Genomic DNA, 57,671 nt, shown 5'->3' on the forward strand with positions numbered 1-57,671 from the left:
GCATTTCTTTAAGGGTTTTAATACCCACAATGCCCAAATCTGCCTCAAAATCAGCCGTCGGATTGGCCACTTTCCCTTCCAGTTCCTGTATTTTAGAAAATTGTTGGTTTAAAGTAGTGAGGAGTCGCGACTCATTTTGGGTAAGCTTGGTGCCACCAAAGTTTAACAAGAGTTCATCTATTTCTTTATTTTCCTTCACCATGTCAGTAAAATTCCCGTTACGGATAAAACGCAATTCTTTTTTATGGAAGAGGTTATTGATACGGTATATGATGTCCTGCACCACTACTCTGTCCTTGTATACCGAGTTCACCGTATTTTGGACGGTAGAAAAATGCTTTTGGTCTAGCCTGTTGGAGCCTAGGACCAAAAGAAAGGCCATGGCCAAAATAAGGCCAGTCTGTATACGTTGGGTAACTCTTGGTTTTATTAACATGGTTTCTAAATTTTATTGTTGTCTTAAATGCACTCTATTTTGGTGTAATCAGCAAAATCCCACCCGCTCACCCCTGTTTTTGAGCAAATCTTTATGAGGGCTGCGGATGGGTAGCATCCACCAACCAAAATCAGCTATAATGGCATCAGTTCTCCTGATTCCAGTGCTTTTAGAAAATCAGCGTTTACAACACTGTGGGTTTCAAAAAAGCGCCCTCCATCGGTAGGTGTTATTTTTATCCTTGTGGTGCCATCTTTTCTTTCCTTTACATCCGTAACTACCACTTTTTTACCTTCAACACGTTTATAATTGGCGTTACCACCTTTCTTGATGATAAAATTGGGCTTTGGAAATTTAATGTGTTGGTACATGTTTGTTTCAGGTTTTCCTATTTCAAAGACATCTCCTACTTCTACATCTTGCGGCACTACGTTTACATTATCCTGTGCATTGAGCACGCTAATTGAAAATAAAAAGGCAATTGCATATTTCATCATGACTACATATTTAAGGTTAACAGATTATGTTTTCTTTTTAACACTAATTTTTTTAGCTCTTCTTTGGGAATGAATGGTATTACTTTTGATTTGGCTTGCTGTACGTTGGTAATGGTTAAATGTATTCTGCTGCCAGGAAGGCCAATAGTAACTTTATCACCTTCTGCCAAACCTATGACGGAAGCACCCAGACTGCTGATAACCGATACTTTGTTCTCCTTAATATTCTCTTCACAAGGTGCAACCAGTTGAAAGGTATCTTCCCAGCCCAATGTGCATTTTACGGTAATGTGGGCATACATTTGTACAATGTGTGACGGCATGTCATTGGCCTCCAACACCATTGCCTCCAACATATGCTCATTAAGCAGGTCTAGGCTGTTCTTATGGGAATAATCCTCATAGACCAAAAAGTCTTTCTGATACTTTTTTATCATCAAGAAATCCCCAGCACTAAAAACAAGATTACCGTGTTTCATTTCTTTTTTTTCTAGAATTAGAATTTTGTTTCCTTTTGTCCGATATTTTTTGACTATGATTGTCCCTATCCTTCCTGCGGCTTTTTCCAAGATTTATGAATGTTGGTATAAAGACTACCATGGTAAATATTTTGTTTCATCCTTTAAATGGCAAAAGTGGTGCCTAGATAAAACTAAAGTGTGCCAAAAAACATAACATACTGATAATCAGAATATATATTCTTATGAATTTTATATAAGGATTTTTTGGGGTGGAGAGAAAATCCCCATTTGGGGAGAAAATTACCAGGTCTAGTGAAGTTTGTCCCGTAAGGTCTTACGATCGATCTGGAGTATTTTGGCAGCCTTTGTCTTATTGCCCTGAGTATGTAGCAATACACGTTTTACATATTCTTTTTCCATGACTTTTAGAGGGACAAAGCCTGTTTGGGGAAACTCAATTTCGTATTTTAGATAATCAGGAAGGTCTTTCACTCCAATAAGCCCATCAGCCATAATTACAGCGCGCTGTATGCTATTTTCTAGTTCCCGTATATTTCCTGGCCAATGATGACGTTCCAAAACTGATAGTGCTTCGGGAGAAATCTTTAGTAACCGGTCTTTGTATTCAACACCATATTTTAGCAAAAATTTATCTACCAATAAGGGAATATCGGATTTGCGTTCGCGTAATGGCGGGACTGTGATTTCTACCACGGTCAACCTGTAATAGAGGTCTTCCCGGAAGTCTTTATTTTTTATATTCTCCATTAGGTCCGCATTGGTAGCCGCAATGATTCGGATGTCCACTTTTTCTGGTTTTTGGGAACCAACTTTTGTGATTTCCTTCTCTTGTAAAGCACGCAGTAGCTTGGTCTGTACCGCTAGGGAAGCCGTGCCTATTTCATCCAAAAACAGTGTTCCACCCTGTGCAGCTTGAAAGAAGCCATTACGATTTTCATTGGCACCTGTAAAGGCACCTTTGATATATCCAAAAAGCTCCGCCTCCTGCAGGTTTTCTGGTATTGCCCCGCAGTTGACCGCTATAAAAGGAGCACGGGAAAATTTGCCTGTATAGTGGATGGCGCGTGCAACTAGTTCCTTTCCAGTGCCGCTTTCCCCTTTAATAAGCACAGTGGCTTTATTATCCTTGACCCGATCAATGATATTGGTAACTTTCTGAAAACTCCCTGATGCCCCTACCATATCCCCGTATTTAGTTTGGGTCGGTGCTTTTTGGACCTTCCTTGTTTGGGATTTTCCATGCTGGTTGGTGACGGCTTTTGCCACGGCCAGCCTTAATTCTTCCTTGGTAAAGGGTTTGGTTAAATAGTCCACCGCACCAGACTTGAAGGTTTCTAGTGCACCAGTTACGGAGGGATAGCCCGTGACCACTAACTTAGGGATGTCCGGGTAATGCTCGTTGGTGAATTTGAGCAACTGTAATCCGTCTACTTCTGGCATTTGAATGTCCGTTATTAAAAGGTCTATAAAGGTGTCCTTTAAGATAAAAAGCGCCTCTTTGACGGAAACTGCCTTAAAAGTATGGTAGTCCAATGACCGCAGGTGTCGTTGTAGAAGTTCTAGGATGTGGATGTCATCGTCAACGATTAAAATATTTTCCTTGCGTAGGGTCATGTTCACAATTTAGGCAAATTGATGGTAAAAATGGTTCCTTTTGGGTCATTTGGTGTATGGGCTATGGTGCCCTTATGGCTACTGATGATACCGTGGACCACGCTTAGTCCCAAGCCTGAACCATCACCGATGGGCTTGGTCGTGAAAAAGGGTTCAAACACTTTTTCTGCCAATTTGGGGTCGATGCCCACCCCTTGGTCAGAGATTGTAATGTGTATGTGCTGTCCCTTTTGAGAAATGTCAATTTTTATGGTTCCTCCTTCGGGGGAATAATAAGCAGCATTCATGATAAGGTTAAAGAGTACTTGGGTCAATTGTACGGTGTCTGCCCGTAAGAAGATTGGTTTTTCCGTGAATGTTTTTTTTAGTTGAATATTTTTTGCCCCTAGCTGAGGTTTTAAGAGTTTTAGCACATTTTCCACGGTTGGGATAAGCTCCACGACCTTCATCTCTTGTGGCATTTCACAAGCAAAGAACATCAGTTTTTTTACGATTTCCCTGCTAAAAATGGTATTGTCCATGATTTTTTGGAGGTCACGGACATTGTCCTCATTTTTCACTTTTTCCTTTAAAAGTTCTGCAAACCCCAATATATTGGCTAATGGGGTGTTGAGTTCATGCGCAATGCCTGCCGTTATTTCACCCAAAATGTGCAGACGGTCCGCACGTTCCATTTGTCTGCGTGTGGCCGCTTCACTGTCCCGTATCTGTTTACGCTCCAATAGGTTACCCACTGCAAGACTTATGTTGTTTAGGAGGGTCTGTTCCTCGGCAAGAAAATCGGTCAATTTATACTTGCCTGCTGGATAGCCAATCGTAATTTGTCCATCAACTTTATTAAAAACCTTTATGTCAGAAGTTAGGGTTACCCTGTCTATATCATAATTATCGGTCCGTACCTCGTAACCACTGGCCGTTAAACTGGCCTCTGCATCTTCATTAAACTGCCACCCCCTTTTTAAGCAATATAAAATAGCTTCTAAAGAGGTATGGAGTTGGTCATAATCTGAGTTAACGATAATGGAAGTAACCTCATACAGACAAGTGAGCTCTTTTACGCGTTCCTTTAATTTTGCCTCTGTTGATACCATAGTTCCAAATTATGTGCATATTTAGTAATGTGCTAAAGTCCTTAAATCATCTATTGGGACTGAAATTTAGTAATAAAAACTGGTACCTTTAAGTTCATAGTATTGATGGAATCCAACATTTTCCTTCGTCTGGTTAGAGGCTAAAAAGCCTTGGATTAGCCTGCCCATAAAGGCCGTCAGCCTTTTATTGCATGCTAGTGGTATGGGGTACAACTTTCCTTTTTTAAGAACCAGATGCGTTTAACCATCTGCAGAGGAGCATTTAAAGTTGGTCATAAATCAACTTTATTCTTTACCTGTTACCATAGGTTTTTGGGTAAATAGTGAGCACCAAGCCTTTGTTTAATGGGGCTTTATACTCTAAAAGAAAAAAGCCCTCAAGACATTTGGGGGCTTTTATCGTTCAAAATGTTTGGGTTTGCTATACGCTTTCCCAAAATTTATTGAGACGCATGTACATACCTAAATTTGCAGCAACCTACAATCAAAATACCCATTCGCCACCTTCTTTGGCCTTAGCCTTAGGTAACAGTTGTATGACGCCGCTCTATTTGTGCAAAAGTTCCCTTTTGAACAAAGCTCCTTTTGTTTAAGCCGCCTGGTCTGCGATTGGCTTTGATTCTAGGACCGTTCTTTTGCCGCGCTGCAAGCCTACCTTAATACGATAGACAATATTGAACAGCACTGGGACTATGATCAGCGTTAAAAAAGTGGCCACAATGAGGCCAAAAATAACCGTCCAAGCAAGGGGCCCCCAGAAAATCACATTATCACCGCCCATATAAATATTGGGGTCAAAGTTGGAAAATAGCGAGAAAAAGTCAATGTTCAGTCCAATGGCCAACGGAATTAAACCTAATACTGTGGTGATTGCCGTTAGGATTACCGGACGTAAACGGGCTTTTCCACCCTTAATGATGATATCTGTTGCCTCTTCCATGGAAAGCAGCGCTTTATCGTCAAGCCCAAGGGCCACTTTTCTACGGTCTATGAGTATTTGGGTATAATCTAGCAGTACTACCCCATTATTTACCACAATACCTGCCAAGGAAATGATTCCCATCATGGTCATTAAAATAACAAAGGGCCAACCAGTAATCATTAGGCCTCCAAAAACACCGATGAAACTTAGAAAAATGGCAATCATGATGATCAATGGTTTGGAGATGCCCCCAAATTGAAAAATTAGGATAAGCATTATAAGTCCCAAACCAGAGAAAAAAGCCCCGACCAAAAATTGCATTTGCTTGTTCTGCTCTTCTATCTCACCTGTATAATCCACGTTGACCCCAGGCGGAATACCATCATAGTTTTCCATTGCCTGTTTCACCTTTTCTACAACGGCTGCTGGGTTTCCACCCGCTTTTAATCCGGAATAGACGGTCACAACACGATTTCCATTTTTATGTTTGATGGCACTAAAGCCCGATGAATTCTTTTGGGTGGCCACGGAGGATACGGGAATTTCCTTGATTTTACCAGTTGCTTGATCCCTGAAGATAATGTTCTGATTGAATAGGGCATTCTTGTCGTACCGTAAATTGCTGTTAAAACGTACGTTAATGTCGTAGTCTTCCCCGTCTTTTTTATAGACCCCAGCTTTTTCACCAAATAGGGAGCGTCTTAACTGCTGCCCTACCTGACCCACGGCAACCCCAAGTTCCCCGGCTTTTTCGCGGTCTACCAATACTTGCATGGAAGGTTTGCTTTTATTGACATCTAGCTTTAATTCTTCTATGTAAGCAATGTTTTTGGTGTTTAAGTAATTTCTGATGTTCTCCCCTACGGTGATAAGCTCGTCATAATCCTTACCTTCCAGCTCAATGTTTACCGGGTACCCAGCCGGAGGGCCATCCGCATTTTTCTCCACGGAAATGGACACCCCTGGGTATACCCCAGTAAGTTCTTCTTGAATGGCACCCCGCAGCTCCTCTGTATCCAGTCCGTTTCTATATTTGTATTCCCTCATGGATACCGTTACTTTGCCACGATGTGGCATTTCTGCCGCGGAACCTCCATCCGTCTGTGGGTTTCCGGCCCCTTCCCCAACTTGTGAAACCGCAGATTCCACGAGATAGTTGTGATCGCCATTGGTATAGGTATCTCTATTGACCACGCCATAGACACGTTCCTCAATACGTTTGGTGAGATGGTTGGTTTTTTCAATCGATGTTCCTTCTGGATATTCTATATACACATAAATTTCATTGGGGGTGTTATCCGGAAAAAATTCCACCTTGGTCCTTCCAGAGCCCAATGACATTCCAAAAAGCATAAAGGTCCCCACCAATAGCAGTGCGGTAAGTCCAAAATACCAATAGACGTTCTTGCCTCGTAGCGCATGGGTGATTTGTTTTTCATAAAAATTCTCAAACCGTACCATGGTATTTTCTTGAAACCGTCTTGCCCATTTTTTAAGCACGTACTTGTAGACCCAAAACATAATGGCCGTTACGATCATTAAGGTACCCAAACCACGATAGGCTCCGCCCACAAGGAGAACAAACAGGCCAATGCCGCCCATAATACTGGTGGTGCGAATAAGTTTTTTTACGGGCAGTTCTTTTTCCCCCAACTCCATAAATTGGGACACCAACATAGAGTTCATGAAAATGGCCACAAATAAAGAAGAGCCCAATACTACCGAGAGGGTTATGGGAAAGAAGATCATAAACTGCCCAAAAATACCTGGCCAGAGCCCCAATGGAACAAAGGCCGCCACCGTGGTCACTGTAGAAATGATAATGGGGAAAGCTATTTCACCAATCCCCTTTTTTGCAGCTTCGGTTCTGGACATGCCCTCGCTCATAAGCCGATAGACATTCTCCACCACCACGATACCATTATCTACCAGCATCCCAAGTCCCATGATCATCCCAAACAAGATCATGGTATTTAGGGTGTATCCCAACAGGTTCAAAATCATAAAGGACATAAACATGGACATGGGTATGGCAAACCCTACGAACAGTGCGTTTCTAAATCCTAAAAAGAACATTAGAACCGTAACCACCAAAAGAATCCCAAAAATGATATTGTTTACAAGGTCATCTACTTGGTTTAAGGTGCGATCAGAAGAATCATTGGCCACGGAAATGTTCAAATCTGCGGGATAATAGGTTGCCTGTGCCTCTTGAATAAGCTCCCTTATTCTTTTGGTGGCGGCAATGGTATTTTTGCCAGAACGTTTTTTAATGTCCAGCATTACCACGCTATTCCCAAATTCACGGGCATAGGTAGTCTTATCTTCCTCTTCAAAGGTGACTTTGGCAATATCTTTAAGGTAAACGGCACCATTTTCAGATTTTACCACAAAATTTTCCAGTTCTTTGGGGTCTTCTATTTCCCCCAAGACCCTAATGGTCCTTCTTTGTTCCGATGTTTTAATATTCCCCGCCGAAAGGGTGGTATTGCCATTGGCAATGGCACTGATCACATCTTGAAAACTAATTTTAGCGGCCATCATTTTGTAGATGTCCACGGCAACTTCTACCTCTTTTTCCTGTGCTCCACGGATATCCACTTCTTTGATTTCTGGCAGGTTTTCTATCTGATCTTCTAAATACTCTGCAAATTCTTTCAGTTTTTCTACTGGATAGTCACCGGTAAAATTCACGTTCATTATAGGAAAGGATTCGGCCAAATTTAAGTCGAATACGTTGGGTTCTACTTTGGCTCCATTAAAGGTGGGCCAGTCTTCTCCGGCTTTTTCGCCATCCACTTCATCCTTTACCTTTTGTTTTGCCTGTTCCACCGTAATATCTTCATCAAACTCTACCGTAATAATGGAATAGTCTTCTTGGGAGGTAGAGATGGTTTCCACTACATTGCTCACGTTCTTTAGGCGGTCTTCCAAGGGGTCCGTTATCAATCTTTCGATATCTTCGGCGGTATTGCCAGGGTAGGGCGTGCTTACATAGATTTTGGTCTCTACAATTTCCGGATAATCTTCCCTTGGCATGGCTTGGTAGCCCAGGAAACCAATGTACAAGAACAGCCCGATCATCACATAGATCACAGACGGATTGTCAATGGCCCAAGATGATAGCCGAAACTCTTTATCAATGTTTTTATTTTGCTTGCTCATTTAAATACGTCTTTAGTGGGTAGTTTGTACTGGTTTCTGTGTCTTTACTATTAGTTTTCTCATCAGACGACCCATAAACCGGGCTATTAGTTTTTTAAATATTTCTGAAAACCTATTGTCATTTTTGATTGTTCCTGTAGCCTTGTAAAACCCCTTTTATTCTCCAAAGGCAAATCGCACAGTATCTATCGCAACAATTTTCTAGGATTTAACTACTATTGATTAATGGCTGCTGTCTAATTAGCCAATATTTTCACGCTCTGCCCATCTTTTACCGTTCTGGCCCCCTCATTGACGAGTAGGTCTCCATTAGAAATTCCCGCAGTCACTTCTACCATACTACCCGTTGTTAGTCCGGTTTCTATAATTTGCCTTCGGACAGAAGCGATTCCGTCTTCACCTGATTTTTCTGCCAGGTAGATGTATTGTTCCCCCTCGGAGTTTTCTGAAATAATGCCTTGCGGAATAAGAATGGCGTTTTCATTGGTGTAATCGTTAAGGCTCACTTTTGCCGTAAGGTTGGGTTTTACCATGCCAGATGTGTTGGGAACCGGGATTTCTACGGTAAAGGCCCTGTTACTTGGATTGATAAAGTTTCCCGTCTGTCTTATTTTAGAGTCCACGGTTTCTCCCAGAACAGGGAAAAACACCTTTGCTTCCTTTCCCGCTTGTATCCCACTAAGGTAATTTTCCGGCACCTCTACCTCCACATACATATCGGAAAGGTTTACGATTCTAAATATTTCTGCTCCCGGCCCAGGGCTCACCACAGTGCCTTGATCTTTGATAACATCATCTATAATCCCGGAAAAGGGAGCCCTAATGTCGGATTTTCCTACCTGGCTCTGCATTTGGTCTACGGCGCTTTTTTGGGCTTCGTAATTGGCTTTTGCCTGCAGAAATTGAATTTCAGAACCAATGTTTTGGTCCCAAAGACGTTTTTGTCGCTCAAAAGTGGTTTCTGCCAAGGCCAATTGGGTCTTCATTTGTGCCAGTGAGCTAGACAGACCACCGTCATCTATACTGGCCAATAGTTGGCCTTTTTTTACCTTTTGGCCTTCTTTTACATAAACACGTTGTAGGGTCCCTGCCATTTCTGGGTAAATCAATACATTTTGTTTTGTGGTGACATCTCCCTGTAATTCCAGAAAATGGTCAAATTTTTCCGTTTTGGCCTCAATGGTGGTCACTAGGGGCAATTTTGCGTTGGCATCCAATTCCGCAATGGCAGAATCCAGCAATTGGATTTCTTTTTCCAAAGCCCTATAGGTTTCCGTGATTTCATTTTTTTTAGCGCGAATTGCCGTAAGGTCCTTTGCTTCCACAATGGCTTCAACGCTTTCTGTTGTACCACCACCACAGGACGAGAGTAGGATTGTGGTGGCGATGATGTAGCTGATGTTTTTCATAATACTAAGGGTGATTTATAGTGTTTTTTGATTGATTTATTGGTTTAATATCACTTCTAACTGGGTTCTTCGGTTAATGACATCAACCATGGATTGTAGGTACTCTTGTTGGCTATTGTATAGTTGTGTCTGTGCCTGCCGCAGCTCAAAACTAGTGGCCAGCCCTTCGTTATATTTAATTTCATTTTTGGTTTCTATACGTTCTGCTAGGGCCAAATTCTCCTTGGAAGTTTGGTACTGTTCTATGGAAAAAGTGTAGTCGCTCTTTGCCCGATCTAGCTGTAACCGTATTTGCTGCTCTGCTTCTGTGAGTTGGGTTTTTGCTTTTTCCAAAGCAATCTTTGCACGTTGGGTAGACGCACTCCTGCCCAAAGAACTGAAGATTGGGATGCTTAAGTCTAACCCTAAAATGGATTGTTCAAACCATTGTTGGCCAGGGCTTAAAAAATTAAATCTGTCACTGAAGGAGTTGGCACCATAGCTCAAAAAACCGTTTAAGGTGGGCAGTGCGCGGCTCTTTGCCAGTTTTAGTTCATAAAAACGCTGTTCGTTAAGGTTAAGGGCAAGCTTGTAATCTATGTTGTTCTCAATCTGAAAAGCTTGTGTTAAGAAGTTGGAATCCATGTTTTGTTCCGTTAGACTAGTTAAGTTATCTAAAAGTGTAGTTGGGTTCTCTGTATCAAGGCCCATCATCAGATTCAGCATTTGTAAGGTGATTTTTTCTAATCTAATGGCGTTCTTTAATTGATTGTCCACGGAAGCCAGCGTAATCTGCAGCTGGTCCACACTTTCCTCATCGCCCAGGCCGTTTTCAAAAATCTTTTGCGTTTCCACTAAGTTCTTTTCTAGATTGGTTTTGTTTTTTTGGAAGATGGCCACACTCTCCCTGGCAAGTAATACATTTCCATAAGCTTCAACCACCGCTTTACGGACCTCTAGGGCAGTTTTCTCCTTATTGTTCTGGCTGTAGCTCAGAAAGGACTTGGTGGCCTGCACGCCAACAATGTAAGAACCGTCAAAAATCTGTTGTCTTAGCGTTGCCGATGCGGTCGCCGTTTGTGGCGGACCAAATACGATGGGAATAAAGGTGTCGGGATCTTGTACCACTCCTTCCGGTAAAAACTCTGGGGGCACCAAAATAGAGGGAAACTGGGCGATGGGCTGTATGATTTGGTTTTGGTAACCTACCGCTCCAGTTATTTGCGGTAATCCGCTTGCAATGACTTCCCACTTTTGCTTCTGGGCATCAAGAATATCCCTATCTGCATTTATGGCGCTATAGTTATGCTTTAACGCGTAATTGACTGCGTCTTCCAGGGTAAAGGCCGTAGGTTGTTCCTGCGCAGTTATAAAGAAAGGTGCTATAAGCAATAGCACAATAAGGTGTAGTCGCATTTATTCGTGATTAGAATTGATGATGTTGTTTAATATTTTTCTGCCTTCAGGGGTAACTATGCCACGAAGGTGGTATTCCAAATAGTTTTCCATAAGGCTGCGCATGGTAAATAGATGATTGGGGAACAAGCGGCTGTCCTTGATACTGGTTACCCCGGTAAAATAGATGCGCACCACAAACTCCACATTTAGGTTTGCTCTGTATATCCCTTGTTGAATGCCGCGCTCCACATTGTCTTTAATGCAGGTTTGCATCATGTGGAACTGCTTTTCCTTTAAGTTCCGGTGCACCTCCGGATAGTATTTTTGCAGTTGGTATTCCGGGGAAGCGGCCTCATCGTTTAAATGTTCCATGACAAAACGCTTAATGTCATATAACTCCTCAATAGGGTTCTTGTCAAGCGTGCAAATGGCATCAATACCGTTGGATATCTTTCCAAAAAGCTGCATAGTGCAAGCTTCTACCAATTGCCCTTTATTGCTAAAGTGGGTGTAAATGGTTTTTTTGGATATGCCCATTTCTTGGGCCAAATCGTCCATGGTAACACTCTTAAAGCCTAGGTTTAGGAAGAGTTGGGTGGCGGTATGTAGAATATTTTCACGCATTAAGAGCGGCAAAAATAAGTCGGAAACTTTAAAAACAAATAAAGTTTCCAAAGTTTTACGTTTTTTTAACCTTGTGTGATTTTTCAGTAATTCCAACTATCAAGTCACTTTATAAGCTTAGGCAATACCATTGGTAAGGAGTAAAACTAGCCTGTTGTGTTTTTGTACGGGTCAGATAACTTTCGCCCTTTATTCTCGGAATTTATTTGGCTCGTATTTATGGCTAGCCCAAGACTCCAAAAAAATAACTTGTGACGATATCGATTTTGATTGTTATTGCTTTGGGTTTTCTTCTTCATTTTTTCCTTTTTCCAGTTTACTTAAATAATTTTCAAACGCCTGTTCTCCTTCGCTCTTCCAAAACTCATCATAATGCTTCCATTTAGAAAACTCGTTTCTCATTGGTCCACACTTGCGTGTCAAGGGTCTGTTTTTGGGCATTCCTTTTTTGCCAGGTCCACCGCTGCCAAAACCAAAGAATATTTTGGCAAGCACAATGAGGCCTACCGCTTGCCAATAACCAATGGTTGATAGGCTAAATAGCTCTGGCATAAGCCAGTTCCAAAGGCGCATGACCACGTAGCCCACCAAAAAGACAATGAGCGCCCCAAAGCATATGGCGAAAATGATTTTCACCCCTTTTTTTACGTAGTTGGTTACTTGGTTTTTTACCTGATGTTCCATTTGATGTTTACTTTTCATACGCGTAGTTTTTATGTTTTTCCAATTTCTTTAATAGTAAGGATATGGCCCTATGCCTTCTAGACATTAAGGTTCCTTGGGAAATGCCGGTTTCCTCTGAGATTTCCCGGTAGCTATACCCCTCAAAATCCATAGCTAGAATAATATCGCGGTAGGCTGGTTTCAATTCGTTTATTTCAATTTTAAGGATGGTCTTTAGTTCTTCCGTATAGGATAGTTCAGAACCGCTGTAAAAGGAGGCAGCAAAGTCCGTCCATAGTGCTTCAATTTCTTTTTCGCCCCTAATACGGATTTTCTTTCCCCTCATCACATCAATCACCCTGTTTTTTAGAGCGCTGTACACAAAACCGGGAATATTATTGATGGGTACAGCGTCCAAGGGCCTTGAGAACAATCGCACTGCAACATCTTGAATAATATCTTCGGCCTCGGCATCCACAGTTTCATCTATTCTGGACCGTACATAATTCTTAAGTGCCGAATATTCATCGGTAAAGAATTCTTTTATGGACGGATTGTTGGTTATGGATTCCATTTAAGGTTGTTATGTTGCACCTCACCCCTAAAGACGATGAAATACAAATCCATTGCATCTTTTTTACTTTTTTTTAAAAATGCAGCTGCTAATTAGACTATCACACAATCAATTTGTAACAATGACCGTATTTTTGAACAAATTTTAAAGCATGCAATCCATAGCATTTTATCAAGAAGAGTTTGTCTCCTATCTTGAAAAAAGAAATCAGATTAAAGAGCCCAGAAACCTATACGAGCCTGTAGCCTATATTCTTGGTTTGGGCGGCAAACGCTTACGTCCGGTACTCACCTTAATGGCAGCGGATTTTTTTGGAGGGAACCATAAAGATGCTCTTGCTGCCGCCATGGCCGTTGAGGTGTTCCATAATTTTTCCTTGGTGCATGATGATATTATGGATGATGCGCCCCTGCGGCGTGGCAACCCTACCGTGCATGAAAAATGGGATGTGAACACCGGTATACTTTCTGGGGATGCGATGCTGATTAACTCGTATCAACTTTTTGAGCAGTATGATGATGCTACCTTTGCCCGGTTGGTCCGCCTCTTTAGTGCAACTGCCATAGAGGTTTGCGAGGGGCAGCAGTACGATGTTGATTTTGAAACACGGGATGATGTTAGCATCCCCGAGTATTTAAAGATGATAGAATATAAAACCGCTGTTTTGGTGGCCTGCGCCTTAAAAATTGGTGCCATTGTTGCCGGTGCACCAGAACGGCAGCAAAATTTGATCTACGATTTTGGCAGAAATCTTGGCATCGCCTTTCAGATTCAAGATGATTATTTGGATGCCTTTGGCGATCCAAAAACCTTTGGCAAGCAAATAGGTGGTGATATCATAGAGAATAAAAAAACCTTCCTGTACCTAAAAGCATTGGAAAATGGGAACAAAGAACAGCAAAAGCAGCTGTTGGACCTGTATTCCATCCAACCCAATAACCCAGAGGGTAAGATTTTTGCCGTTAAAGAGGTTTTTACATCCACTGCCGCCGTGCAAGCAACCGCAGAGGCCATTGAAGCCTATACCCTAAAAGCATTTGAAGCGCTTGATCAAATAGATCTGCCTAAAGAACGCAAAGCGATATTGGTAGAATTTGGAAATAACCTGATGAAGCGTACCACCTAAAAAACCCTTCCCAACAAGGCTTTAATAAAAGGCCACGGGTTGGGGGCCATCATAATAAACACATCTTCCACCAAAGAAGTTTCCTCATCTAAAAATTTGAAAATGAGTTGGGGTTTTCTGTTCTTAAAAAGAGATTCAAAAATAGGTTGCCCTAAGGAATTGTCCCGGTGCAGTATATCCAATAGTAAAAGGTCATAAAACCAAAAGCGGCTTTTGGTGGAAAAACTGATGGGTTCTTTTCCGCGCTTTAAGTGGGCCACAAGTGCCTTTACGTTTTTTTGGCTTTTTTTAAAGGTGTATCCCGTGCTTGCCTTGGCCCAACCACCCGCCATGCCTATGTTGAAAATAGGTTCGGAATTGTGCTGGCCAAAATCATAACAGGTCATGGGGATGTTACCGCGTTCCGTTTCCGTAATATCAAAAGTACCGGCATTTTTATCCTTTAGGTACTCTTTAATGGCATCTTCATATTCTGCCTTTGGAAGGGGAGTTTCGGAAAATAAGGTGTATTCCACCAATGCCTCCGTCTCGGAAAACGGTAAAACATACATAAAACGGGTATTTCCCTTTTGCGGAATGGAAAAATCCATGAACGTTGCTTCATCAATCTTAAAAATGGGCCTTTCGGTCTTAACAAACCAGCCCAAAAAATGCTGTTGTAGAATGGGAAATCCGGTGTCTTTTTTAAAGTTCCGATAATCAAAAATACTATTGAATACTTGCTTGGTTTGGTAGTTGTCCTTGCCAGTTACCAGTACGCTGCCATCTTCCAAAGGCGTGATATCCGTTACCTCTTCTTGGATAAATGTAATATTTGGATAGTCCCTAAGTTTGGAGAGATAGTAATTGTAGAAATCCAATCCCCTGACCATTTTATATTGGTACGGGGCAATGGCGGAAGATTGTCTTAATTTTTTACCGGCAAAGTATACCTTGGGCCACGTTTTGTGGACCATAGCGTCAAATTCTCCCTTTCCAGTTTCCCAAAAACACCAAGTACGGTCATTTTTCTTTTTATCGTCCTTATCTAGAATAGCGATTTTTTTATCCACAAAATAAGGGTCGCTTCCAAGGGCATCGGCCAAAAGCAGGCCGGACGCACCGGCACCAATGATAATGTAGTCGTACTTGGGCATTGGTCAAAAGTACGCAAAGAAATGCAGCCCTTTGATCTTGTTGTAAGGAAGTCCTATTTTTTTTACTGTAGGTTGAATTAAATACCTTGGTTTAATTGGATAAAAACGCGACTCCCTGGGCAATAACACTGTCCGTTCTTAGGATACGGAAGTGGCCGGTACCCTCTACTTCTAAAAGGGTGGACGCTTTCCAATGTTGGTGAACATTTCTGGCACGTTCAATTGGGGTCGCCGTATCGTTTTTGTCATGAAGGATAAGGGCTTGTTTTACGTTAATATGTTTTACAAATTCACTAACGCTTAAGGCGTTTACATCGGTACCTGTTTCCCGTTGTAATTTTAAGATAAGACGTTGTTTTACGGCATTGGTTATGCCCGTCATCCCACAAACATCATCAATACGTTCGGAGAATTTATCCGGCACGGTAAAGAGGAGGTAATTGTCTATGGCGATATCTTGGTTTTTATATAGCGCGTAGGTAGTGGCCACACCACCAAAGGAGTGACTTATCAAATTTTTTACCTCAAACTTTTTAAGTAGGGCAATGACGAGTTCCGTAAACTGGAATGGACTGGTGCGGCCTTTTGAGCTATAGCCATGTGAGGGTGCATCAAAGCCATAAACGGTAAAGCCTCTCTTGATAAGCGCTTCAATAATTTCGGAAAAATTACCCGCCTGCCCTTCCCAGCCATGGATTAATAGCACACTTTTTTCACCGCCTTCCCAGGTATAGCATTGAATGGTAAATCCTTGGAACATAAAGGGCACTTTTGTGGCCTTATTTAAAGTACTTTCTTCATGGGTCCTTAATTTCCGCAACTGTGGATTGGTAAGCTGATCATATGCAAACCGGGTAAGCCGCCTTGGGAATAATTGGCAAGCTAGGCGTGTCAGGGTTTTTTTCATGAATCTAATATGGTTTATCTTCTAATGACACCATGGCCATGTATAACACCGTAGTTCTTAAATCCTTTCTTAGCTAACCTTTCTTACAAGATGTAAAAATGAATCTTCATCTAGGGTCATTTAACATTTAACCTCCGTATACATGCATCGCGGTTTGTTTTTAAGGAACATCTAGGTCCGGAGTATTGATGTTTTAGGTTATCCATAGTTGGTGTTAAAGGCCAAAATAGTACTTTCTGCAGAATTGGTATTTACCGAAAAGCAGCTTAAGCCATTTGGTATGCTGTAAACAGCTGTAAGTTCAACCTTTATTTTGCCTTGGATTTGGTGTGTCAATTCTTTTCTTGACGCAATATTTTTTCCATTTTTTTTCCCTTGGCCAGTTCGTCCACCAGTTTGTCCAGATACCGTACTTGCCTGTAGGGTTCAAATTCAATTTCCTCTACCCGATACCCACAAATAACACCCGTGATTAGGTGGGCATTGGGATGGATGGAAGCCTTTTTAAAAAACTCGGCAAAAGAGGTTTTTTTCCTGATAAACTCTTGTAAGCTTTCCTCACTAAAACCGGTAAGCCATTGGATTACGGAATGCAGTTCCTCTTTGGTTCTCCCCTTTTTTTCAATTTTATTGACGTAGTGTGGATACACCGAGGAAAAGGTCATTTTTCCGATTTTTTCGTTTTTTTCTGCGGTGACTACCATGGTTTATATGCATTTGTATGTTGCATTAGTTTTTTTAGAAAGTTACCCTTTTTTTTTGGTTCATTCTAAAGTCTACCTGGGATAAGGGTTGGTTTGGGTATAGGAAAACAGCGTTCGGTCAAAGGTTTTGAGTAGCTTTAAAGCCGCCTTTAAACGTGCAGGTCATTTTTCTGTTTTTCCTTATAAATCCTTTGGTTGTTATTGCAGATGCTGTTCCAAAACCTCCTGTAGGGCCTTTGGGGACAGGTAGTTAAAGTAACGGGCCTTTACCTGGAATTTTTCATTGAGCACAACCATGGCTGGCAATGAGAATGGCTGTTCTTCCCGGCTTGCCAATAGTAGTGCCATATCATGAATGGGATTTCTGCTTTTCCCAATAAACCGGTTGGTTAGTGTTGTGCCCTCAAACACAATGGTATCTTGGGTCTGCGCATTCATTTTAACGGCATAATAGTGCTTGTTTAGCTCGGAAACCACCTCCTTATTTTTAAAAGCCGCGACATCCATTTTTTTGCAGTACACACACCAATCTGCATAAAAACTGATGAATACCTTTTTAGGTTGTATGGCCAAGGAATCCTCCAATTGTTCAAAAGTTAGCCAATTGATGGATGTTTCTTGGGCCGTAGCAAGTTGCGGTACCGTAAGGTTTAGAAGCAAGAAAAATACCAGAAACAACTTATAACCACCCTTTAAAGGAGGATCAGGTAGGGCGGTATATTTCCTTTTGGGCAAGGAGGGGCAATTAACAAGGCACTTTGCCTCATCCCTACGGTGAGATAACCCGGGATTTTTAGTTAAGTCCGTTTGGGATATGCGGCAATTGCACATGGTACGTCTTTTGAAGTGCCGCATGGTTAAAATCCATTCATTTGGTTTGGAATACAGCTGTGTTTCATTCTAGTGAAATTTACCAAATTTTAATCCCAAAAAGAAGGTTCTGGGTGCATCCGGGCCATAGACATAATCAGAATCTCTAGTAGGGCCTACATCAAAATCGTCCTGAAAGCTATTGAAGAGATTGGTGACCCCGCCAGAAACGGTCACCATAAAATCGTCGTTAAAATCAAAATGGGACTCTAATTTAAGGTTGAGGTCAAAGAAGGTTCCAGATTCGTTCAAGGCCAAGAATCCCGTTTCGCTTATGACCCGTGGTACCGTCATATTACCGGTGTAGGTACCCGTTATGTCCACGTTAAAGGCCTTATTGGGAATCCAGGTGGAATTAAAATAGCCATAAAAATTGGGAACGCGAACAAATTGTTCCACGGATAAATCCGATTCCCCTACAGTGCCATCACTCTCAAAAAGCAATTGGGGGGCGTCCCATTGGGCACGTTGCAGGGTGCCGCCCACTTGAAATTGCCAATTGGGGTTTGGGGAGAGCCCAAATTCAAAATTGGCCCCAAACACTCGGGCACCCTCACCATTGCGGACTTCCTCCAAAATGGCCCCGTTTTCCAAAACTGCCCCTGTGCTCACCAAGGTAAAAGGGTTTTCCAAGGTGGTATAAAATCCTTCTATCAAAAAATCCATTTGGAGTACGTTCACGGTCTTTGCATAATTCAAGGAGCCGGTAAATGCATTGGAATATTCGGTCTCCAATCCTTCCGATAGAATAACGAATTGCGGCTCGCCGCCCACACTGGAGATATGCAAGTCTTCATTAAACGCCTGTGGTGCCCTAAATCCCCTGGCATAGCCACCGCGCACCCTTAAGGATTCCGTAAGCTTGTATGACAGCGTGAGGCGGGGGGAAACGGCAGTTTGGTCCAAATCCACATTACGTGATATACCACCAATGGTATAATCTCCATTGACGCTGACGCGGTCCAGACGACCGCCCAACATGGCCGTAAAGTTGGAAGTAGGTTTCCATTCGTACTGGGCATAGCCGCCCAAGGCTTGTACGTTTTGGTCAATGGTCCTGTTATATCCCGGTATTTGGTCCTCTGTGGAGTTAATGTTAAGCTCGGCACCTGTCGTTAAAACATCATCGTTCTTAAACGTTTTGTTCCACTGTAGCCCATTGACCCAGGCAAGGTCTTTTGTAGTTCCAAAGGCATTATTGGCGGTGATACTGTCTTGTTTGGTTCTTCCACCGCCCAATCCGCCATAGTAACTGTCCCTGTTGGTGTAGGAGGCAGATGTGTATGCCTGAAATTTACGTGTGTTTTCTGGGTTGTTGATTTCGTAATCTATCCCACCAATAAAAGTGTCATGGTCCAGTTCTTCCGTGATGTCCGTAAATTGGGGAGCAAGGTCCAAGCGATCACCGCCCCTTCTGTATTCCCGTATGGCATTGAGGTTCATAGAGAGCCTGCTCAGGTCCGTTGGTCTCACAAACCCCTTGGCACCCACCGTGGTGTTCCTTATCTCTACCAGTTCCGTAAAGCCATCATCATTGGCATCAAACGCATCCCGATTTCTGTAGGTACCAAAAAGTGTCACCCCGCTATTCAGGTCGTCTGCCACGTTAGAGGTATTAAAGTTCACCATGCGATCTATTGCCTTACCGCCAATACTGGCCAAGCTGCTCCCTATTTCCCAGGTGTTGAGAACAGGGTCTTTGGTGATGATGTTCACCGTACCTGCAATGGCATTGGAACCATACAGGGCAGAACCTCCGCTGCGCACTACTTCCACACGTTCAATGGTATTGGTAGGTATTTGTTCCAGTCCATAAACCCCAAGTAAGGAGGTATAAATTGGTCTACTGTTTAATAATATTTGGGTGTAACCACCATCCAGACCATTTAAGCGTACCTGGGTAAAGCCGCAATTTTGGCAGTTGGTCTCCACGCGCACCCCTGGGGTAAAGTTTAGCCCCTCTGCCACCGTTAAGGATTGTGTTGCGGTAAACAGCCTTGGTTTTAAGGTAGATACCACTACGGGCGCGCTACGCCTCTCCACACGGTTTCTAGTGGCGCTTACTACAACCTCCTCCAGGCCTAGGATGTCTAGGACCAAAGAGATGTTTAGGATTTGGGCTTCGCTTTCGGTTATGGAAATGGTTCTTTTTACGGTACGGTATCCTTGGGCCTGCACCACTACGGTCACATCCCCTGCCGTTAGCCTAAAACTGTAGTTCCCGTCTTTATCGGCCACGGTACCATAGTTGGTGTTTTGTACATAAATGCTGGCAAAGGGTACGCCTTCCCCATTATGGGTTATGGTGCCTGAAAGGGTGGCGGATTGCCCCCAGAGGATTTGCCCTATGGCCAATAGAACTATCAATATATATTTTTTAATCATCAAAATTAAAATTTAGACAAATCTAAAAATATGTTTTTATAAATAAAAATGTATTTTTGGTGAAAGCTATTTGCGAGGCCTTAATTTTTTTTGGATGACACGAGCAGAAGAAAACTACATCAAAGCCATTTTTCATTTGGGGGGTCATGGAGGGACGCTAATTTCTACCAATGCCCTTGCCGCTGAAATGGAGACCAAACCTTCCTCAGTTACGGATATGGCTAAAAGATTAGGGGACAAACAGCTACTGGACTATGTGCCTTACCAAGGGGTTTGCCTTACCCAAAAAGGAGTTAAAACGGCTCTGGCAGTGATTAGAAAACACCGCCTTTGGGAAGTATTTTTGGTAAAGAAGTTGGATTTTACATGGGATGAGGTGCACGAGGTAGCGGAACAATTAGAGCATATCAAAAGTGAAAAATTGATAGATAAGCTTGATGCCCTATTGGATTTTCCCAAATATGATCCCCATGGAGATCCCATTCCCACCAAAAACGGGGAATTTTTAGAACGGGATAAAGAACTCTTAAGTGACATTCCCATTCCCTCCTCCGGAATCTGTTTGGGGGTCAAGGATACCTCGGCCAGTTTTTTAAAGTTCTTGGATAAAAACCGCATTGCATTGGGAGATAAGATAACCGTGATGGAAAAAGAAGCTTTTGATGATTCCCTCCGCATTAAAATAGGGAATCGGGAGCTTCAGATATCCAATCAAATAGCCACCAACCTGTATGTTAAAATAGAAGCCTGATGGAACAGATAATAGCCTATTTTGAAGCAATAAATCCCATTTTAGGTGCATTTTACGCTACTCTTTTTACCTGGGGACTAACGGCTGCCGGTGCCGGATTGGTTTTTTTATTTAAAAACCCAAGTAGGGCTCTCATGGATGCCATGTTGGGTTTTACCGGCGGTGTTATGGTGGCTGCAAGTTTTTGGAGTTTGTTGGCCCCCGGCATAGAGATGAGTCCAGGGGAAGGCTTTGTTAAGGTGATTCCTGCGGCGGTTGGATTTCTGTTGGGTGCTTTTTTCCTGTTTGGGTTGGATAAGGTACTGCCTCATTTACACCTAAATTTTAAGGAGGCCGAAGCAGAGGGAATTAAATCGCCTTGGCATAGGACTACCTTGCTCACCTTGGCCATAACACTTCATAATATACCAGAGGGTTTGGCAGTGGGTGTTCTTTTTGGGGGCGTTGCCGCCGGATTTGACGGGACTACCATTGGGGGTGCCGTAGCCCTGGCCTTGGGTATTGGCCTTCAGAATTTTCCAGAGGGCTTCGCAGTAGCCATGCCCCTTAGAAGGCAAGGCCTATCTAGAAGGCGAAGTTTTCTGTACGGCCAGGCTTCCGCAATTGTGGAACCCATAGCTGCGGTCATTGGAGCGTGGGCGGTCATCACCTTTCAGCCCATTTTGCCATATGCCTTGGCCTTTGCTGCCGGTGCCATGATTTTTGTGGTCGTGGAAGAAGTAATACCGGAAACACAGCAGGACAAACATTCAGATGTTGCCGTGATGGGGTTTATCGGTGGGTTTATTGTGATGATGACCCTAGACGTAGGACTTGGCTAAAACACCATCCAACTGTTAGCATGACTTGTTTTAATGACCAATCATCAAAATCAAACATATTCTCCCAATGATGTTTACCTTTGTTCCCTAAGTTTAATTCATGTACGTCAAAAGCATTTTTAAATTCTTGATTATGGGTTTTGCAGTTCTAAACTGCTCCCAAAAGGGTAACTTGGATACGGATGAGGAAGTATCTGTGGTTAATAACCTGTTTTACAGAGATGAAATGCGCACGTTTATCCAGAATATTAGTGCACATGCCAAGGCTAAAAAACCGGGTTTTGCCATTATTCCGCAAAATGGCATTGAACTCGTAACCACCAACGGGCTGCCCACAAGTGCTATAGAAATGGACTATTTAAGCAGTATTGATGCCCATGGGCAGGAATCCTTGTTTTATGGGGATACACGGGATAACGGTAAGACAAAGGAATCACGTTCCACCTATTTAATGAATCTCCTGGACATCTCAAAGAATACCGGGAATACGATTATTGTAACCGATTATTGTAGCACTGAGAGTAAGGTGGATGATAGCTATGCATTAAACCTACAACACGGTTATGTAGGATTTGCGGCCGATGATAGAAACTTGACCACAATACCTGCATACCCCCAAGAGCCTATTTTGGTGAACGATGAAAATATCCAAGACATCCAAAGCGTAAAAAACCATATTTTTCTTTTAAACTACGCAAAGTTCCCAACCAAGGAAGCATTGATTGCCGCCTTAAAGAATACCAATTATGATCTTTTGGTATTGGATGCCTTTTTTAATGATGGTTCGCCCTTTACCGCGGATGATGTAGCCCAATTAAAACAAAAACAGAACGGTGGGGACCGGCTGGTGGTGAGCTATATGTCTATTGGAGAGGCCGAGGATTATAGGGGATATTGGGACCTGAATTGGGATTTTGAGGCACCGGATTGGCTCGGAGAGGAAAACCCAAGATGGAAGGGAAATTACAAGGTAAAATATTGGGACCAAGACTGGCAAGACCTTATTGCGTTTTCAGAAACTTCATACCTCAACGGTATCATAAATGCAGGTTTTGATGGCGTCTATATGGACATCGTCGATGCTTTTGAACATTTTGAGGAATTAGAGGGAAACTAGTCTTGTAAGAAAACTTGGAACAACCTTCCCTTCAAAGGATAATTTTACCTTTGGTCTTGCAAAATTGATAGCACCATACTTCTGTGCTTTTTTTGTAAGTACGTTTAGAACTGACCGTTAACGTACATACTTTGGAGCACAAAAAAAATGTCTTATTAATTACTGAGGGCACCTATCCGTATATGGGTGGGGGTGTATCCACATGGGCGCATCACCTTACCCAACGTATCACCGGGTACGATTTTTCCATTTATTCCCTAAATGCGGATGTGGTAGATGAACCAAAGTTTGTATTGGGCAGTTCTGTCAAAGAGGTGCTACAAGTACCCATGTGGGCACCAGAAGAACCCTATGACTGTGTAGATTACAACCAGAAATATTCCCAAATCTTACTTAGGCGGGAACGAACCAATGCTGCGGTAATCATTAACCGCTTTCTACCACACTTTAAAAAATTTTTAGCATATACCTTTTTTCCTGAAACTACGCAGGACGATGCTGAACAAAGTGGCTTGCTGGAGGCCTTTCAACGAATGTGGTCATTTTTTGAAGTCTATGATTATAAAACCACGATGGTCAGTGAACAGGTTTGGAGTTGTTTTAAGAACAATTTAATTGCCCATTGGCCAAAGCAGGAAATGGCAGGGGTAAAATTAATGGATTTGACCATGGCGCTCCGTTTGCTGTTCAGGTACCTGATACCTTTGGCCATTAAAGTGCCCAAGTCCGATGTTTCCCACCTTACCATTGCCGGTATTGGGATTATCCCGGCCTTAAAGCAAAAACAACAATTTGGCAATCCTATCATATTAACGGAACATGGGGTGTTTATTCGCGAGCGAATGATAGCGATAAGCAATACGGATTATTCCCAATTTTTAAAGAAGGTTTTGATTCGTTTTTCTGAGGCAATGACCAGACTTACCTATGCCCAAAGCGATAAAATTATCTCCGTAAGTAAGTTTAACGTCATTTGGGAACAACGTTATGGTGCAGATGTCTCAAGAATACAGGTAATCTACAACGGTGTGGACCATCAATTATTTGCCCCGCAAGAGGATAGCACAAAAAAAGAAAGACCTACCGTTGTTGCGGCTGCAAGAATCTTTGAGCTCAAGGATATTTTAACGATGATCAAAACCTGTGCCTACGTAAAAAAAACCATCCCTAATGTTCATTTTCTGGTTTATGGTGATAAAACTGCGGTTCCGGATTATACACAAAGCTGTGAAGCAATGATTGCAAAATTGGGGGTAAAAGCCAATTTTAGTTTGGCGGGTTACCATGATACCCCAAGTGCTCTTTTTCATGAGGGCGATATCTCCATTCTCACCTCCATATCCGAGGGTTTCCCTTTTACGGTCATTGAATCCATGAGTTGCGGCATTCCTATTGTTGCAACAGATGTGGGTGGGGTTGCTGAGGCCATTGAAGACGGTGTTACTGGTTTTATTTGCAAACCTAAAGACCATAAAAGCCTTGGAAAAAGGGTCGTTCAGTTATTGGATGATGTTAAACTAAGGGAACAGATGGGTGCCAATGCCAGGAACAAGGTTTTGGAATCCTTTACCATTGAGAAGTTTACGGAATCCTTCTCTAACGCTTATGCGGAGGTGCTGGACACCCCTAAACTTAAATCACTAAAGAAAAAAGATAAAGGCAAAAAAAATAAGAAAGACAAGAAAGGCAGTAAAGACAGGAAAAAGAAGCAAAAGAAATCAACTAAATCAGTACAAACGATTTAATCATCATCCGGTTGGGCAGAAAAAAGAATTTTGAAAAGCTAAAGAAGAAAACCTTTCAACGGGTAGGTATTCCTGTTGGGGAGTGGACCGTTTTGGCCACCATAGAATCCTTTGGCATACGGGAGGTGGATGCAAAACCGGATTATGGCTATGATTCCTTAGTAGAATTGGCTCATGCCATAGAGGAGTCTATTGCAGGAAATACCAAGGATTGGCAGAAAGCTTCTAAAAATGGCAGTAAACTCTATCCAGTAAATGCCTACATGCAGGTGCCGGTAAACTGGTTTTTTCAATATTATATCTCTGGTCTCGTACAATTGTTCCCAATCCTTATCCAGATTATCGCCATTATTTATTTTAATTATTCACTTTGGACCTATTTGGATTTTAACCTGTATCAATCTACCGCCGTGGTACTGGGCGTCATTTTAGGTTTTGTCATCTCTGGTGGGTTTGTACAGGTTATAGGTAGGCAGTCCTTCTTTTACTGGCAGCACAAAAAATACGATAAAGCCAAAGATGTTATTTATACCTTTTTAAGGTTGGGAGCAAAAGGTATGGTATTGGCTCTTTTGGTATTGATTGCCGTTAATTTCTTCTTTAATTTATATACCCAACGTTTTATGTTGGTTTTGGTGGTCTATGCTTTTCTGGTAGGATTTTTACTCATTACTTTGGCTCCCTTTCATCCTTTGAACAAAAGATCGATCATAACCTTGAGTATTTCCGTGGCCACCATTCTGGCCTTGGTGCTTTTTAAGTTTACGGACCTTCATGTTTATTTTACCCACTGGTTAGGTATTGGCGTGGCCATTTTAATTAACCTCCTTTGTTTAAAGGCCTATCTGCCAAAGCAAAAAATTAGCGAAACCGTAGTACAACGGCCTAGAAAATTAATGGTGGCCTACAAAACCTATCGGTATTTCTTTTATGGAATACTCATATTTGTGTTTTTCTTTATTGATCGTTTGTTGGCTTGGTCCGTGAACACGGATTTAAACAGTGCATTTATTTTTCAATATGAAAAAAACTACGAGATCGGTATGGACTTGGCCATTCTCATGTTCTTTTCACTCGCGGGAGTTTTGGAATACGCCATCAGTACTTACAGTCGTTTGTTGGATCAATGGCAAAAGTCCTTTACTGTTTTGGAGGCCAACCGTTTTAACCAAAAGTTTAAACAGCTGTACAATCGCCATCTCCTAGTATTTCTGGTGACCAGTGTGGTGGCAGGTTTGTTGATCTATCTCATCATTACCCAACCCTGGGGCTACCTAGCAAATTTTGGGGTAGAGGTACCCCTTTTGAGCATCCATGTTTGTCTTGTAGGGGCAATAGGCTATGTTTTTCTCACTTTGGGAATGATGAACGTTCTGTACATGTTTACGCTTAACCGTTCCAAAGAAGGCTTAAACGCCTTGATTGTGGCTACGTTGGCCAACTTTATCATAGGGTTCTTAAGTAGCCGGTTTATAAGTTATGAATATAGTGTTGTGGGCTTATTGTTTGGAGCTATGGTCTTTATGGTAATGACAACCCATTCCGTAAAAAAATTCTTTAAAAAAATGGATTACGAATACTATGCGGCATATTAAAATGGTTATGGTCACACTCCTTTTCGCGGTCTTTGCAAAGGCACAACATACTCCCGTTGTTCCATCCACCTTTGTTGTATGCTACGGGAAAGTGTACCCTTCGCAACTTAGTGGTATAGAACTGGCCATAGTGGAGCCTGGTCATTATGATGAAAAAGGGGTAAAAAGGTTAAAGGCAACTGGCGCCAGAATCCTGGCATACCTAAGCTTGACAGAAATAAATACTGCCCACCCAAAGTTTAGGCGTTTGCGTTCATATTGTGTACAGCGTAATGAAAATTGGAACAGCTATTACATTGATATTGGAAACCCAGCCGCACAGGACATCTTGGTGGAACATGCCAAGGATTTAATGAAACTGGGCTACGACGGACTTTTTTTTGACAATTTGGACAATACCAACCTATGGGGCAAGCTGAGCCATCAGCAGCAAGAGCTTGAATATTTGGTACAACGACTAAGAGATCATTTTCCAAAAACAACATTTGTCCAGAACGGCGGGTTTCATTTATCCAAAGAAACCCAGAATAAGACGGATTATGTCCTAGTGGAGTCCGTGGTAACCACTTATGATTTTAAGAACCAGAGGTATCTAATTCGGGATTATGAAGATTTTTTGCAGCGCTTGGCACTGATTGAAAAGTACCAACAAACCTATAACAAACCAGTATTGGCTGTAGAATACCAAAAAGATAATACCAAGCATAAATTGATAAGAAGAAGGTTGGAAGGATTTTCCACATCAGTGTTCATAACAACTATAGACCTCCAAGAAATACCTAAACAAGGATAGTAAAATGCTCAACAAGATCGTAGACAACATTACGGCAGCACCGCTAAGACTAATTTTATTGGTCTTGGCCTTTTTTGTCCTGCACCAATTGTTGACCAGACAGAATATGGCTAAGTATGACTATCGTTTCTTTTTGGTTCGTTTCTCTATTTATGGTGCACTTACTCTTATTTCAATCTTTTTGCTGATACAGTTAAATATGTACCATATTTTTTCTGTGCTGGCGCTTTTATTGGTTTTAATTGGTCTTAGGTACTTTAATTTAAGGGAGCTTATTGCCTATTCCCAAAGTGGTGGTAGGTTTAGAAGGGCCACTCTTCTGGGTTTTTTCAGGTTTATTGAAAAAAGGGAGACCATTGTTAAAAAGAACTTTAAAAACATGCTCACCGTTTTAAGGCCTAAAAAGGTGGATTATGGTTTTTTCCTTATTCTGATGGTTGGAATAAGTGCCGTAATCGCAAGGGTGGTCTTTTTGGAAAATGATGTGTACACCTTTTCAAATCTATGGGTGCAAACATTGGAAATAGTTAAAAACTTTGATAATAACCAATGGTTTGTACGTGGGCGCAGTCAGGTAGTGGGGGAGCTGGCAGCTATGAATTTCTACGCCAACCTTGTTGGTATCAGCAAAGAAATGGCCATATATACCTTTGGATTGTTAGAGAGTTTTCTAATGGCCGCCTTTGTGTTCTATACCGTTAATGCCCTTACCAATTCTAGGTATTTTGCACCTTTGGTAGCCGGTATTTCGTTTGCATGTCTTTTTGCGTTTTTACCCATAAATATCAATACCCTTTTTCAGCATTCATCTATTTACCTGAGCTTGCTGTTTGCATTGCCGTTACTTATTTTTTCTTTGATTCCCGCGGAATTGGGAATGCTAAAGAGACGGTATTTTAAAATACAATTGGCCTTGGCCATCGCCACAGCGTTTACGGATTTCTATGTCATGTTCATTATTTTACCTGTCTTTTTTGTAGTGGCATGGGCCGTGAATTTTGGTAAGAAAAGTATTGGGCAGACAGTTCTGGCCTATTTGGGAGGAGTGGTCTTTGTCCTGTCCTTTAAAGTTGTGGTTAGCTTTATAAAAAACATCGATTTTTTAACCTATTTTTTGGGGAATATCATTGTCTTTGAAAGTTATAGCTATACACCTCAGTTGTTGGTATCGGAAAGCCAATTGGGGGTGTTGTTCATCGCGCTTGGACTATCCGCTTTGTTTGCCGCCCTTGTGTTGTCGATCTTCTTCAAGGCTAAAAAGCGCGCTGCCCTAACCTTTATTTTATTCTACCTGGCACTGCTTGTCATCAACAGCTTAGAGGTTTCTTGGTTAGATGCCGATTTATTTAACCAAACCCTTACGGTTTTGGTACCCATTATCATAGGATTTAACGTCTCGTTATTTGGCAAGTTAGTAGAAAAATTGAGCCCTACCCTCACTTATGTTTATAGTGCCGTGGTGGCAGGAATAATGATTTTTTTAATATTTCAGGGCTATTCCCATAGCCTCAGGGGCCAAAAGTTTCAAGATGTAAACAAGTTAAAAATAGACTTGTTAAAGGTGTATGACCAATTGTCTACCTATCAAATGAAAAATAGTTATGCCATTGTCAATGAGGCTTATGGGGTAAAACTCAGTGGTAAGGAACATATTTTTATCAATTACAGCGACTTTTTGGAAAACTATCTGGAAAGGGATTCCGTGTATCACCAAATTAAGGAAGACGTAAGGCTGTTGAATGAAAATCCTGAGTATATCCTTCCCAGCAGTGTTTTTGTGTTTATTTCGGATACCACCCGTACCAACGCAAAGGACTACTTTTTAAAAACACCGGGGGAGGTAGCCAATGCATTAAACACACAATTGCAACAACTAAAAAACAGGGGCAGGCAGGTGAACACCTACTACACCTCAGAACAGTTAAAAGTACTGGAAATTGTTAACAACGCTAATGGCAGCAACTTAAATGACATGATTTTTGCCTATGAAAAGGATAAGTAAAGCCATACTACCTTTGGTAATGATGCTCTGGGTCGTCTCCTGTAAGACGACCACGGACGCCTATGGTGATTTTGAGACCTTGGTAAAGAGTGGGGAGGCTCCATTGGTCACCCTATTGGTGGATGATGTAGAGCATGTCCAAGAGGACCCCTTTACTCAAATAAAGAAAGCCGCGGATTACGCAAAAATAGCGGTCACGGAAAAACCTATGAGCGTTTTTAACACATACGGAAAAATAGCACCGTCTACCCGTATCATTTGTATAGAAGATACCTACCCCATTAGTGATATGGCGGTAGATTCCTTGCACACTTTTGTGGCAAAAGGCGGTACGTTGTTTTTGGCCAAGACCACCTTTGATGAACGTATGGTATTTTTAATGGGGCTGTCCCCCAGCTATAAAATGGTTGCGGATACAGAGGCCACGGGAATAAAGTTTAAGGAAAATGTACTTCCGGAAATGGCGGGTTTGCACATTGTAGAGGACACAAAGCACACCGGCCTAAGAGGGGAAAACTTCTCCCAGCGTACCAAAGTCTTGGCAACAGCCTTGAATTCTGATGATTTTCCGGTGATTACCTTAAATAATGTCGGTAATGGAAAAGTGGTGCTTTTTAATTCTGTTTTAGATTTTGATAAGCGTACAAGGGGCCTGGTGTTTGCGCAACTTCTCGCAGGGTTGGAAGGTGTTCCATATCCAGTGGCCAATGTGGCCAACATCCATTTGGATGATTTTCCCGCTCCGGTATACGATATTTACAAAGAACCGGTAAAGACACAAATGGGCTTAAACATGTCGGACTATGTAACCAATGTCTGGTGGCCAGATATGCAAGATTTAGCACGTAAACATGACTTAAAATATACGGCATACCCTGCTTTTGATTACAACTATAGTGTAAGTCCGCCATTTATTTTTGAAGAATGGGAAGCCAATAGGTTCAACAAAAATGACTATGATCAGGAAATTAGCGGATGGCTGGGCAGGGATGTGCTTAGGAAGGGTCACGAACTTGGTTTTCACGGGTATAATCATGTTTCCCTTACCCAATATGAATGGGATCAACCAGATTATATGGTTACCGCGCTAAATGCTGCCGCCAAAAAATGGAAAACCTCAAAATTTAGGAACCTACCAACTTCCTATGTACCTCCGTCCAATATTATAGACAGTTTGGGCTTGGCAAAACTTAAAGAAGGTATGCCCTCCTTAAAGTATATGCAAAGTATTTATTTGGGCAAGCGGGAAGACGGCGGAAATAGGGAGTTTGAACCAGACCCCTACAATCCCCATTTTTTTGATGTTCCAAGGATTTCTAGTGGTTATTTTTTGAAGGATAAATCAAAATTCAATATATCCTCCTTGTTTTTGCTTACCGGTATTTGGACGCATTTTGTGCACCCGGATGATGTTTTCCAAATTCCCGATGGGAGCAACGCAACCACGGCAGGAAGTTATGGGTATAGAAACCCGGAAGAGTTGCCTTGGCGCACCTTTAAAGGCAAAAAAGGACTTTTGGAAACTTTTGATGGTGAACTTACCCTTTTTAAGGAACATTACCCACTTACCAGGTTTATGACGGCCACAGCTGCTGCGGAGTCCATTGTTAAATGGAGGTATGCTTACTATCAACATATAAATAAAGATGGCCTTTATGCTGTGTTGAGCGATGATTTCATGGACGACGAAAAATTTGAGAATTACTGGTTTACCTACGTGAGCGAGGCAAATGATGCCCTTTTTGAGCGCAACTTGGAAAGCGAGGTGATGTTCTACCACAAATCCAAATTTTTAGATGGATATCTTTATCAGATAAAGACAGATGGTGCCTTTATATCCTTGGTGGATTTAAAATATGAGAATCAGGGCAATGAACAACAGCTTAGTGCCATCATAGAGGAAGAGCGCCAAAAGTTTCAGCGGGCAAAATTTGATCTTCTTCCCTTTTTGACCAGGTTAGAAGAGCTTAAAAACCTAGGGGAGTACAACACTGCCGCCAGTTTGGTGGAAAAGGAGGTAAAAAACGGAAAAAACCTGCCCTTGGCAGAATGGATGACTTACGCCCAGCTCCTGTCTTGGCAAAATAATCCAGGACGTTTTTGGTCCTTTTTAGAGGAAACGTATCAAGACAACCCGTCCAACAATTTAATTTATTTGGCCTTAAAGGCCGATAAAACCTATGGTGTGCCAACCCAAGACATCTCGGAAAGATGGCTCTCCCGTGCCATTGGGGCCAACTTGGGCGGCTTGCCCATTTTACGGGAGTATGCCCAGTCTTTTGATACAGAGGGGAACCAAGAAAACATAAAACAGACCTTGTTCAAAATTTATAAGCTCACCGGTAATGATGACGATCAGTTGGCGTACTTGCGTTATTTGGTAGATTCCAAGGATGCCAATCTTATCACGGAGCTCAACAATGCGGTTCCTTGCAGTGGTAAATTAAGCGATATAGCTTATGATATTGCATGGGCCTATGCAGATAACTTTGATTTTAACGCTGCTTACCAATGGTCTAAATGCAGCACCCAAATAGATAGGGAAACTGCTGATGATTGGTTCTACAAATCCAAATATTTTGAAGAATTAAAGGACAAGGAACCCTACACGTATTTTGGCATTTTATTGCGTACCGATGAGAATAGGGCTTTTAAGGAATTGGAGTTGGTACAGATATGTACAAGGGAGCTAAGGCCACTGGCAGGCCAAATTGCAGAGTTGTTTGGGGATAATGAGGACTACCGGGGTGCCGTTGCATGGTCCAAATGCGCTAAGACCGTACCCGTAAAAAAATTGATGCTATGGCAATACGAATTAAAAAACTATGTGCAGGTAAAAAAAATCTACCAGCATTATATCATTGAGCATCCCAAAGCCTATGATGTCATGACGCAAATGGCCCGTATCCATTTATACATGGGAGATTTACAATCAATGGCAAAATTGGTGGCACAATTACCTCCAAGTACAGACTTTGTGCAGCTGCGGGGGCTCCTCAACAAAAATATTGAGTATGCAGATTTAAAGTTAAAGAAGCATCTTATTTATACCTATGATGCACTTTTTAGTGAAAAGACCAAAAAAGAGATCAAAGAAGAAATAAGGGTTCAGCGTGGGAATGATTTCTTTTTTCAGGGCAGTTCCATGAATGATCGTTTTGACCCCACCCAACTGGAGTTTACGGGAGGGTACGATCTCATAGACAAAAGAGAGAACATCCATAGGCTCGCGGGGGTTCGGGGCTTTGTGTTCCCCATCAATTTTATTACCAATGAACCAGATAATCTTGAGCGTAATTTAATAGGCTTGCAGTATGGCTTTACCAAAAAACTGAATGAAAAAAATGAAGTGGGCCTTATGGCAAGGGTAGAGGGGGATAATGCCAACAACACCTTTTTACAGGCCGGTGCTTCTTGGAACCGTACTGGCTCCAATACCTTTTTGGCCACACAGTTAACTTACCGTCCGGTACAGACCGGTCCGGGTTACGTGCGCAATATTTACCAGACCTTATTTTCATTGTATGCAGAGCTGGGAACCACCAACCGTATCAAACCAATTTTCACTTTAGAGGGCAATCAGTACTCAGATGATAATATGGATGCGACTGTCAACACCAGGATTGAGGCCCAATTAATAAAAGGAGCTGTTTTGGAGCTAACACCCTTGGTAGAAGGTGCGTATTCCCTGGCTACGGATGATCTTCGAGATGGCTTTCCATACTGGATGGCAGATAATCGCTTGATTGCTGGTGGAGGCTTGGCACTTCGTCTTGGGAAATTGGAGAGCAAGTTCTATTTGGATACCAGTGCCACGTTGTTTTACGAAAATCAGGGGGAACCCACTTTTGAAAGATATTTGGCAAATTTAAACGTAAAGATCAAAAAGTATTTTACGGTCTCCGCAGGGGCGGAATTCTATACCATAGAAAGCTTTTTTTCCAACGCCTTTAACTTAGGTCTCAAATATGATATCAGTCCTTTAAAATAGATGGCTTTTTAAGCGGTACACTTTAAACCTGGTAGACCAAGAACTTTCTTGATAGGAAAAACGTACTCTATTTCCCACTTTAACACCTCAAGAATAGCGATAAGAAGCAATACTAAAAGCCATCTATTGGAATAGATCGGGATTCGTTATTACGTTCCCTCACCGCCCTTAGCATATTGTCCAAGGTCTCCTTGGGATACCATCTGCCTTTGGAGATTACCCCTTCTATAGTTCTGGTATTGCCTATTTGGCTAAGCGGATTTTCTGAAAGCAATACCAAATCTGCATCAAGTCCGCTGGCGATACTGCCGGTATTGTTGCCCATCCATGCAGAGGCTTTTTTGGTTGCTGCCTCCAAAACCGCTCTAGGGTCCATTCCGGCCTCTTGCAGGCTGGTAAGCTCATCGTGCAAGGAGAAACCGGGTACGGTAACGGGGCAGTTGGCATCGGTACCCGGCAAAACGGTAACCCCATTGGCCACCATGGACCGTAATAGGATTTCATTGGCTTTGGCATAGGTTTGCCAGTAAATTTTGCTGTCCTCTTTTTCCTTGGGGCTCATGCCTTCCGGCCATCTATATATATTCACCTTTGGTAACCAGCCCAACCCCCTTGAGGTGATTGGGGTCCCTTCTATCAAGCCCGTATTTGCATACGTTAAACGAACCTCTGACAGTAGCTTGGGCAGATCAGCTTTTTGTCGGACAAAACTTTGCATTAACCACAGGGTAGAAGTCACCGTAATGCCCTTTGCTGCAATCTGCTTGGATAGTTGATTACCACGGCTTTGCACATAGGCCAAAAATTCTTGGGCGTTTTCACTGGTATAGCCGCCAAATTCACGGTTCAGGAATTTCATGAACTCCTCAATATGGGCCACTTCCTTTTGATTGGATTGCCATAAATCCTCCAAGGATACCTCCAACGGAATATGGCCTACCAAGCGGATGCCTTGTTCACGGGATTGCTCACTAACCATTAGGTAATGTTCCCTATCTAAAAAGGTGCCTATTTTCAATCCATCAAATCCCTTGCTTTTTAGTGTTTTAATTTTAGCAGCTACCTCGGTACCTTCATCAATGGCTATAACGGGTTGGGTCCATTCTGTCATATATTTTTTAAAGCCGCGGTAAGAATTCATTTTTTTAGAACAAATGAACAACTCCGGTCCTGGACGCTCACCTTTTATAATGTCGGCCTTCCATTGCAAATGTTGCTCAGTTCCCGTCATTTCCCTTATTCCCGTTACCCCATTGGCCAAATAAAGCAGTAGGTCATTTGGACTTCGCAACAGGTGCGCGTGGGAGTCTATAAGTCCTGGAATTAAGTATTTATCGGTTCCGTCAAGGATTACGGCATCATCTATTGCTGGTGAAATGGAATCTACGGACCGGATTTTCCCCCCTGATATATAGACAAATTGCCCTGGAACCATAACCAAGCTATCCGTGGAAAAAATGGATACATTGCGGATAAGGACGTTTTCTTGGGGTCGCTTAAACTGGTTGCTATCTACTTGCCCAACATGGCTTCCATACATCGCATTTAGTTCATAATCAATATAAAAATAGCTTACGAGCAGGCCTATGAGCCCAACTAAAAGTATTCCCAAAAACCACGTTTTAATTTGTTTTGCCTTTATCATGTTCTGGTTTTCTAAAATGTGCCATAAACTTAAGCTTTTTACTCCATCATCGGATACCCAAGGTGCATCGCCTTAAAAGGAAGTCTCGTTGCATTTGCCATAGCTCCTTTAGAGACGCACCATGATGCCCGCTACCCTTGGAAAAGACAAAAAAATCCTAATGCCCTTACTTGAATAATTTAAGGGCATTAGGATGTGAACAAATTAGGTATGAAGCTATACCGTTGTTAGGTGCGGCAATGTCTGCTACAAGCTATCCATTAGCGCTTACTTGGGGTCTGGTGTAATAAGCATTGGCGTTTTGCCATCGGTAACGATTATTTTACTATTGGGGGATTTGGAAAGTTCCCTAAAGGCCTCAATGCTTCGTATTTGTATGATTTCTTTGGTTAAACCCTCCGATAGAATTTTTTGGGCATCCCGCTCTCCTTCCGCTTCAATAATTTTTCTGTCTGCCTCTAGGCGTGCCTGCTGCAGGATAAATTCCATCCGCATCGCATCTTGTTCCGCCTGTAATTTTTGCTCTATGGAAGTAGAAAGGCCTCTTGGTAATTGAATGCTTTTCATCAGTACGGCCTCTATGATAATACCTTGGATTTTTAGGGTTTCGTCCATTTTTTCCATGATGGCCTGTTCAATCTCGGCACGTTTTCCGGAATGCATATCTTTTGCAAAAAACTGCGAACAGACATCTGCTGATGCAGACCGAAAAACACTGGTGACAATTTCAGGATAATTTGGACCAATGTTTTGAAGGATTTCCGCGACCTTGGCAGTTTCTAGCCGGTATAAAATGGAAATTTCAGAATCCACGCTCAATCCTTCCTTACTGGGCAATCTTAGAAAAAGTTCTAAGTTATTGGTCTGGATGGAGGCCTTTACCACCCGAGTGGTAAATGGATTAAAGGTGATGGTGCCCTGTGTAGTGATTTCATTGTCAAACTCGCCCAATCTTTGCTTTACCCCAGCCTCACCTGGCCTTATTACGGCACAGCTGGTGAAAAGTAGCGTGCAACCTAAAATGCCTAAAGTTGATCTCATAGTCATCTGATTTTATGTTTTACTCGATAATCGAGTGTTTATATACTTGGATCCAAGTAAGAACACCATCTACATTACACGGTTAAACCCAATGATGTCTGGCAGGACCCGTCTTCTTTTTCATAGCCTATTTTGGCTAAGGAAAGATAAAATGAAAAGAGGTGTACTTTTGTTAAAGCCCTCATAATGGAGTGGTAACTTTACCAGTTATTTAACAAATTTTATGCCGCTAAAGGAAGAAACAAAAGAAAGTGTCCGTTCTTATCAAAAAGAAATAAGACAATTTAGTTAGGTCCACCTTTTTCTTGCTTGCGGATTAGGAAATGAGGCCAGGAAATACGTAAATAAACCTAGTTAGAAAAAGAAGGTTTTGATGCCTAAGTAATCTAGGGTTCTGTGGTCTTTAATTGATCTAAAAGCTGGCCGTAATCATACTGCAGATCTTCATGCAGAACATCTATTTTCTTTTCTACATAACCCAACTGCCTTTGGTATAGATTCATTAGGGTAGCGTTTCTGGTAATGGGCGGATGCATGTGCTTCATCTTTTTACAAAAATAAAGGAGAAGGACAACTTCAGTTTCCTTGTTCCCGGAATACCGCACGTATTTTTTAAGGGTCCTAAGGATTTTACGAACGCTTTTTTTAATGTAAAAGTAACTAGAGGTATTGATAAGGTTAAACTGCTGGTCTACCTCTTCTTTTACCGCATTTACATAGCCCTCTTCATGCTCAGCTTCAAATAACAGATAGGTAAGCAATTCCTTGTTTTCCTTTTTAAACCTGGCTAATTTAAGACATAATTGCAACAGCTCATCTGGATTGCGATGTTGCAGTTCTTTTTTAAGTTGGGCTACGGTTGCTGCTTTCATCGTACCAACTTAACTCCTTAAATAACTTGCACCATTTACGTCAATAATGGTCCCTGAAGAATAGGCGGCTCCCTCGGAAGCTAAAAATAGGATGGCATGGGCCACTTCTTTGGGTTGTGCCATGCGTTTAAATGGAGATTCCCTCAACAGGTTTTCACGTTCAGCAGGGGTTAGGGTTATGGCGGCCATCTCCGTTTCCGTAAATCCAGGGGCAACTACGCCAACATAAATTTGGTAAGGGGCCAATTTTTTGGCCAAGGATTGGCTCATGGCGTTTAATGCCGCCTTACTTGCGCCATAGGCAGGTTTTGTAGGTTCTCCACGAAACGCTCCCCTTGAGGAAACGTTCACAATATGTCCTCCGCCAGATGTCATCATGGCCTGGGCAGCCCAGTAACTGGTATTGGCAACGGCAAAAAGATTGGTTTTAAAAGTTTGTTCCCAAGCATAAGTCCAATCCTCAAAACCTACCTCGTCCAAATCGTGGAAGATGGAGATTCCCGCATTGTTCACCAAAACGTCCAATTTGCCGTATTGGGTTACAAAATCCTGTATAAGGGCTTTGGTTTCTTCTTTTTTGGAGACATCATAAGCAAATAAGGAATGGCCAGTGCCTTTAAGCTCTGCAAGGGTTTTATTGGCCTCTTCCGTATTATTTCTGTAATTGATGCCAACCTTTGCACCTTTTTCCGCAAATGCCAATGCGGTAGCTTTGCCAATTCCCCGTGATGCACCCGTTATAAGAATATTTTTGTTCGTGAAATCCATGCTGTTTGGTATTAATGTGCGTTTATAAATTCCATAGTTTGTGTAATCCAATCCCGGTCATACTCCAATAGCATATCTGGTTCAATTCCCTTGGACTCAAATGGCAGATATTCCTTATGTCTTTTTGAAGTTACAATGGCTACAAACTTGCCACATCCCAGCGGGTTGGAAATGTTCTTTTTTAATTCATAGGCTAAGGTGCCCTGTGTACGATCACCAAGAATGGTGGTATTGGGCAATTGCTTTAGTTTTAACGTAAACTGTTCCGCATTACTTGCTGTATTATGGTTGATAAGGACGTAAAGCTTATTGTTCTGGGCATATGTAGTTAGTAGCTCCAATAAGATATTGGAGTTGCGCTCCCCACCACCTGTATTGTCCCGTAAATCTACGATGAGGTGTTTCTTTGTGAGCTTGTCTTGGAGTGAGGCATAAAAGGCCTCGGCATCAGCTAGTTTTGGGTAAAACGAACTAAAACTACCTGTTTTTATGTAGCTTATGGCATTATCCAGTTCTTTTTTAATAAACAGGGAATCTGGCTCTGGTGCCAAGTGGAACGCTTGGGCTTCCTTATTTTTCCTTAACCCTAATTTTAGAAACATCCCGTGTTTAATGCGCTCGGAAACGGCCACGATGCGCTTGCTTTTTCCTTGTCCAAAAATGGCCAAATGTAAATCTTTACCGTATGGGAGCAAGGTATACATGATGTCGCCTGCGTCCCAATTGGGAAGTTGGGAGGCAAGAATTACACCAATATATGTTTCTTGTTCTTTATACAGGCCCAAAGTTACATACTTGGGGAGGCTATAAACCCCTTCTATAGCAGTAAAAGGCTTGGCCGCCAACGCCTGTTCCAAACTATCCAAATTCATTTTGGTTTTCTGAATTTTCACCGCGTTTTTATCGGCTAAGCCAAAAATATTGCTATGGTTGTCATTTAGGCCAAGCGCCAATCTGTTGAGCAGGACCAAACAGTCATAATCCAAGGAAACCTTCCCCACTATAGATTGGAGCTTTAGATGGTTTTCCTCATACGCTTTTTTGTGATCCTTGTACGCCGGTGTTTTGCGCAGCAATAGGTTCAACTGGTCAAAATCGGTTTTGCAACGGCAATCCTGTGCTTTTACGGTATTCCCGATAAGAATACCCATTAAAACCATACAATAGATAGTGTGCTTCAACTTTTCAAATTTTATAGTCCAACAATCGCCGCCTCTGCGCAACGTTCTCCGTCCATAGCTGCAGAAACGATACCTCCGGCATAACCTCCGCCTTCCCCACAAGGGAACAAACCCTTAATTTCTGGATGTTCCAGCTTTTCCGTTCTCGGTATGGTAATGGGTGAAGAGGTTCTGGATTCTACCCCAACAATATTGGCCTCCTGCGTATAATAGCCTTTCATTTTTTTTCCAAATTGGACAAAACCTTTCCGCAGCCTACTTCCAATCAGCTTTGGAAAGAGAGAATGTAGCGGAGCAGCATTCAATCCAGGCTGGTATGAGGTAGGGTTTACGTCTTGTGACATCTTACCTTCCACAAAATCTGTAAGGCGTTGGGCAGGTGCTGTTTGCGTCCTGCCGCCGGCGGTGAATGCCAATCGTTCCAAGGTCTTTTGATATTCCAATCCCTTAAAAACCCCAAATTTTTCATAATTGGGCAAATCTTTGTCCACATTAATTTCTACCACTATCCCGGAATTGGCAAATTGATTGTTCCTTTTTGAAGGGGACATGCCATTGACTACTACCTCGCCTTCTGCGGTTGCAGCCGGAACAATAAAACCTCCCGGGCACATACAAAAAGAGTATACCCCGCGGTTATTTACCTGCTGTACCAGGCTATAAGCGGCCGCGGGCAACAGTTTGCTGCGTTCTCCAGGACAATGGTATTGTATGGAGTCTATGATATGCTGTGGGTGTTCTACCCTAACACCCATGGCAAAGGATTTGGCTTTTAAGCTGATGCCTTTTTGGTGCAAAAGCTCAAAAATATCCCGTGCAGAATGGCCAGTGGCTAAAATTACACGTTGCGTGGCCAGTTCCTTTTCATTATTGACCACTATGGCATCCAACCGATGGTTCCTTATCTTAAAGTCGGTCACCTTGGTGTTAAAATGCACTTGGCCACCAAATCGTATGATGGTCTCCCGTATGTTTTGGACAATTTTGGGAAGTTTATTGGTGCCAATATGTGGATGCGCATCCACAAGGATGTCTTGTGTAGCCCCATGGAACACCAAGCTTTCAAAAACCCGGCGAACATCCCCCCTTTTTAAACTTCTGGTGTACAATTTTCCATCGGAATAGGTGCCGGCGCCGCCCTCCCCAAAGCAGTAGTTGCTTTCGCTATGGACTTTATGGTCTTGGTTAATGGCCTTAAGATCCCTGCGCCTTTCCCTGACATCCTTTCCACGTTCCAACACAATGGGCTTATACCCCAATTCCAAACAGCGTAACGCAGCCCACATTCCTGCAGGCCCAAAACCAATAATGTGGATGGGCTTTGCTTTGGAAACATCTTTATACGCAAATTTAAATCCCTCACTGTTGGGCATAGGTTCATTGATGTAGACTTCTAGTTTGTAATTAAAGTAAATATTGGGTTTACGCGCATCAATGGACTTTCTTTGTACTTTAAGTTCAAATTGGTCTTCTGAAATACCCAAATACTTGGCAGTTTTGGTCTTAAGGCCGTTAGGTTGCCCTTCTTCCTTTAAACTGATCCGTATCTGAATGTTTCTCACCATGTGGTAAAACTAGTGGATTTTAGCCATACTTTACCCCTCGTGTTCCCAGAAGTAACTTGCATTTTGTGTGTAGTACAAATCCATTTAAAAATTTTGGAATGGGCATTGCCAAAAGAGAATCCATTTAAAGACCGCCCCATCTCTTACAAACGGTTGATTACGTCCCCAGATTTCGCGAAAGGTAAGCGCTTTTTAAGTTTTTGATGGGTTGGCTTTGGTTAGCAGCGGAACTGCAATTGGTGGTGTAGGGACATATGGGAGCGATTTTGGGGATTACACCGTAATAGGCCTTACCCTTGCTTTTAGGTAGTATATTTTGGATATACCTTTTTATAGCGGTAATAAGGGTTTTGGTTAAGATTCGCTTTGGGGTAATGACGGCTTGCGCTTGTGAAGGACAAGCCTTTCCGTTACCTTTATGCTTTTGGAGGCGGCATGAAAAAAGGTAATTGGTTCTGGAATTTGGTGATTCTCCTTACGGTTGTGGTTTGTGTGGCCGCCTTTGTGCTGCATTATAAAAATTGGGCCAAATTAGAGGAGGGAAACTTTGGTATTACTTCGGGTATTTACCGTAAGACCATCCCAATAAATGATATTTCTGTGGTGGCTTGGGTGGATAAAATTCCCCAAATGGAAAGGAAAAATGGCTTTTCTTGGGGAGTAAAGGAAAAAGGGATTTTTATGGATTCCATTACTGCAAAAGAGGTATTTGTGTTTGTGGACAATTTAAGGACAAGAAAAGTTCTACTTAGTTCCAAAGATTCCATAGACCTTTATTTCAACTTTACCGATAGTACGGAAACCCAACGGATGTATCAGAAAATAAAAGCATTGCTAACACAGCAACAAACCGTGAAACCATGAAATGTATAACCCCAATTTTACTCTTGCTAAGTGCGTTATGTACGGCACAACATACTATAACGGTCAGTGTGGAGAACGTAAAAAATAGCAATGGGGCCATAAGGGCGGCACTTTATGATAGCTCTGACAGTTTTTTAAAATTTGATGCCGTTTTTGCCTCTACCGCATCCAAAGCCACACCAACAACCACGGTTTTGGTCTTTAAGGATATTCCTAGCGGGGCCTACGGTATCGCCCTTTTTCATGACGAAAACGATAACGGCGAAATGGATACCAATTGGATGGGTATTCCAAAGGAGAAAGTAGCTTTTTCAAAAGCAAGGATGAAGGCCTTTGGCCCGCCGGATTTTGAGGAATGTAAGTTTGCGGTACAAAAAGACATCAACTTGGTCATTGAACTATAGGGTAGTTATTCCACTGTAATCTCAATAACGCCCTGTCCGCCCCTGGACCCATAAATAGCAGCATCCGGTCCAGATAATACTTTAATTTCCTTTACCATAAAATTATTGATGGCCTCATCTGCCAGTCTAATGGAATTGCCTAGAATTTGACCGTTTAGGACATAAAGGGGTTCTCCGGTATTTTCAGGGGCTAGGGAATTATTGGCTTTTAGTAGCACGGGAACCCCATTGCGCAAAATAATTCCCGGTTGTTGCCGTATTTGGTTCAGCAAGGAAAAGTTTCCCCGGTTCTTTTCTTCCAAATCATCCCTTAGATCGGTATTGCCCGCGGTTTTAGTGGTCTGGCAAGAAATGCCCAACATCAGGATAAGCAGTAGGAAACGGTATGGATTCATCTTGGTTTATTTAGATACAAAAAAAAGTTATCCGCAGCCGCAGTTAGAATTGCTACAGGACCTTGTTGCTTTTTCTTTGGGTTTGGACAACAGGCGTTTTGGTAGAACAAAGGTTTTTACCAAATATGCCATGGCAATTAAAACAATAAGGTATACCAATATTTCCTGCATAGGTCAATTTAAGGTTTGAAAAGCCACCAATGCTACAAGATAAGCAAAAACGCTCATGAATCCTAGTTGTACCATGGGCCATTTCCAGCTATTGGTTTCCCGTTTTACGATGGCCAATGTGCTCATACATTGCATGGCAAACGCGTAGAACAACATGAGTGAGATGCCCGATGCTAAATTAAAGAGGGGTTTTTTGCCGCTATCATCCAGTTCTGCCGCCATACGGTTCTTTATGGTCTCTTCCTCATCGCTGCCAACACTGTAAATGGTGGCCAGGGTACTTACAAAAACCTCCCTCGCCGCAAAGGAAGTCAATACGGCAATACCAATTTTCCAATCGTAGCCCAAGGGCTTTACAATGGGTTCAATGGCCTTTCCGGCATATCCAATGAAGGAATGTTCCAACTTATAACTCGCAATTTCTTGTTGTACCGCTTTTTTGGTAAGTTCTTGTTTCACTATGACCAAGGAATCTTTTGGAAGGTCCACGGCGGCCATACGGTTATTGATGTAGTTTTTACTGTAGTTATTTAACCCTTCCTTCTCAATCCGCTGGGTGACAATGGAATCTGCATTTTTAAATTTTTCAGAAATGCCGTTAGAACCCAAAAACCAAAGTACCACTGCTATGGCGAGAATAATTTTACCCGCTCCAAAAACAAAACTCTTGGTCTTTTCAAGTACGGTGTAAAAAACATTTTTAAACAAGGGAAGACGGTAGGCGGGCATTTCTATCATAAAAAATGACCTGCTTTTGATGTTAAGTATTTTGTTCAATACCGTGGCAGACGCAATGGCCATGGCAAACCCCAAAATATAAAGTAACATAAGGGTGAGCGCCTGGTAGCCCAGACCAAGAAAACTACCTTCCGGTATCACAAGGGCAATCAAGATCAAGTAGACGGGCAAGCGGGCAGAGCAAGTGGTGAAAGGCACCACCAATATGGTTATAAGCCGTTCTTTCCAGCTTTCTATGGTGCGTGTTGCCATTACGGCAGGTATGGCGCATGCCGTCCCAGAAATTAGGGGCACAACACTTTTACCGCTAAGTCCAAATGGGCGCATGAGTTTATCCATTAAAAAAACCACCCGGCTCATGTAACCAGACTCCTCTAGTAAGGATATAAAAAAGAACAAAAATGCGATTTGCGGAACAAAAATAGCAATACCCCCAATCCCAGTAATGATGCCTTCTGCCAATAAATCCGTTAGCACCCCAGGGGGCAAGGTGGCTTTAATCCATTCTGCCGTTGCAGCAAATTGGGCGTCTATCCAATCAGAGGGATAGGAACTCCACTCAAAAATGGCTTGGAAAATAATCAATAGGATGAAAAAGAAAATGAGATAGCCCAAAATCCGATGGGTGAGAATCTTATCTAGCGTGGCACGTAAGCCTACGGCACTGTTTAGATCTACCTTATAGGTTTCCTTTAAAACTGCATTGATAAATTGATACCTAATTACGGTTTCCTTGTGTTGTAGTTTTTTGAGTTGTTCTGCCGATTTTGTTGAAAAAGAGCCCGCATCCGCGATACGTTGTTTTTCAATGGGCATAAAGTTCACATCCTGTGTAATGACCAACCACAGTTTATAGGTGTCCTCTTCTGGAAAAGCCTTGGTCAAGGCTTCAAAATAAGGCCGGTCAATGCTGCTAATGTCTATATTGGGGGCTACAGGAAGGTCTTTGTAATTGGCTATAAGGGTTTTGATGCGTTCAATTCCCTTATTTTTTCTTGTGCTTACCAAGGCAATCTTGGTCTGGAGTTTTTGGTTGAGCCTTTCAATATCCAGTGAAATGCCCTTGCGCGACATCCGGTCTGACATATTGATGACAAGGATAGTTGGTATTTTTAAATCCTTTATTTGGGTAAAAAGCAGTAAATTTCTTTTTAGGTTCTCCACATCTGAAATCACCACCGCAACGTCCGGATAATCGCTACTGTTTTTGTTGAGCAGCAACTCCACCACCACACTCTCATCCAACGAGGTGGTATTTAAGCTGTAGGTGCCAGGTAAATCCAGAATACGCGCCTTTTTTCCCTCTGAAAGCTTGCACAAGCCTACCTTTTTTTCCACCGTGATGCCGGGGTAGTTTCCCACCTTTTGTTTGAGACCGGTAAGTTGGTTAAAAACAGAGGTCTTCCCGGTGTTGGGGTTTCCTATAAGGGCTACGTTAATGGTTCTGCTCATAGAGATTCCGGTGCTACAAGCTCAATCTCAATTTTTTCGGCAATGTGTTTCCGTATGGCAATATGGCTTCCGTTAACATTGAGGTAAAGCGGGTCTGATAGTGGCGCAATATGCAATAACTCAACGGAATTTCCGGGGAGGCAGCCCATTTCCAATAACTTAATGGGTATCCTATACTCCACAAAATGCTTGATAATGCCCTTTTGTCCTTGTTTTAGCTGTGCAACCGTTGCCAATAGACCTTATTTAGATTGATTTTAATTAGCAAATGTAACTTAAAATTTTGAAAGCTTTGGGGTGCTATTGGTAAGATGCCTTTAGAATTTGGATATCGCCCAAAAGCTTTTCAATCTCTTCCGTTTTGGTGCCATCATAAAACCCTCGGATACGTCTTTCTTTGTCCACCAAAACAAAATTCTCTGTGTGTATCATATCGTAGGGTCCACCATCGCCATCACTTTTAGCTGCCAAATAAGATTTTCTCGCCAGTTCATAAATCTGCTTTTTATCACCCGTGACCAAATTCCACTTATGGTCAATGACCCCTTTTTCCAAGGCGTATTTTTTAAGCTGTGCAACGGAGTCTATTTCTGGGGTAACGGAATGGGAAAGCAACATGATATCATCATCGGCTAGGATGGCCTCTTGTACCACGGCCATGTTTTTTGTCATAATGGGACAAATGCTGGGGCAGGTGGTAAAGAAAAAATCGGCCACGTAAATCTTGTTTTTGTACTCTTGTTGCGTTATGGTATCCCCGTTTTGGTTAATGAGTTTAAAGTCTGCAATCTGGGCCTTTTGTTTTTGGTAGTGTAAACTACTATCAATTAGCTCGGTGTTGACCATGTTGGGGGTATAGATGGGCAGTCTTTTCTCTATTTTTAGCGCATCATAGATAAAGTAGATGATGATCAAGGATATGACTCCCAGGACACTACCAAATAATTTAAACTGTTTTAAAAAATTTCCCATAGGATACAAAAATAGGGCAGCACGTGGTATTGCTCAATTTTCTTTGCGGTTTTGGTGCTAAATGTTTCTTAAAAGCCCAAGGCAAATAAAGGCTATGGTTTTGTAAGCAGCTATAAACGCTTACTTTTGTCGGCTTACAGGAAAGAATTTAGAATGAATCCGATAGTTATACAGGTCATACAGTTTTTTTTAAGCCTCTCTTTATTGATCGTTTTGCATGAGCTTGGGCATTTTATACCTGCCAAGTACTTTAAGACCAGGGTAGAAAAGTTTTACCTCTTTTTCGATGTTAAATTTTCCCTCTTTAAAAAGAAAATTGGAGAAACGGAATATGGGATAGGTTGGCTGCCGCTGGGAGGTTATGTAAAAATATCCGGGATGATTGATGAGAGCATGGATACCGAAGCCATGAAAGAGGAACCAAAGCCCTGGGAGTTTAGGAGCAAGCCAGCTTGGCAACGATTGATCATAATGTTGGGCGGGGTAACGGTAAACTTTGTCCTTGCAGTGATCATTTATATTGGTATGGCCTACCAATACGGGGATGAATTTATTCCAATGGAAAGCTTAAAAGATGGGGTTTGGGTGTTGGAGAAAAACATCGGGGATAAAGCAGGCATTAAAACAGGGGATAAGATTCTGGCCATTGATGGCAAGAAAATAGAAACCTTTAGCAGCGTGTACCTGGAATTGGTGAACGGGAACGTGGTCACTATTGAAAGGGACGGACAGCGGATGGATATGCAAATGCCGGTTGATTTTATTGAAACCTTGATCGAGGATGAAGATAAGGTACGGTTCTTGTATCCCAGGGTCCCCTTTATTATTGGCGAGGTGCCGGAAGATTCGCATAATTACACATCTGGTCTACAGCCAGAGGATAAGGTCACCAAAATTGGTGGCCAGCCGATTACCTATTACGATGAATATGATGAGATTATTAAAAAATATAAGGGAGGTGAGGTAGATTTTACTGTAGTAAGTCCCAATGGGCAAACCAAAAATATTCCCATTAAGGTAAATGATTCTGCCAAAGTAGGCATTAGGGCGGGCATTCCAAATTTATTTGATTTAGCCGAAACAGGTACGGTGGACATAGAGACCACAAAATATACTTTCGCGGAGGCCATTCCGGCAGGCATTAACAAGGGGGTTGCCACCTTGACCAGCTATGTAAAGCAATTAAAAAAGATTTTTAATCCGTCTACCGGGGCATACAAAGGGGTAGGTGGTTTTGCCGCCATAGGGAAAATGTTTCCAGATACTTGGAATTGGGCCGCTTTTTGGTCTACCACGGCGTTAATATCCATTATTTTGGCCTTTATGAACATATTACCCATTCCGGCATTGGATGGGGGGCATGTCATGTTTTTGTTGTACGAGATGGTGTCTGGCCGTAAGCCCAGCGACAAGTTTATGGAGTACGCCCAGATGGCCGGATTTTTTATTTTGATCGCCCTGTTGCTCTTTGCCAATGGCAATGATGTCTACAAAGCTATTTTTAAATAAAATGATTGATTTTTTCTTTGCGGTGTGTCAAAGAAAAATTTATATTTGCAGCCGCTTTGGATAAATTCCTCCTTACCTGCCTGCCGGCAGGCAGGGCTCAGAACTGAGCTTCTACCGTAAACCGGCAAAAAGTAATGGAGTTAGGTCATAAAAGGCCTTACAAATAGAGTAATATTCCTCCTTAGCTCAGTTGGTTAGAGCATCTGACTGTTAATCAGAGGGTCCTTGGTTCGAGCCCAAGAGGGGGAGCAGCAACAGCAAGGCTTCAGAGAAATTCATACTCTGGAGCCTTTTTTATTTGCACGCAGATTGATAAAATTTTTATTTAGGGTCAAACTTTAACATTTCAGTCTACATTTATCCAGAATAACCAGCTATTTGTCCCATTTCTTACCTGAATACTTAGCGCATGGATCCTATTTCAATTTTATAGTATTCGGGAAGATAAGCGTAAAATAAAATTGAAATAGGGCGCTCCTACAAATTTTAGTTTTATTCCTTTTCTCTTTACTGGTATTTTGCGAATACCAATAAGAACCAATTGAGTTCAAAAATTATTTAGTAAAAAACACTGTTCAAAATTCAACAAAGAGGCACAAATATTATTTTTTGCGACAAAATTCTCCATTGTTTACAGGGGTTTTCTCTCCTTTTGTCGCAATTACTAAAAATCACATTCGGTTTATTTCATAATTAAATGATATTCATTTACTTAAATAGAGAAACATCGCTTTAGCGTGTTACCCTCTTGCTTTACATTCTTCGTCCTGCAAGCAGGACAGAATTTATAAACATAAAGTGCCTTTCACGTCAATCATATTGAACCAAAACAGTCAAAATTTCATTGACTTATAATTTTTAGAGAAAATCACATTATGAAATTATTATATAAACCTATTTACTATTAATTAAAATCAAAATATGATAAGAAACAGAATATGCGTTTCAAACCATCCAATAAAAGGTGAATTAACGAAACTAATAAAAGAGACCACAAATGGGATTTTTAAAGAAATGGCCTTTTTCCCTTATGAAACTGTCTTATTAATCGGCCCTGTTAATCCATTTCAATTGAACAGTTGCACTCATCTTTACTTTCTACAATTGCACTAGACCGATTTTCTAAAATATGAGATGAGGGTAATTACGGTTCTTTTTGGCAACAAACAAAATCCATTTATCTTTCATTGGTTATACACTAAAAAATAGAGTCATAAGTATTCAAGACTGAAGTTAGATTAGGCAACTTCGTAAATTTAGTTACATTTGAGTAAAATAATGAGAAATTCTAAAGACATAAAAACAGTTATTAGTATTCCCAATTGTTAAACTAGGGAATGATATTTATTTATAAAAAAAAGGCCATCCCAACAGGGTGGCCTTTTTGTTTTGAATAAAGAAAATGCAAAAAACACAAATTAATATCATTATAATTTTTAATTCCGAATAACGGATTACACCTTATTGTTACAACATAGGCCACTCCAAAAAGGGTGGCTTTTTTTATTTAATACTGACAAATGGAAGAAACAAAGACATTATTTGAATCCAAATTGAGAACTCCAATGCAGATGAGTGGAGCCGAATCGGTAGTCCACAGCTTAATAGCAGAGAAGGTCACTACTTTGTTTGGCTACCCAGGTGGAGCAATCATGCCTGTTTATGACGAACTTTTTAAATATGATAACAAATTAAAACACATACTCTGTCGTCATGAACAAGGGGCCATACATGCGGCTCAAGGTTTTGCGAGGGTCAAAAACGGTGTTGGTGTGGTTCTAGCAACCTCAGGGCCTGGAGCAACCAATTTATTGACGGGTATCACCGACGCTCAGATAGATTCCACAGCATTGGTATGCATTACTGGTCAGGTAGATAGTAAACTTCTTGGTTCGGACGCCTTCCAAGAAACAGATATTATTTCGGCCTCTACCCCTTTGACCAAATGGAACTTCCAAATAACTAGAGCATCAGAAATCCCATCAATAATGGCCAGAGCATTTTATATCGCAAAATCAGGGCGTCCTGGCCCCGTTTTAATTGATATTACGAAAGATGCGCAATTTGAGCTTGCGCAATTCCATTATAAACCGTGCACAGCTTTGGACGGATTTGTTCCATACCCTAAAATTGAAATGCAAAATATCCGTGCGGCCGCAGAACGTATAAACTCAGCAAAGAGGCCTCTCGTAGTATGGGGGCAGGGAATCCTATTGGGTAATGCCGAATCGGAATTCAAAGCCTTTGTTGATAAATCGGGGATACCTTCGGCATCGACTATAATGGGAGCGTCCGCACTTCCTACGGCACATCCGTTGAATATGGGTATGCTGGGTATGCACGGTAATTACGCACCTAATGTTTTGACCAATGAATGTGATGTTCTTATTGCCTTAGGTATGCGTTTTGATGATAGGGTCACCGGAAACCTAGAATCATACGCTAAGGACGCTACCGTGATTCACTTTGAAATTGATTCCGCCGAATTGAACAAGAATGTCATCGCGGATATTCCGGTTCTTGGTAATGTTAAGGAGTCTTTGCATAAAATCCTCCCTTTAATTCAAGAAAAGGAATATCCTGCTTGGTACAAGAGATTCGCGGATAAAAAATCAATTGAATTCAAGGAGATTATCAATTACGATTTAAACCCTAGTAAGGAAGAATTAACCATGGCAGAAGTGTTGGAAACCATCAATAAGGCGACTGGCCAAGAAGCTATAATTGTATCGGATGTAGGTCAACATCAAATGGTATCATGTCGTTACGGAAGCTATAAAAATTCGCGTAGCCATATTACCTCAGGGGGCCTGGGCACGATGGGTTTTTCCCTTCCCTCAGCTATTGGGGCGAAATTAGGGAGTCCACAACGAGAAGTGGTGGCAGTAATTGGAGATGGTGGATTTCAGATGACGCTTCAGGAGTTAGGCACCATTTTCAATATAGGATTGCCGTAAAAATCGTAATTCTCAACAATAATTTTCTGGGAATGGTAAGGCAGTGGTAAGAAATGTTCTTTGATGGAAGGTATTCCAAAAAGTACGAAGCCAACATCTTTTTTAAAAGGGAAGACTTACAAGAAGTCCGTTCTTATAAAATAAGGGGAGCTTATAATAAGATGAGTTAATTGAGCCGTACGGAAAAAAGAAAGGGGGTTATTTGCGCTTCAGCTGGCAATCATTCTCAAGGGGTGGCATATTCCTGTAAATCACTAGGTATAACCGGAACGATTTTCATGCCGATAACCAGGCCCATTCAAAAAGTTGAACAGGTCAAAATGTTCGGTGAAAGCTTTGTGGAAGTTGTGCTTTACGGAGACACTTTTGATGATGCAAAGGCAAAGACTGTCAATGAAAGCAAAGATCAAGGCAAAGTTTTTGTGCACCCATTTGATGACCCTAGAATCATTGAAGGTCAAGCAACAGTCGGACTGGAGCTAACTGAGCAAGCGGACTTCCCGATTGACTACATATTCGTGCCAGTTGGAGGAGGTGGCTTAGTTGCTGGAATCTTGACCATACTAAAGCATTTATCACCAAAAACAACTGTTATTGGGCTAGAACCAGAGGGAGCGGCTTCCATGCTACTTGCTATCGATAATGGCCATGTCTCATCCTTAAGTGACATAGATACGTTCGTGGATGGGGCTTCGGTAAAACAAGTAGGAGGACTAAACTTTTCTATATGTCATGGGCATCTTAAAGAATTGCTCAGTGTCCCCTCCGGTAAGGTAGCGAAAGAGGTAATTGAACTATATAATAGGGATGCAATGGTAATTGAACCAGCGGGGGTCCTGTCAGTTTCTGCGCTGGATTACTATAGGGATATCATTAAGGAGAAGAATGTGGCCTGCATTCTCAGCGGGGGTAACAATGACATTTCAAGGACACCTGAATTCAGTGAACGAGCATTATTATTTGAGAACCTCAAACACTATTTCTTGGTGAATTTCCCCCAAAGGGCAGGTGCTCTGAGGGAATTTGTAATTAAAATCCTCGGGCCTAATGATGATATTACATTTTTTCAGTTTATTAAGAAGAATAATAGTAGTAGAGCCATAGCCGTGGTGGGAGTGGAATTAAAATCCGTTGAAGATTTACAACCTCTCATACATAGAAAAAAACTACACGGCTTCTACAGTGACCATCTGAATGGGAAGCCGGAACTTTTGAAGTCTTTGGTTTGGACAAGTCTTTTGTAATAATGAATTACAACCGATAAAGTTCTTAATAGTAATGAGTTCTTACAAGTGGTTTTCAAAATTTAAAATCTTCATTTTTTTTAAGAAACTAGTCAACATTCAATATCCAAGATTTACAATCTAACTTTCCAGCAATCCATATTCTTAATCATCTTTTACAATTCAATGGAATCTTAAAGGTTTCAAAAAAGATTTTAAATCTGGAATGGTAATTACAGCGGTTATTAATTACAAAGGTTATTCTAAAGGCAGTCGACATGTGAATTGATAAAATGGAATTTTGACATAAGAGAATAATTTATATTTTTGAGTGAATGTTCATTCATTAATTAGAAAGCAATGAAAACAATTAATAATCCAATAATCATCCTTCTATTCCTCTTCGCTATTCATTTTCTAGCTGCGAATACTAACGAATACGTGCTCCCAAGAGAGATAATATCTGATTCCATAATTCCTTTTTATAAAGGCCCATACAAAGTACGCGTGGAGCGCAGCCATTTTATCAAAATGCGAGATGGGGCGCGACTTTCTACCGATTTGTATTTTCCAGTGGATTACGAAGGAAAGCTTCCAGTTATCTTGGAGCGTACCCCCTATGACAAGGCCAATAGAAGAATAGCCGACCCAGAGGCACCTATTACCATGAATAATCAGGCTTATTATTACGCGAGTCATGGTTTTGTGTTTGCAGTACAAGATAGAAGAGGCAAGTTTGAATCTGAAGGAGATTACACTATTGGCTATGGAGATGTTAACGATGCATACGATACCTTAGAATGGTTCGAAAAGCAAGACTGGTTTAACGGTAATGTTGGAATGATTGGTTGTTCTATTCCAGGGGGCAACGTAATCAAAGCTGGCATGAGCCAACATAAATCTCTAAAAGGTCTGGTACCTCAGTCAGCAGGTTTTGGGCACGGTACGGCCGGAGGCACTATGGCAAGGGGCTTTTTACGTGGAGGGGTTCAGAATATGTGGATGCCACTTTGGACTCATGGTTTTGGGTCCAAACTGTTTTATCGCCCATCAAAACGATTAAATCGAGAAGAGTATCTCAAAGTAGCAGATAGATTTGATTTTAGACCAAACGTCAATGATTTAGTGGAATATATGGATCTTACCACCGGTGCTTTTACAAAAAAAGGCTTGGAGACCATTATGCACCTCCCGTTGGTTGAGATAGATGACCTTATGGGCTCCCCACCATCTGATTGGGACAATTTAATATCCAAACCACCTATGGACCCCTGGTGGCTGGCCGGCGATTATCTCGAGGACGAGGATGCAGTTAGCGGAGGAGCCTTGCACGTTAACTCATGGCACGATTACAGTGTCCATGAAACTATGCTTCAATTTGAACATTTTTCGAAAAAAGGTAAAACTGAATGGGATAGAGAAAATCAATACGCAATCATTGGACCGTTGGGACATTGCAGACTTGAAAATCTCACTTCAAACACTATTAATGTTGATAGGGAATTGGGTGATGCCAGATTTGATGCCTGGGGTACGTATCTTAAATGGTGGGATTATACCTTAAAAGGCAACAAGGATGCTTTTGAAGGGACTCCAAAAATCCAGTATTTTTTACCCGGGGCCAATGAATGGCGTTCCTCGGACGAATGGCCAATTGCCGGAACTGTTCCAACAAAACTCTACCTTTCAAGTAACGGGAGCGCCAATACCCGTCTTGGTGATGGAAGCTTAAATTGGGAAAAAGCAAAAAGTGATGAAATAGATGAATATGAATATGACCCTTCAAATCCAGTTGGAAACTTTGAAGAAGCTGTAAACCAGGGCTCATCGGATATGTCAGAATTAGAATTACGCAAAGATATACTGGTCTATTCTACATCGCCTTTAGAAGAAGATATCGAAATGACAGGAAAAATTCGAGCTAAAATTTGGGTATCTACCAATGTACCGGATACCGATTTGGCCTTAAAGTTGGTAGATGTATATCCCGATGGTCGCGCTTATGCCATAAAAGAAACGTATTTACGATTACGTTACCGAGATGGATATGATAAGACCGTCATGATGGAACCTGGAAAAATATATCCCATTGAGCTTGGTACAATGACCAGTGCAAACCTTTTTAAGAAAGGCCACCAAATACGTATTGAAATTACCAGTTCCAACTTCCCCACCTTCGCACGAAACTTAAATACGGGAGGTAACAATGCCACGGAAACTGAATTTCAGAAAGCTAACGTAAAAATTCTCCATGGTAAGAGACATCCATCACATATCGAATTACCGATAATTAAAAGATAAAAAATTTCCCAAATGGAAAGCTGGGAATATGGATAATATGCTAACCAGAATGCTCTAATCACATAAACCAAAAATGAATATGACTAAGGTAAATGAGCATTTTTTTCATTTAAACTTTAAAAATTTAAATAGTATTATGAGAATTTGGATTATCCTAATGTTAGCAATAGTAAGTCCAATTTTAAATTTTGCTCAGGCAAATCAGGAGGGGTTACAACTACATATTTCTCCCGCGGAACGCCTCTTAACGGATTCTGCCAAAGTCATCATTACAGGAGCGCCACCTGGAGCGGAGATTACACTCCTGGCAACTTTAAAGGATAACGGCGGACAGACGTGGTCATCAAGGGCTATTTATTATGCTAATCGTGATGGCTCAGTAGATTTATCAAAAGATGCTTCATTGGCCGGAACCTATCAGGGTGTGGACAACGAAGGTATTTTTTGGTCCATGCAGCCAGCAACTTTAGAAGAGCTGGGTAATATGGGTATGAGCGAACAAAATATTGACCACCCTCGTCGCATACCTGATTTTGATTCATGGAATGCTGCTTATTCTACCTTCAAGAATGGCGTGGACATTGTGTTCAAAGCAAAAATCACAGGAGCAGTCGCTTCATCTTTTCCAAAAGTGGTGATAGGCAAACAACATATACAGTGGGTGAAAAGAGGAGTGAAAAGGATAGAGATCAAGGAAGGTGGATTACGAGGTGTTTTGTACGAGGCTGGCGGAGAGGGTCCCCAGCCCATTGCGCTCGTGGTTACAGGTTCAGGAGGCGGAGCTTATGAAAACAAAGCTGCCGTATTGGCCTCCAATGGCATCACGGCCTTTGCTTTGGCACATTTCAATTATTCGGATAGGCCAAAAGAGTTAAAAAATATACCGTTGGAGTATTTTGAAAGTGCTTTGGATTGGTTATCCAAACGTTATGATTTGGAACGCATTGCCCTATTTGGTGACTCACGGGGTGGCGAGGGTGTCCTATTAATAGCCTCAACATTTCCCGACAAAGTTTCCGTAGTAGTGGCTGGGGTGCCTTCAAACGTGGTCTGGAGTGGCTATTATGGAGTTCCTTCGTGGACATTGGAAAATCAAGCTTTACCACATATCCCGTGGGATTTTAAATTAAGGGAAAGCGATATATCACCAAATTCCATGGAAGCGAGGGACTTATTCTTGAAAGGCATGACTTCATATGACTTCGATGACCCGCACTGGATTCCAGTCGAAAAAATTCAATCACCAATACTGCTTGTGTCTGGTGATGCAGATGCCATTTGGCCATCCAGTATAGCTTCTGAAAAAATAGTGGAGCGTCTTAAGAAAAGGAGATTCAATTTTCCGGTTGAACATCTGGAATACAAAGGTGCCGGTCATCAAGTTACATTTCCTATGTTGGTCAAAGGTAGATTGACACAGATGGAAGAAAAGAATAACATTTCATTGACCTTAGGGGGCACACCACAAGGCAACGCGAGGGCCCAAACAGATGCCTTCCAAAGAATATTGAGTTTCATCAAACATTATGCCAAAACAAATTCTTCCGTTAATGAGTGATAATTCATTTGAAATATCGTCAATATTGATTACGATAACTCCTTTATAAATGACGGATATACAGAATAGGGAGTTCAAGTTGAAAATTGGCAGAACATATTGTAGATAGATGAATTTCTGATAAAAATTTTGATATCCCAACATTTTTTTTATTTTTGAATGAATAGTCATTCAATAAAAGATGCCAAGAACACTTGAACAGAATAAAAAAATTAAAGAAGCCTCCAAAAAGCGCATTATGGAAGCTGCTTTAAAAGTCTTTGGGGAATATGGTTTTGATGGCGCCTCCGTAAGTCAAATAGCTAGAGAGGCAGGTATAAGTACCGGTTTAATGTACAACTATTTTGCGAGTAAGGATGATTTGGTCTTGACTATCGTGGATGACTTTTTAGAACATCATTTTGGCGAATGGGGAAAGAAAATTTCCGATGCTCAAACACCTTATGACAAACTGGTTGTAGCTGTTGACCGATACGTCATACCGCTACAGGAAGATGTAAACAAATGGCGATTGATTAGGGAGTTGTCAGTGAGAAAGGAATTCAAGGATGAGTTTTGGAATATTGTCTCTCCTATCAGAAATGTTTACGCAAAACAATTGGAAAGTCTCTATCTGCAATTAGGAGAAGACCCAGTTAAAGGATTCTGGGGCCTCCAGACTTTCCTCGAAGGAGTCGCGAGTTGTTATTGTAGCTACGGAGAAAAATATCCAATTCAGCAAATAAGAAATCAATACTTAAAGGGATATAGACAAAAGCTTTACGAGTGATAATGGAAAGGGGGTTCAATGTTCCACCATCCAAACCCCCAATACCTTGTATCAATTACTAACGTGAATTACTAACTAATACTTTTTAAAATGACCACAAAAATGGAAAAATTTACAGAGAAAACGAAATCGTGTGTATTTCAGGTTCGAAAAAAGGCAAGTTTTCTACTGAGTGCTTTACTGCTAATCTTCTTTAATTTGGCTTATGGAAATAAAAGCCCTTTGCCAGCACAACAGCAGGTAACGATTTCTGGAAAAATAAGTGATTCCAATACTGGGGAGCCATTGGCAGGAGCCAATGTAGTTTTGATGGGCGGTACACAAGGTACTACGGCAGATTTTGATGGTAATTATAGTTTCACCATTACTTCGCAAGATGATGCTGTTCAGTTAGAGGCCAGTTATATCGGGTATGCTACTAAGGTGACCTCGGTAAATATAACCGGAGCCTCGGTTACCGTAAACTTTTCATTGAACCAATCGGCTCAAGCGCTCGGAGCCGTAGTGGTTACCGCAAACAAACGTGGTGAACGTCTACAAGATGTTCCCAGTTCAGTTCAAGCCCTTACCAGCGAGACTGTTGAACAAATTGGAATACGCGATATCAACGAAGTATTGGCCTTTGTGCCGGGGGCTTCTGAAGACCTATCGTTTGGAGCCGGTCTAAGACAGTACCAGTTGAGGGGTATTCCCCAAGGTCCTGGCGACCCTACCATAGGGTATTACGTAGATGACATCCCTTTTAATTTTTTTGGTTTTCGCTGGGCACCTTTAGGTAGAACCTTTGACGTGAGTCGCGTAGAAGTGCTGAGGGGCCCCCAAAGTACCTTGTACGGTGCGGGAGCAATGGGTGGTGTTATAAAGTTTGTGACTAATAAACCCAATTTGTATGAATTCGGCGGAAAAGCGGTTGCTGGTTTGACCACTTTGGCGGATGGGGATTCAGGTTATTATACTGATTTGGCATTGAACGTACCTATTATTAAAGAAAAATTAGCAATTCGACTTACCGGAAGTTTAGAGCAAATTGGAGGTTACGCAGATAACAATCCAGAATTATTGCAAGAAGACTTTGCAAAGAATATAAATGAGGCAGATATATCGCAGTTCAGGGCTCAATTGCTATACCAGCCCACAGAGAACTTCCAGATAAGAGCATCTTATTATAGGAACGAGAATGAACAGGATGGTGGTACGTTTCTGTCTGAGCTTGACCCCGAAATTTTATTGGGTTCAAAAAATGACATAGCCAGAGCAAATTGGGAAGTTTTCTCAGGTACCTTACAATATGATTTTAGTTTCGCTACCCTTACTTCGACATTTAGCTCAATAAATGTGGAATCAACAGTTTCTACAAGTCTGTTTTTAGGTGATGTATTCGGCACGGGAGAACCTCTGGGTTTGTTGACCTCATTTAGTGACAACAATGTTAAAGGCTTCAATCATGAGACTAGAATAACTTCAAGGGGGGATGGTCCTTTTAAATGGCTTGGTGGCTTCTATTTTGTAGAATCGGATGCTACATTCGATTCCTTTATTGTTCCCGAACTAGCGTTCTTCCCTCCCTCAGAGTCCCTTTCACAATCCGTATCACCCTCATTTTTTGGAGAGGTTTCCTATGGATTTTTGGATAATAAATTGGTTGCGCTTGCGGGCTTGAGAACCTTTAGAGATCGTCGAACTTTTACCGAAGACTTTATCTCATTTACTGCCGATGGTGCTGTGCCAGTAACGGACCAGCAGCAAAACACCTTTACTAGTATCAATCCACGATTAAACCTTTCTTATCAACCTAATGAAAACACCAATTTCTATATTAATGCCGCCAAAGGATTTAGAGGCGGACAATTCAACAGCAATGCCGTTGTTGCGGAACATACTGCTTTTGGCTTACCGGCATCCAACCTTATAGAATCCGATGAGATTTGGAGTTATGAAGTTGGTTCTAAACTATCATTGGCAGAAAATCAAGTTTCGGTTGAGCTTGCAGCCTATAGACAGAATTGGAGTAATGCCATTCTTCAATTTGCCGTGGTATCTTTTGCCGACTATAATGTAGGAGACGTATTGGGGCAAGGTATCGATTTAGGAGTGGCCTATGCCCCTGCGAACACCCCATGGACCTTTACCGCAACTGCAAACTTGAACAGTACTGAATTTGATGATATCCGCCCGGAACTTTTGGAAAGCATAGAGGTTCCTTCTGGTGTGGCGGATCCTCCAACTATTGAAGTGCAGCCATTGGGCTTCCAAAATGGTGATGCCTATCCCTTTGTTCCAAACTTCACCTTCGCTGCCAGTATCAATTACAACAAGACGTTTGGAACCAAAGGATGGGGTACCAACAATACTGTCTCCTTCTCACATAGAGGCGAACAGCCTGGTAATGGGGATATTGTATCCGACCCTTTGTCTTTGATGCGTTTACGTCTAGGGGTGACCAAAGATAATTTTGCTATAACCTTATTCGGAAACAATCTGTTCAATGA

At 41.7% G+C, this 57,671-nt stretch carries 44 protein-coding genes and 1 tRNA gene (2 of these 45 only partly in view); 19 read left to right on the plus strand and 26 right to left on the minus strand.

The features are described from left to right. The 11 genes from I595_RS07515 to I595_RS07570 all read right to left on the minus strand — a co-directional run. Positions 1 to 436, minus strand: the 5' portion of a protein-coding gene (locus I595_RS07515) for an MCP four helix bundle domain-containing protein (protein WP_054558818.1). Its footprint begins 194 nt before the window's first position; the window shows 436 of its 630 coding nt (coding positions 1–436); it begins with the start codon at positions 434 to 436; its stop codon lies off the left edge, out of view. A gap of 134 nt (positions 437 to 570) precedes the next feature. Beyond that, positions 571 to 933, minus strand: a complete 363-nt coding sequence (locus tag I595_RS07520) for a hypothetical protein (RefSeq protein WP_054558819.1) — start codon at positions 931 to 933, stop codon at positions 571 to 573. Between the two features lie 2 nt (positions 934 to 935). Continuing rightward, complete coding sequence (locus tag I595_RS07525; protein ID WP_157449683.1) at positions 936 to 1,412, minus strand: GreA/GreB family elongation factor; 477 nt, start codon at positions 1,410 to 1,412, stop codon at positions 936 to 938. Positions 1,413 to 1,703: 291 nt separating this feature from the next. Further along, a complete protein-coding gene (locus tag I595_RS07530; protein WP_054558821.1) occupies positions 1,704 to 3,029 on the minus strand; it encodes a sigma-54-dependent transcriptional regulator in 1,326 nt (441 codons plus the stop codon). A 2-nt stretch (positions 3,030 to 3,031) separates the two neighbouring features. After that, a complete protein-coding gene (locus I595_RS07535) occupies positions 3,032 to 4,120 on the minus strand; it encodes a sensor histidine kinase (protein ID WP_054558822.1) in 1,089 nt (362 codons plus the stop codon). A 589-nt stretch (positions 4,121 to 4,709) separates the two neighbouring features. Next, positions 4,710 to 8,207: an efflux RND transporter permease subunit gene (locus I595_RS07545; protein WP_054558824.1), complete on the minus strand. Its 3,498-nt coding sequence runs from the start codon at positions 8,205 to 8,207 to the stop codon at positions 4,710 to 4,712. 236 nt (positions 8,208 to 8,443) lie between these two features. Continuing rightward, on the minus strand, positions 8,444 to 9,616 hold the full coding sequence (locus I595_RS07550) for an efflux RND transporter periplasmic adaptor subunit (RefSeq protein ID WP_054558825.1): 1,173 nt from the start codon (positions 9,614 to 9,616) through the stop codon (positions 8,444 to 8,446). A gap of 36 nt (positions 9,617 to 9,652) precedes the next feature. Then, complete coding sequence (locus I595_RS07555) at positions 9,653 to 11,011, minus strand: TolC family protein (protein ID WP_054558826.1); 1,359 nt, start codon at positions 11,009 to 11,011, stop codon at positions 9,653 to 9,655. Then, positions 11,012 to 11,617, minus strand: a complete 606-nt coding sequence (locus I595_RS07560) for a TetR/AcrR family transcriptional regulator (protein ID WP_054558827.1) — start codon at positions 11,615 to 11,617, stop codon at positions 11,012 to 11,014. Between the two features lie 273 nt (positions 11,618 to 11,890). After that, entirely contained in the window at positions 11,891 to 12,319 is a 429-nt protein-coding gene (locus I595_RS07565) for a hypothetical protein (RefSeq protein ID WP_054558828.1), read from the minus strand. Further along, positions 12,309 to 12,854, minus strand: coding sequence for an RNA polymerase sigma factor (locus I595_RS07570; protein WP_054558829.1), 546 nt, complete (start codon positions 12,852 to 12,854; stop codon positions 12,309 to 12,311). The genes I595_RS07565 and I595_RS07570 overlap by 11 nt, the downstream gene beginning before the upstream one ends. Positions 12,855 to 13,005: 151 nt before the next feature. Here I595_RS07570 and I595_RS07575 point away from each other — a divergent pair, with 151 nt between their 5' ends. After that, positions 13,006 to 13,980, plus strand: coding sequence for a polyprenyl synthetase family protein (locus I595_RS07575; protein ID WP_054558830.1), 975 nt, complete (start codon positions 13,006 to 13,008; stop codon positions 13,978 to 13,980). Here I595_RS07575 and I595_RS07580 read toward each other — a convergent pair. The 5 genes from I595_RS07580 to I595_RS07600 form a co-directional block, all read right to left on the minus strand. Further along, complete coding sequence (locus I595_RS07580) at positions 13,977 to 15,116, minus strand: lycopene cyclase family protein (RefSeq protein WP_054558831.1); 1,140 nt, start codon at positions 15,114 to 15,116, stop codon at positions 13,977 to 13,979. The genes I595_RS07575 and I595_RS07580 overlap by 4 nt on opposite strands. A 91-nt stretch (positions 15,117 to 15,207) precedes the next feature. Continuing rightward, on the minus strand, positions 15,208 to 16,023 hold the full coding sequence (locus I595_RS07585) for an alpha/beta fold hydrolase (RefSeq protein ID WP_054558832.1): 816 nt from the start codon (positions 16,021 to 16,023) through the stop codon (positions 15,208 to 15,210). A 332-nt stretch (positions 16,024 to 16,355) separates the two neighbouring features. Continuing rightward, positions 16,356 to 16,727, minus strand: a complete 372-nt coding sequence (locus tag I595_RS07590; RefSeq protein WP_054558833.1) for a DUF2200 domain-containing protein — start codon at positions 16,725 to 16,727, stop codon at positions 16,356 to 16,358. A 198-nt stretch (positions 16,728 to 16,925) separates the two neighbouring features. Continuing rightward, entirely contained in the window at positions 16,926 to 17,462 is a 537-nt protein-coding gene (locus tag I595_RS07595; RefSeq protein WP_245628249.1) for a thioredoxin family protein, read from the minus strand. A 165-nt stretch (positions 17,463 to 17,627) separates the two neighbouring features. After that, positions 17,628 to 19,982: a TonB-dependent receptor gene (locus I595_RS07600; RefSeq protein WP_054558834.1), complete on the minus strand. Its 2,355-nt coding sequence runs from the start codon at positions 19,980 to 19,982 to the stop codon at positions 17,628 to 17,630. 94 nt (positions 19,983 to 20,076) lie between these two features. Here I595_RS07600 and I595_RS07605 point away from each other — a divergent pair, with 94 nt between their 5' ends. The 8 genes from I595_RS07605 to I595_RS07640 all read left to right on the plus strand — a co-directional run bounded on the left by I595_RS07605 (position 20,077) and on the right by I595_RS07640 (position 32,797). Then, positions 20,077 to 20,733, plus strand: coding sequence for a metal-dependent transcriptional regulator (locus tag I595_RS07605; protein WP_054558835.1), 657 nt, complete (start codon positions 20,077 to 20,079; stop codon positions 20,731 to 20,733). Then, a complete protein-coding gene (locus tag I595_RS07610) occupies positions 20,733 to 21,554 on the plus strand; it encodes a ZIP family metal transporter (protein ID WP_054558836.1) in 822 nt (273 codons plus the stop codon). Before I595_RS07605 ends, I595_RS07610 begins: the two co-directional genes overlap by 1 nt. A gap of 133 nt (positions 21,555 to 21,687) precedes the next feature. Continuing rightward, positions 21,688 to 22,671, plus strand: a complete 984-nt coding sequence (locus I595_RS07615) for an endo alpha-1,4 polygalactosaminidase (protein WP_172675916.1) — start codon at positions 21,688 to 21,690, stop codon at positions 22,669 to 22,671. A 131-nt stretch (positions 22,672 to 22,802) separates the two neighbouring features. Then, on the plus strand, positions 22,803 to 24,416 hold the full coding sequence (pelF, locus tag I595_RS07620) for a GT4 family glycosyltransferase PelF (RefSeq protein WP_157449684.1): 1,614 nt from the start codon (positions 22,803 to 22,805) through the stop codon (positions 24,414 to 24,416). A gap of 11 nt (positions 24,417 to 24,427) precedes the next feature. Next, the gene (locus I595_RS07625) at positions 24,428 to 26,011 is read left to right on the plus strand and encodes a hypothetical protein (protein ID WP_054558838.1); all 1,584 of its coding nucleotides are present in this window, start codon (positions 24,428 to 24,430) and stop codon (positions 26,009 to 26,011) included. 7 nt (positions 26,012 to 26,018) lie between these two features. Beyond that, positions 26,019 to 26,804, plus strand: a complete 786-nt coding sequence (locus tag I595_RS07630) for an endo alpha-1,4 polygalactosaminidase (RefSeq protein WP_172675917.1) — start codon at positions 26,019 to 26,021, stop codon at positions 26,802 to 26,804. 4 nt (positions 26,805 to 26,808) lie between these two features. Then, positions 26,809 to 28,806: a hypothetical protein gene (locus I595_RS07635; RefSeq protein ID WP_054558840.1), complete on the plus strand. Its 1,998-nt coding sequence runs from the start codon at positions 26,809 to 26,811 to the stop codon at positions 28,804 to 28,806. Further along, the gene (locus I595_RS07640) at positions 28,790 to 32,797 is read left to right on the plus strand and encodes a DUF2194 domain-containing protein (RefSeq protein WP_054558841.1); all 4,008 of its coding nucleotides are present in this window, start codon (positions 28,790 to 28,792) and stop codon (positions 32,795 to 32,797) included. Before I595_RS07635 ends, I595_RS07640 begins: the two co-directional genes overlap by 17 nt. Positions 32,798 to 32,909: 112 nt before the next feature. Here the strand turns inward: I595_RS07640 and I595_RS07645 are convergent, their stop codons facing one another. From I595_RS07645 to I595_RS07670, 6 genes are all read right to left on the minus strand, one after another. Further along, complete coding sequence (locus I595_RS07645) at positions 32,910 to 34,409, minus strand: amidohydrolase family protein (RefSeq protein ID WP_172675918.1); 1,500 nt, start codon at positions 34,407 to 34,409, stop codon at positions 32,910 to 32,912. 300 nt (positions 34,410 to 34,709) lie between these two features. After that, entirely contained in the window at positions 34,710 to 35,483 is a 774-nt protein-coding gene (locus I595_RS07650; RefSeq protein WP_083467529.1) for a prohibitin family protein, read from the minus strand. Between the two features lie 386 nt (positions 35,484 to 35,869). Beyond that, positions 35,870 to 36,355, minus strand: coding sequence for a hypothetical protein (locus I595_RS07655; RefSeq protein ID WP_054558844.1), 486 nt, complete (start codon positions 36,353 to 36,355; stop codon positions 35,870 to 35,872). A 9-nt stretch (positions 36,356 to 36,364) separates the two neighbouring features. Next, positions 36,365 to 37,123, minus strand: coding sequence for an SDR family NAD(P)-dependent oxidoreductase (locus tag I595_RS07660; RefSeq protein ID WP_054558845.1), 759 nt, complete (start codon positions 37,121 to 37,123; stop codon positions 36,365 to 36,367). A gap of 11 nt (positions 37,124 to 37,134) precedes the next feature. Further along, positions 37,135 to 38,304 (minus strand): S41 family peptidase, encoded by a 1,170-nt coding sequence (locus tag I595_RS07665; protein WP_157449685.1) that lies wholly within the window; start codon positions 38,302 to 38,304, stop codon positions 37,135 to 37,137. Between the two features lie 11 nt (positions 38,305 to 38,315). Continuing rightward, entirely contained in the window at positions 38,316 to 39,869 is a 1,554-nt protein-coding gene (locus tag I595_RS07670) for an NAD(P)/FAD-dependent oxidoreductase (RefSeq protein WP_054558847.1), read from the minus strand. 435 nt (positions 39,870 to 40,304) lie between these two features. On the opposite strand from I595_RS07670, the gene I595_RS07680 reads away from it, so the two are divergent. Together I595_RS07680 and I595_RS07685 are read left to right on the plus strand one after the other, a co-directional pair. Then, positions 40,305 to 40,733 carry a hypothetical protein gene (locus I595_RS07680; RefSeq protein ID WP_054559104.1) on the plus strand — a complete coding sequence of 143 codons (429 nt, stop codon included), beginning with the start codon at positions 40,305 to 40,307 and terminating at the stop codon, positions 40,731 to 40,733. Beyond that, on the plus strand, positions 40,730 to 41,137 hold the full coding sequence (locus I595_RS07685) for a DUF2141 domain-containing protein (protein WP_054558849.1): 408 nt from the start codon (positions 40,730 to 40,732) through the stop codon (positions 41,135 to 41,137). Before I595_RS07680 ends, I595_RS07685 begins: the two co-directional genes overlap by 4 nt. A 5-nt stretch (positions 41,138 to 41,142) precedes the next feature. Here I595_RS07685 and I595_RS07690 read toward each other — a convergent pair whose 3' ends face one another. The 4 genes from I595_RS07690 to I595_RS07710 form a co-directional block, all read right to left on the minus strand. Further along, positions 41,143 to 41,532 (minus strand): SusC/RagA family TonB-linked outer membrane protein, encoded by a 390-nt coding sequence (locus I595_RS07690; RefSeq protein ID WP_083467530.1) that lies wholly within the window; start codon positions 41,530 to 41,532, stop codon positions 41,143 to 41,145. A gap of 174 nt (positions 41,533 to 41,706) precedes the next feature. Continuing rightward, the gene (gene feoB, locus I595_RS07700; RefSeq protein WP_054558852.1) at positions 41,707 to 43,893 is read right to left on the minus strand and encodes a ferrous iron transport protein B; all 2,187 of its coding nucleotides are present in this window, start codon (positions 43,891 to 43,893) and stop codon (positions 41,707 to 41,709) included. Beyond that, positions 43,890 to 44,129, minus strand: coding sequence for a FeoA family protein (locus tag I595_RS07705; RefSeq protein ID WP_054558853.1), 240 nt, complete (start codon positions 44,127 to 44,129; stop codon positions 43,890 to 43,892). Before I595_RS07705 ends, feoB begins: the two co-directional genes overlap by 4 nt. 64 nt (positions 44,130 to 44,193) lie before the next feature. Next, positions 44,194 to 44,865, minus strand: a complete 672-nt coding sequence (locus tag I595_RS07710; protein WP_054558854.1) for an SCO family protein — start codon at positions 44,863 to 44,865, stop codon at positions 44,194 to 44,196. Between the two features lie 153 nt (positions 44,866 to 45,018). On the opposite strand from I595_RS07710, the gene rseP reads away from it, so the two are divergent. The 8 genes from rseP to I595_RS07750 all read left to right on the plus strand — a co-directional run. After that, positions 45,019 to 46,374 carry an RIP metalloprotease RseP gene (gene rseP / locus I595_RS07715; protein ID WP_054558855.1) on the plus strand — a complete coding sequence of 452 codons (1,356 nt, stop codon included), beginning with the start codon at positions 45,019 to 45,021 and terminating at the stop codon, positions 46,372 to 46,374. Between the two features lie 175 nt (positions 46,375 to 46,549). After that, positions 46,550 to 46,623 (plus strand) — tRNA-Asn (locus I595_RS07720). 1,322 nt (positions 46,624 to 47,945) lie between these two features. Next, positions 47,946 to 49,331 carry a biosynthetic-type acetolactate synthase large subunit gene (ilvB, locus tag I595_RS07725; protein WP_417926337.1) on the plus strand — a complete coding sequence of 462 codons (1,386 nt, stop codon included), beginning with the start codon at positions 47,946 to 47,948 and terminating at the stop codon, positions 49,329 to 49,331. 170 nt (positions 49,332 to 49,501) lie between these two features. Beyond that, positions 49,502 to 50,575, plus strand: coding sequence for a threonine ammonia-lyase IlvA (ilvA, locus tag I595_RS07730; RefSeq protein WP_054558857.1), 1,074 nt, complete (start codon positions 49,502 to 49,504; stop codon positions 50,573 to 50,575). Between the two features lie 339 nt (positions 50,576 to 50,914). Then, positions 50,915 to 52,855, plus strand: a complete 1,941-nt coding sequence (locus tag I595_RS07735) for a CocE/NonD family hydrolase (RefSeq protein ID WP_083467532.1) — start codon at positions 50,915 to 50,917, stop codon at positions 52,853 to 52,855. A 136-nt stretch (positions 52,856 to 52,991) separates the two neighbouring features. Then, a complete protein-coding gene (locus I595_RS07740) occupies positions 52,992 to 54,413 on the plus strand; it encodes an acyl-CoA thioesterase/bile acid-CoA:amino acid N-acyltransferase family protein (protein ID WP_172675919.1) in 1,422 nt (473 codons plus the stop codon). Positions 54,414 to 54,594: 181 nt separating this feature from the next. After that, positions 54,595 to 55,182, plus strand: a complete 588-nt coding sequence (locus I595_RS07745) for a TetR/AcrR family transcriptional regulator (protein WP_054558860.1) — start codon at positions 54,595 to 54,597, stop codon at positions 55,180 to 55,182. Between the two features lie 102 nt (positions 55,183 to 55,284). Beyond that, positions 55,285 to 57,671 carry the 5' portion of a TonB-dependent receptor gene (locus tag I595_RS07750; RefSeq protein WP_172675920.1) on the plus strand. 97 nt of this gene lie beyond the right edge of the window, so 2,387 of the gene's 2,484 nt are visible here — the first part of the coding sequence; it begins with the start codon at positions 55,285 to 55,287; the stop codon falls past the right edge of the window.

Origin of the sequence: Croceitalea dokdonensis DOKDO 023, from assembly GCF_001306415.1 — a bacterium.
Lineage (GTDB): Bacteria > Bacteroidota > Bacteroidia > Flavobacteriales > Flavobacteriaceae > Croceitalea > Croceitalea dokdonensis.

Excerpts from the sequence above, each read along its gene's own strand:
- I595_RS07520 (WP_054558819.1), bottom strand. The coding sequence starts at position 933 with ATGATGAAATATGCAATTGCCTTTTTATTTTCAATTAGCGTGCTCAAT.
- I595_RS07525 (WP_157449683.1), bottom strand. The coding sequence starts at position 1,412 with ATGAAACACGGTAATCTTGTTTTTAGTGCTGGGGATTTCTTGATGATA.
- I595_RS07530 (WP_054558821.1), bottom strand. The coding sequence starts at position 3,029 with ATGACCCTACGCAAGGAAAATATTTTAATCGTTGACGATGACATCCAC.
- I595_RS07535 (WP_054558822.1), bottom strand. The coding sequence starts at position 4,120 with ATGGTATCAACAGAGGCAAAATTAAAGGAACGCGTAAAAGAGCTCACT.
- I595_RS07545 (WP_054558824.1), bottom strand. The coding sequence starts at position 8,207 with ATGAGCAAGCAAAATAAAAACATTGATAAAGAGTTTCGGCTATCATCT.
- I595_RS07550 (WP_054558825.1), bottom strand. The coding sequence starts at position 9,616 with ATGAAAAACATCAGCTACATCATCGCCACCACAATCCTACTCTCGTCC.
- I595_RS07555 (WP_054558826.1), bottom strand. The coding sequence starts at position 11,011 with ATGCGACTACACCTTATTGTGCTATTGCTTATAGCACCTTTCTTTATA.
- I595_RS07560 (WP_054558827.1), bottom strand. The coding sequence starts at position 11,617 with ATGCGTGAAAATATTCTACATACCGCCACCCAACTCTTCCTAAACCTA.
- I595_RS07565 (WP_054558828.1), bottom strand. The coding sequence starts at position 12,319 with ATGAAAAGTAAACATCAAATGGAACATCAGGTAAAAAACCAAGTAACC.
- I595_RS07570 (WP_054558829.1), bottom strand. The coding sequence starts at position 12,854 with ATGGAATCCATAACCAACAATCCGTCCATAAAAGAATTCTTTACCGAT.
- I595_RS07575 (WP_054558830.1), top strand. The coding sequence starts at position 13,006 with ATGCAATCCATAGCATTTTATCAAGAAGAGTTTGTCTCCTATCTTGAA.
- I595_RS07580 (WP_054558831.1), bottom strand. The coding sequence starts at position 15,116 with ATGCCCAAGTACGACTACATTATCATTGGTGCCGGTGCGTCCGGCCTG.
- I595_RS07585 (WP_054558832.1), bottom strand. The coding sequence starts at position 16,023 with ATGAAAAAAACCCTGACACGCCTAGCTTGCCAATTATTCCCAAGGCGG.
- I595_RS07590 (WP_054558833.1), bottom strand. The coding sequence starts at position 16,727 with ATGGTAGTCACCGCAGAAAAAAACGAAAAAATCGGAAAAATGACCTTT.
- I595_RS07600 (WP_054558834.1), bottom strand. The coding sequence starts at position 19,982 with ATGATTAAAAAATATATATTGATAGTTCTATTGGCCATAGGGCAAATC.
- I595_RS07605 (WP_054558835.1), top strand. The coding sequence starts at position 20,077 with ATGACACGAGCAGAAGAAAACTACATCAAAGCCATTTTTCATTTGGGG.
- I595_RS07610 (WP_054558836.1), top strand. The coding sequence starts at position 20,733 with ATGGAACAGATAATAGCCTATTTTGAAGCAATAAATCCCATTTTAGGT.
- I595_RS07615 (WP_172675916.1), top strand. The coding sequence starts at position 21,688 with ATGGGTTTTGCAGTTCTAAACTGCTCCCAAAAGGGTAACTTGGATACG.
- I595_RS07630 (WP_172675917.1), top strand. The coding sequence starts at position 26,019 with ATGGTCACACTCCTTTTCGCGGTCTTTGCAAAGGCACAACATACTCCC.
- I595_RS07635 (WP_054558840.1), top strand. The coding sequence starts at position 26,809 with ATGCTCAACAAGATCGTAGACAACATTACGGCAGCACCGCTAAGACTA.
- I595_RS07640 (WP_054558841.1), top strand. The coding sequence starts at position 28,790 with ATGAAAAGGATAAGTAAAGCCATACTACCTTTGGTAATGATGCTCTGG.
- I595_RS07650 (WP_083467529.1), bottom strand. The coding sequence starts at position 35,483 with ATGAGATCAACTTTAGGCATTTTAGGTTGCACGCTACTTTTCACCAGC.
- I595_RS07655 (WP_054558844.1), bottom strand. The coding sequence starts at position 36,355 with ATGAAAGCAGCAACCGTAGCCCAACTTAAAAAAGAACTGCAACATCGC.
- I595_RS07660 (WP_054558845.1), bottom strand. The coding sequence starts at position 37,123 with ATGGATTTCACGAACAAAAATATTCTTATAACGGGTGCATCACGGGGA.
- I595_RS07670 (WP_054558847.1), bottom strand. The coding sequence starts at position 39,869 with ATGGTGAGAAACATTCAGATACGGATCAGTTTAAAGGAAGAAGGGCAA.
- I595_RS07680 (WP_054559104.1), top strand. The coding sequence starts at position 40,305 with ATGAAAAAAGGTAATTGGTTCTGGAATTTGGTGATTCTCCTTACGGTT.
- I595_RS07685 (WP_054558849.1), top strand. The coding sequence starts at position 40,730 with ATGAAATGTATAACCCCAATTTTACTCTTGCTAAGTGCGTTATGTACG.
- I595_RS07690 (WP_083467530.1), bottom strand. The coding sequence starts at position 41,532 with ATGAATCCATACCGTTTCCTACTGCTTATCCTGATGTTGGGCATTTCT.
- feoB (WP_054558852.1), bottom strand. The coding sequence starts at position 43,893 with ATGAGCAGAACCATTAACGTAGCCCTTATAGGAAACCCCAACACCGGG.
- I595_RS07710 (WP_054558854.1), bottom strand. The coding sequence starts at position 44,865 with ATGGGAAATTTTTTAAAACAGTTTAAATTATTTGGTAGTGTCCTGGGA.
- rseP (WP_054558855.1), top strand. The coding sequence starts at position 45,019 with ATGAATCCGATAGTTATACAGGTCATACAGTTTTTTTTAAGCCTCTCT.
- ilvB (WP_417926337.1), top strand. The coding sequence starts at position 47,946 with ATGAGTGGAGCCGAATCGGTAGTCCACAGCTTAATAGCAGAGAAGGTC.
- I595_RS07735 (WP_083467532.1), top strand. The coding sequence starts at position 50,915 with ATGAAAACAATTAATAATCCAATAATCATCCTTCTATTCCTCTTCGCT.
- I595_RS07740 (WP_172675919.1), top strand. The coding sequence starts at position 52,992 with ATGAGAATTTGGATTATCCTAATGTTAGCAATAGTAAGTCCAATTTTA.
- I595_RS07745 (WP_054558860.1), top strand. The coding sequence starts at position 54,595 with ATGCCAAGAACACTTGAACAGAATAAAAAAATTAAAGAAGCCTCCAAA.